The organism is Stenotrophomonas sp. GL_101 (genome assembly GCF_057835675.1).
The window spans coordinates 4040668-4097235 of sequence record NZ_CM174432.1; the positions used below are offsets into that span (position 1 = coordinate 4040668).

53 protein-coding genes (2 of these 53 cut by a window edge) are annotated in these 56568 nt (G+C 66.6%); 21 read left to right on the plus strand and 32 right to left on the minus strand.

Features of this window, described 5'->3' with window-relative positions:
- Positions 1–437, plus strand: the final stretch of a protein-coding gene (locus tag AC3IR9_RS17760) for a carbohydrate kinase family protein (RefSeq protein ID WP_489292381.1). The gene continues 502 nt to the left of window position 1, outside the view; only the last 437 of its 939 coding nucleotides appear in the window; its start codon lies beyond the left edge, outside the window; it ends in the stop codon at positions 435–437.
- A 598-nt stretch (positions 438–1035) separates the two neighbouring features.
- Here AC3IR9_RS17760 and AC3IR9_RS17765 read toward each other — a convergent pair.
- The 7 genes from AC3IR9_RS17765 to ubiE form a co-directional block, all read right to left on the minus strand.
- The gene (locus tag AC3IR9_RS17765) at positions 1036–3015 is read right to left on the minus strand and encodes an LTA synthase family protein (RefSeq protein ID WP_489292382.1); all 1980 of its coding nucleotides are present in this window, start codon (positions 3013–3015) and stop codon (positions 1036–1038) included.
- 284 nt (positions 3016–3299) lie between these two features.
- A complete protein-coding gene (locus AC3IR9_RS17770) occupies positions 3300–3917 on the minus strand; it encodes an HAD family hydrolase (protein WP_489292383.1) in 618 nt (205 codons plus the stop codon).
- 2 nt (positions 3918–3919) lie between these two features.
- Entirely contained in the window at positions 3920–4651 is a 732-nt protein-coding gene (locus tag AC3IR9_RS17775) for a hypothetical protein (RefSeq protein ID WP_489292384.1), read from the minus strand.
- A 495-nt stretch (positions 4652–5146) separates the two neighbouring features.
- Positions 5147–6381 (minus strand): IS3 family transposase gene (locus AC3IR9_RS17780; RefSeq protein ID WP_489291031.1). Its coding sequence is split into 2 segments (ribosomal slippage): positions 5147–6030 and positions 6030–6381, totalling 1236 coding nucleotides; the frame shifts between segments, so codons are not numbered across the junction.
- Between the two features lie 142 nt (positions 6382–6523).
- A complete protein-coding gene (locus tag AC3IR9_RS17785; protein WP_489295889.1) occupies positions 6524–8449 on the minus strand; it encodes a M1 family metallopeptidase in 1926 nt (641 codons plus the stop codon).
- Between the two features lie 83 nt (positions 8450–8532).
- Positions 8533–9396, minus strand: coding sequence for a GGDEF domain-containing protein (locus AC3IR9_RS17790; protein WP_489292385.1), 864 nt, complete (start codon positions 9394–9396; stop codon positions 8533–8535).
- A gap of 68 nt (positions 9397–9464) precedes the next feature.
- A complete protein-coding gene (gene ubiE / locus AC3IR9_RS17795) occupies positions 9465–10226 on the minus strand; it encodes a bifunctional demethylmenaquinone methyltransferase/2-methoxy-6-polyprenyl-1,4-benzoquinol methylase UbiE (protein ID WP_489292387.1) in 762 nt (253 codons plus the stop codon).
- Positions 10227–10350: 124 nt separating this feature from the next.
- Here ubiE and AC3IR9_RS17800 point away from each other — a divergent pair, with 124 nt between their 5' ends.
- From AC3IR9_RS17800 to AC3IR9_RS17815, 4 genes are all read left to right on the plus strand, one after another.
- Complete coding sequence (locus AC3IR9_RS17800; RefSeq protein WP_489292389.1) at positions 10351–10803, plus strand: nucleoside deaminase; 453 nt, start codon at positions 10351–10353, stop codon at positions 10801–10803.
- A gap of 254 nt (positions 10804–11057) precedes the next feature.
- Positions 11058–11351, plus strand: coding sequence for a hypothetical protein (locus tag AC3IR9_RS17805; RefSeq protein WP_489292391.1), 294 nt, complete (start codon positions 11058–11060; stop codon positions 11349–11351).
- A 62-nt stretch (positions 11352–11413) separates the two neighbouring features.
- On the plus strand, positions 11414–11743 hold the full coding sequence (locus tag AC3IR9_RS17810) for a hypothetical protein (protein ID WP_489292392.1): 330 nt from the start codon (positions 11414–11416) through the stop codon (positions 11741–11743).
- Positions 11744–11824: 81 nt separating this feature from the next.
- A complete protein-coding gene (locus AC3IR9_RS17815) occupies positions 11825–12253 on the plus strand; it encodes a low affinity iron permease family protein (RefSeq protein WP_489292393.1) in 429 nt (142 codons plus the stop codon).
- A gap of 44 nt (positions 12254–12297) precedes the next feature.
- Here AC3IR9_RS17815 and AC3IR9_RS17820 read toward each other — a convergent pair whose 3' ends face one another.
- Genes AC3IR9_RS17820 through smeD form a run of 3 tightly spaced genes read right to left on the minus strand, consistent with a single transcriptional unit; the run spans position 12298 to position 18070 of the window.
- Positions 12298–13689 carry an efflux transporter outer membrane subunit gene (locus AC3IR9_RS17820; protein ID WP_489292395.1) on the minus strand — a complete coding sequence of 464 codons (1392 nt, stop codon included), beginning with the start codon at positions 13687–13689 and terminating at the stop codon, positions 12298–12300.
- On the minus strand, positions 13682–16870 hold the full coding sequence (smeE, locus tag AC3IR9_RS17825) for a multidrug efflux RND transporter permease subunit SmeE (protein ID WP_489292397.1): 3189 nt from the start codon (positions 16868–16870) through the stop codon (positions 13682–13684). Before smeE ends, AC3IR9_RS17820 begins: the two co-directional genes overlap by 8 nt.
- A 12-nt stretch (positions 16871–16882) precedes the next feature.
- Positions 16883–18070, minus strand: a complete 1188-nt coding sequence (gene smeD, locus AC3IR9_RS17830; RefSeq protein WP_489292398.1) for a multidrug efflux RND transporter periplasmic adaptor subunit SmeD — start codon at positions 18068–18070, stop codon at positions 16883–16885.
- A gap of 231 nt (positions 18071–18301) precedes the next feature.
- Between smeD and AC3IR9_RS17835 the strand changes: the two genes are divergently transcribed.
- Both AC3IR9_RS17835 and AC3IR9_RS17840 read left to right on the plus strand, forming a co-directional pair.
- Complete coding sequence (locus tag AC3IR9_RS17835; protein ID WP_489292399.1) at positions 18302–18970, plus strand: TetR family transcriptional regulator; 669 nt, start codon at positions 18302–18304, stop codon at positions 18968–18970.
- A gap of 516 nt (positions 18971–19486) precedes the next feature.
- On the plus strand, positions 19487–20707 hold the full coding sequence (locus tag AC3IR9_RS17840) for an ISL3 family transposase (RefSeq protein WP_489291085.1): 1221 nt from the start codon (positions 19487–19489) through the stop codon (positions 20705–20707).
- A gap of 240 nt (positions 20708–20947) precedes the next feature.
- Here AC3IR9_RS17840 and hslU read toward each other — a convergent pair whose 3' ends face one another.
- The 9 genes from hslU to AC3IR9_RS17885 all read right to left on the minus strand — a co-directional run bounded on the left by hslU (position 20948) and on the right by AC3IR9_RS17885 (position 28838).
- A complete protein-coding gene (gene hslU / locus AC3IR9_RS17845; RefSeq protein ID WP_489292401.1) occupies positions 20948–22327 on the minus strand; it encodes an ATP-dependent protease ATPase subunit HslU in 1380 nt (459 codons plus the stop codon).
- A 189-nt stretch (positions 22328–22516) separates the two neighbouring features.
- The gene (hslV, locus tag AC3IR9_RS17850) at positions 22517–23068 is read right to left on the minus strand and encodes an ATP-dependent protease subunit HslV (protein WP_489292402.1); all 552 of its coding nucleotides are present in this window, start codon (positions 23066–23068) and stop codon (positions 22517–22519) included.
- A gap of 75 nt (positions 23069–23143) precedes the next feature.
- Complete coding sequence (locus AC3IR9_RS17855) at positions 23144–23344, minus strand: DUF3079 domain-containing protein (protein WP_489292404.1); 201 nt, start codon at positions 23342–23344, stop codon at positions 23144–23146.
- A 103-nt stretch (positions 23345–23447) separates the two neighbouring features.
- Positions 23448–24347: a tyrosine recombinase XerC gene (xerC, locus tag AC3IR9_RS17860; RefSeq protein ID WP_489292405.1), complete on the minus strand. Its 900-nt coding sequence runs from the start codon at positions 24345–24347 to the stop codon at positions 23448–23450.
- Between the two features lie 19 nt (positions 24348–24366).
- Positions 24367–25044, minus strand: coding sequence for a DUF484 family protein (locus AC3IR9_RS17865; protein WP_489292406.1), 678 nt, complete (start codon positions 25042–25044; stop codon positions 24367–24369).
- Entirely contained in the window at positions 25041–25892 is an 852-nt protein-coding gene (gene dapF, locus AC3IR9_RS17870; protein WP_489292407.1) for a diaminopimelate epimerase, read from the minus strand. Before dapF ends, AC3IR9_RS17865 begins: the two co-directional genes overlap by 4 nt.
- Positions 25885–26121, minus strand: coding sequence for an LPS translocon maturation chaperone LptM (lptM, locus tag AC3IR9_RS17875; RefSeq protein WP_489292409.1), 237 nt, complete (start codon positions 26119–26121; stop codon positions 25885–25887). The genes dapF and lptM overlap by 8 nt, the downstream gene beginning before the upstream one ends.
- 77 nt (positions 26122–26198) lie before the next feature.
- On the minus strand, positions 26199–26627 hold the full coding sequence (locus tag AC3IR9_RS17880) for a YbaN family protein (protein WP_489292410.1): 429 nt from the start codon (positions 26625–26627) through the stop codon (positions 26199–26201).
- Positions 26628–26720: 93 nt separating this feature from the next.
- Positions 26721–28838, minus strand: a complete 2118-nt coding sequence (locus AC3IR9_RS17885) for a S9 family peptidase (RefSeq protein WP_489295891.1) — start codon at positions 28836–28838, stop codon at positions 26721–26723.
- 112 nt (positions 28839–28950) lie between these two features.
- Here AC3IR9_RS17885 and AC3IR9_RS17890 point away from each other — a divergent pair, with 112 nt between their 5' ends.
- Positions 28951–30138 carry a pyridoxal phosphate-dependent aminotransferase gene (locus tag AC3IR9_RS17890; protein WP_489292412.1) on the plus strand — a complete coding sequence of 396 codons (1188 nt, stop codon included), beginning with the start codon at positions 28951–28953 and terminating at the stop codon, positions 30136–30138.
- A 491-nt stretch (positions 30139–30629) separates the two neighbouring features.
- Here AC3IR9_RS17890 and AC3IR9_RS17895 read toward each other — a convergent pair whose 3' ends face one another.
- The gene (locus AC3IR9_RS17895; protein WP_489292414.1) at positions 30630–32726 is read right to left on the minus strand and encodes a prolyl oligopeptidase family serine peptidase; all 2097 of its coding nucleotides are present in this window, start codon (positions 32724–32726) and stop codon (positions 30630–30632) included.
- Positions 32727–32760: 34 nt separating this feature from the next.
- Entirely contained in the window at positions 32761–33117 is a 357-nt protein-coding gene (locus AC3IR9_RS17900; protein WP_489292415.1) for a hypothetical protein, read from the minus strand.
- 161 nt (positions 33118–33278) lie between these two features.
- Between AC3IR9_RS17900 and AC3IR9_RS17905 the strand changes: the two genes are divergently transcribed.
- Positions 33279–33884, plus strand: coding sequence for a lipocalin family protein (locus AC3IR9_RS17905; protein WP_489292416.1), 606 nt, complete (start codon positions 33279–33281; stop codon positions 33882–33884).
- A gap of 207 nt (positions 33885–34091) precedes the next feature.
- Here the strand turns inward: AC3IR9_RS17905 and AC3IR9_RS17910 are convergent, their stop codons facing one another.
- The 3 genes from AC3IR9_RS17910 to AC3IR9_RS17920 form a co-directional block, all read right to left on the minus strand.
- Complete coding sequence (locus AC3IR9_RS17910; RefSeq protein ID WP_489292417.1) at positions 34092–34781, minus strand: methionine ABC transporter permease; 690 nt, start codon at positions 34779–34781, stop codon at positions 34092–34094.
- Positions 34778–35785 (minus strand): methionine ABC transporter ATP-binding protein, encoded by a 1008-nt coding sequence (locus tag AC3IR9_RS17915; protein ID WP_489295893.1) that lies wholly within the window; start codon positions 35783–35785, stop codon positions 34778–34780. Before AC3IR9_RS17915 ends, AC3IR9_RS17910 begins: the two co-directional genes overlap by 4 nt.
- Positions 35786–35927: 142 nt before the next feature.
- The gene (locus AC3IR9_RS17920; RefSeq protein WP_489292418.1) at positions 35928–36824 is read right to left on the minus strand and encodes a DMT family transporter; all 897 of its coding nucleotides are present in this window, start codon (positions 36822–36824) and stop codon (positions 35928–35930) included.
- A gap of 79 nt (positions 36825–36903) precedes the next feature.
- Between AC3IR9_RS17920 and AC3IR9_RS17925 the strand changes: the two genes are divergently transcribed.
- Positions 36904–37386: a YajQ family cyclic di-GMP-binding protein gene (locus AC3IR9_RS17925; protein ID WP_489292419.1), complete on the plus strand. Its 483-nt coding sequence runs from the start codon at positions 36904–36906 to the stop codon at positions 37384–37386.
- Positions 37387–37510: 124 nt separating this feature from the next.
- Here the strand turns inward: AC3IR9_RS17925 and AC3IR9_RS17930 are convergent, their stop codons facing one another.
- The 3 genes from AC3IR9_RS17930 to AC3IR9_RS17940 all read right to left on the minus strand — a co-directional run bounded on the left by AC3IR9_RS17930 (position 37511) and on the right by AC3IR9_RS17940 (position 41308).
- Positions 37511–38611: a helix-turn-helix domain-containing protein gene (locus tag AC3IR9_RS17930; RefSeq protein ID WP_489292421.1), complete on the minus strand. Its 1101-nt coding sequence runs from the start codon at positions 38609–38611 to the stop codon at positions 37511–37513.
- 88 nt (positions 38612–38699) lie between these two features.
- Positions 38700–39827, minus strand: a complete 1128-nt coding sequence (locus AC3IR9_RS17935; RefSeq protein ID WP_489292422.1) for an NAD(P)-dependent alcohol dehydrogenase — start codon at positions 39825–39827, stop codon at positions 38700–38702.
- A gap of 14 nt (positions 39828–39841) precedes the next feature.
- Complete coding sequence (locus tag AC3IR9_RS17940; RefSeq protein WP_489292423.1) at positions 39842–41308, minus strand: benzaldehyde dehydrogenase; 1467 nt, start codon at positions 41306–41308, stop codon at positions 39842–39844.
- A 233-nt stretch (positions 41309–41541) separates the two neighbouring features.
- On the opposite strand from AC3IR9_RS17940, the gene AC3IR9_RS17945 reads away from it, so the two are divergent.
- Positions 41542–42135, plus strand: a complete 594-nt coding sequence (locus tag AC3IR9_RS17945; protein WP_489292424.1) for a DUF1415 domain-containing protein — start codon at positions 41542–41544, stop codon at positions 42133–42135.
- On the plus strand, positions 42126–42941 hold the full coding sequence (locus tag AC3IR9_RS17950) for an SDR family oxidoreductase (RefSeq protein ID WP_489292426.1): 816 nt from the start codon (positions 42126–42128) through the stop codon (positions 42939–42941). Before AC3IR9_RS17945 ends, AC3IR9_RS17950 begins: the two co-directional genes overlap by 10 nt.
- 34 nt (positions 42942–42975) lie before the next feature.
- On the opposite strand, the gene AC3IR9_RS17955 is transcribed toward AC3IR9_RS17950, so the two are convergent.
- Positions 42976–45012 carry a M3 family metallopeptidase gene (locus AC3IR9_RS17955; RefSeq protein ID WP_489292428.1) on the minus strand — a complete coding sequence of 679 codons (2037 nt, stop codon included), beginning with the start codon at positions 45010–45012 and terminating at the stop codon, positions 42976–42978.
- 167 nt (positions 45013–45179) lie between these two features.
- On the opposite strand from AC3IR9_RS17955, the gene AC3IR9_RS17960 reads away from it, so the two are divergent.
- Positions 45180–45575, plus strand: a complete 396-nt coding sequence (locus tag AC3IR9_RS17960; RefSeq protein ID WP_489292429.1) for a hypothetical protein — start codon at positions 45180–45182, stop codon at positions 45573–45575.
- A 66-nt stretch (positions 45576–45641) separates the two neighbouring features.
- Here the strand turns inward: AC3IR9_RS17960 and AC3IR9_RS17965 are convergent, their stop codons facing one another.
- Entirely contained in the window at positions 45642–46754 is a 1113-nt protein-coding gene (locus AC3IR9_RS17965) for a PLP-dependent cysteine synthase family protein (protein WP_489292430.1), read from the minus strand.
- A gap of 106 nt (positions 46755–46860) precedes the next feature.
- Between AC3IR9_RS17965 and gloA the strand changes: the two genes are divergently transcribed.
- Together gloA and AC3IR9_RS17975 are read left to right on the plus strand one after the other, a co-directional pair.
- The gene (gene gloA, locus AC3IR9_RS17970; protein WP_489292432.1) at positions 46861–47388 is read left to right on the plus strand and encodes a lactoylglutathione lyase; all 528 of its coding nucleotides are present in this window, start codon (positions 46861–46863) and stop codon (positions 47386–47388) included.
- Between the two features lie 81 nt (positions 47389–47469).
- On the plus strand, positions 47470–47898 hold the full coding sequence (locus AC3IR9_RS17975; RefSeq protein WP_489292433.1) for a VOC family protein: 429 nt from the start codon (positions 47470–47472) through the stop codon (positions 47896–47898).
- A gap of 77 nt (positions 47899–47975) precedes the next feature.
- On the opposite strand, the gene AC3IR9_RS17980 is transcribed toward AC3IR9_RS17975, so the two are convergent.
- The 3 genes from AC3IR9_RS17980 to glmS form a co-directional block, all read right to left on the minus strand.
- The gene (locus AC3IR9_RS17980; protein ID WP_489292435.1) at positions 47976–48263 is read right to left on the minus strand and encodes a hypothetical protein; all 288 of its coding nucleotides are present in this window, start codon (positions 48261–48263) and stop codon (positions 47976–47978) included.
- A gap of 78 nt (positions 48264–48341) precedes the next feature.
- Complete coding sequence (locus tag AC3IR9_RS17985) at positions 48342–48773, minus strand: CBS domain-containing protein (protein WP_489292437.1); 432 nt, start codon at positions 48771–48773, stop codon at positions 48342–48344.
- A 378-nt stretch (positions 48774–49151) separates the two neighbouring features.
- Positions 49152–50993 carry a glutamine--fructose-6-phosphate transaminase (isomerizing) gene (gene glmS, locus AC3IR9_RS17990; protein WP_489292439.1) on the minus strand — a complete coding sequence of 614 codons (1842 nt, stop codon included), beginning with the start codon at positions 50991–50993 and terminating at the stop codon, positions 49152–49154.
- A gap of 203 nt (positions 50994–51196) precedes the next feature.
- Between glmS and AC3IR9_RS17995 the strand changes: the two genes are divergently transcribed.
- The 6 genes from AC3IR9_RS17995 to AC3IR9_RS18020 all read left to right on the plus strand — a co-directional run.
- The gene (locus tag AC3IR9_RS17995; protein WP_489292440.1) at positions 51197–52465 is read left to right on the plus strand and encodes an efflux RND transporter periplasmic adaptor subunit; all 1269 of its coding nucleotides are present in this window, start codon (positions 51197–51199) and stop codon (positions 52463–52465) included.
- 63 nt (positions 52466–52528) lie between these two features.
- Positions 52529–53248, plus strand: a complete 720-nt coding sequence (locus AC3IR9_RS18000; RefSeq protein WP_489292441.1) for an ABC transporter ATP-binding protein — start codon at positions 52529–52531, stop codon at positions 53246–53248.
- Between the two features lie 11 nt (positions 53249–53259).
- Positions 53260–54564 (plus strand): ABC transporter permease, encoded by a 1305-nt coding sequence (locus AC3IR9_RS18005; protein WP_489292443.1) that lies wholly within the window; start codon positions 53260–53262, stop codon positions 54562–54564.
- A gap of 16 nt (positions 54565–54580) precedes the next feature.
- A complete protein-coding gene (locus AC3IR9_RS18010; protein WP_489292445.1) occupies positions 54581–55801 on the plus strand; it encodes an ABC transporter permease in 1221 nt (406 codons plus the stop codon).
- A 1-nt stretch (position 55802) separates the two neighbouring features.
- Positions 55803–56207 (plus strand): PDZ domain-containing protein, encoded by a 405-nt coding sequence (locus AC3IR9_RS18015; protein ID WP_489292446.1) that lies wholly within the window; start codon positions 55803–55805, stop codon positions 56205–56207.
- Between the two features lie 82 nt (positions 56208–56289).
- Positions 56290–56568, plus strand: partial view of a sigma-54-dependent transcriptional regulator gene (locus AC3IR9_RS18020; RefSeq protein WP_489292447.1) — the 5' portion only. It continues 1065 nt past the right edge of the window; only the first 279 of its 1344 coding nucleotides appear in the window; its start codon is at positions 56290–56292; the stop codon falls past the right edge of the window.

Below are 56568 nucleotides of genomic sequence, written 5' to 3' on the forward strand. Positions count from 1 at the left end.
AGGCCATGCCGCTGTTCAACGGCCCGGAGCTGCGCACCTTCATCGAGCAGGCCGACTACGTGGTCGTCAACGACTACGAATCCAACCTGCTGCAGGAGCGCACCGGCTGGGACGAGAAAGCGATCGTGAGCCGGGTCAAGGCCTATATCACCACCCGCGGGCCGAAGGGTGCGGTCATCCACACCCCGGAAAAGACCTATGACATCCCGCCGGCGCACGAGCGCCGCGTGGTCGATCCGACCGGCTGCGGCGACGCGTTCCGCGCCGGCCTGATCTACGGCATCGAAAAGGGTTACGACTGGCTCACCATCGGCCGCATGGGCAACCTGATGGGCGCGCTGAAGGTCGAGCACCCAGGCACCCAGAACCAGCGCTTCACCTTCGATGAGTTCAACGAGCAGTTCAAGCAGCAGTTCGGTTACGCGTTGAACGTTTGATCGCATAGCGATCAGACGCTGTCCGCGATTCGCCTTGACGAATCGCGGGCCCCAGTTTCATTCCAGCTTATCCCCGCGCCGTTGGCGCCAGAGGCTGGAACGCCATCTGCGGATGCACGCGGCGGCGGGTGCAATGCCCGTCTGCTGGTAATGCTGCTTACTTGAGCGGCGGCGGGTGTTTCGTTCGAGAATGCCGCGCGCGTTGGGGCGCCTTCGCGGCCGACAGGCCCTTGGTGCAAATGTCCCCCGGCCGCCTGCGGCGGCCTCCTCCTTGATTTTGCCCAAGGACCTGCCGGCCGCGAAGACGCTCAGCTTGCGGATGGCATAGGCAATCCCATGTTTTTGAGCGTCACCACCAACGGTGGTGACCTACGCGGGGGCAACGGTGACCTACGCGCACCGCAAGCCGAGCCCCTTGGCGGCCGGCAGAACCTTGGCAAAATAAAGGAGGAGGTCGTCGCCGCAGGCGTCGGCCGGGGGACATTTGCACAAGGGTCTGCCGGCCGCCAAGGGGCCCCGCAAGCTCGCGCTACCCCCAAGCGAAGACGCACCACGCCCGCCGCTTCGAAGCGGGCAATGCGCCGGCGCCCTGCCCTGCTCAGGGCTTGGGCTTGGGCTTCTCCGGCAACCGGTACAGCTCTTTTTCGTAGGCCAGGGTGCCCCACATGGCGTGCGCATGGGCGCGCCGGGCCAGCTCCGGTCGCAGCGGCTGCGGCTGCAGGTGGTCGCTGGCCGGATCGTAACGGTAGCCCTGCGCGGGCTTGTCCGGCTGCAGGATGGCCACGTCATTGCCCTCCATCCATGCCAGATTGCGGTCGTACTGCATCAGCGCGCGCCCCGGCTGCAGCCGTCCCGGGTCGGTCAGGTCCTGCCCGACCAGAGGCGTGGGATCGGCGATGCCCAGCAGCGACAACAGCGTCGGCGGCAGATCGATCTGACTGACGATGCGGGCGTCCCGACGTGCCGGGATGCCGCCGCCGAGGATCAAGCCGGGAATATGGAAATTGCCGATGGGCACCATGTTTTTGCCAAACACGCGCGAATCATGGTCGGCCACCACCAGGAACACGGTGTCCTCCCAGTACGGTGACGCCATTGCCTTGCGGAAGAACTCGCCCAGCGCGTAATCGGCGTACTTGGCGGCATTGTCGCGGGTCTGTTTGGGCTGCTCGTACAGGTCGATGCGGCCGTCCGGAAACTCGAACGGATCATGATTGCTGGAGGTGAACACCAGGCCGAAGAACGGCTTGCCCTGCGCCTTCAGCTGGCGGAACTGCTGGTCGGCCCGGCCGAACAGATCCTCATCGGACACCCCCCAGGAACCGACAAACGCCGGCTTGCGGTAGTCCTTGCGATCCACGATGCGGGTGAAGCCATTGGCGAGGAAAAACTCGCGCATGTTGTCGAAGTGACTTTCGCCACCGTAATAGAAGCCGGTGTCATAGCCATGCCGGCCCAGTACATCGGCCAAAGTGAAAAAGCGCTGGCGGGTGGGGGGCAGCTTGACCACCGATTCGGCCGGGGTCGGCGGGAAGCCGGTCAGGATCGCCTCGATCCCGCGCACCGAGCGCGTGCCGGTCGCATACAGTCGCTCGAACGCCCACCCCTGTTGGCTCAAGCGGTCGTAATTGGGCGACAACGGCCGCCCGCCGAGACTGCCGATGAACTGCGCGCCGAGGCTTTCTTCCAGCACGATCACCAGATTGCGCGGCTTGCCCTGATGCAGCGGCGGGCGCAGCGCCAGGCTGGGCAACGCCTCGGAGACATATGCCGAAGCCGGCAGGCCACTGGTGGCGCGCAGCTCGGCGACCACCTCGGCCAGCGGCAGGTCGCCATACACGCGCGAGGTTTCGCTGCGGGTCGCCAATTGGCGCGCGGCGTAGCCGACGGAGAACAGCGAATTCAGCGGCAACGCGTTGATGGTCGGGTCGGTCGAAAACGCCACCAGCGCCGGATTCAAGGGCCGATGCCCCAGGCTGGACCGCACGCCCATGGCCGCCACCAGCAGCACCACAAACGCCAACGGCAGCCGCCACAGCCAGCCGGCCTCGTTCACGGCCACCGGGCTGCTGCCTGCCCAGCGACGCGACCCGCGCAGCAGCGCCCAGAACAGCACGATCACCGCAGTCACTTCGATCACCACGGCCAGCAGATGCCCCCGCAGCAGCGTCATCCCGACCTCTTCGGGATAGATCAGATATTCCAGGAACAAACGGTTCGGGCGCAGCCCGTACTCGGCCATGAAACTCGGGGTGGCCAGCTCCATGAACACCACCAGCACGCTGGTCACGATCAGCCACCACCGCAACAGGTGCCGCCAGGCGCGGCCCAACCGCCCCTCCACCGGCAACAGCAGCGCCAGCACCGCAGGGATGCCGTACAGCAGGCACAGGGTCGCCACGTCCACCCGCAGCCCCTGCAGGAACACCGTGGCCCAGCCGTCGGCCGCGCTGACCCGTGAGGCGTGCCACAGCGCCAGCCCAAGCCGGGACAACGACAGGGCCACCAGGCCAAACAGGAAGAAGGCGGCAATCGGATACAGACGCCGGTGCAGCGATACCAATACAGCTCGGAGCATGGAAGGAATCCAGAAAGGGGAAAACAGACACCCACCGCCAATCCCTGGCAGCAGGTCGCACCGAACAACGTATTACCCGTCACAGCCACCGCCGCCGCGGACACCCCGCCACCAGCGCGCAACCCTTGCCACCGCCTTGATCAGACCGCGATCGCTACCGGCTGCGGGTCCCCAACCGGGCATCCGGGTACTACCGTCCAGACTGCCGGTCACGAACAATACACTGCGATGACCGCCGACGTTGACCCCACCGTGCCTGCCCGGCCGCGCCACGCCACGCCACGCTAGCGTCGCCAGTGCTCCAGCACCGCCCCGCAATCGGCCAGGTGCCAACAGGCCATCCCCGGCCACGGGTTGTCCGGGGCATTGACCAGCAGCGTGCGGGTGCCGGCGGCACGGCCGCATTCCAGATCGAAGCGGTAGTCGCCCACCATCACTACCTGCGCCGGGTCCACCTGCCAGCGCCGCACGAAGTACTGCAGCCCGGCGGGGGATGGCTTCGGGTCGGCGTCGTCGCGGCCGATGATGTCCGCTTCGGCAAACACCTCGCCCAGCCCGATGGCCTGCAGGGTGACCTGCGCCAGGCCGCGCACGTTACGGGTCAGGATGCCCAGCCGGCAGCCAGCGCCCTGCAGCGCGCGCACCAGCGCCAGCGCGCCCGCCGCAGGCTGGGAGGCCGTGGCCAGCTCGCGCTCGTGCGCCAGCAGCCAGGCGTGCTTGGCGGTGGCCTCTACCGCGGGCAACCCAGCCAGGTGGGTGAGGATGTCATCGTGTACCGGGATCGCCAGTTCGCGCTTGATCCGCTCGAAATCATGCGCCGCCACGGTCAGGGTGCCATCCATGTCGAACACCCAGTGCCGGATCGCCGACAGCGGCAAGGCAGCCGCCGGTGCGCCGGCCACCGTCACTCCCACCACTTGGGCATGCGCTGGGTGTCCACGCCGCCGGTCTCGAACACCGCCGTGCGGGTCCCGCCGGCCTTGACCGGGAATTCGATGCTGATCGTGCTGGCCTTGCGCGCCAGCGTCCACAGCGCCTTCTGGTCGGTGATGAACATCGCGATCGCCTCGTCGGTCTTGGGCCGCCAGGCCGCCATCGCGATCGGTTTGCCGCCGTCCACGCTGACCTGCACCTTGCACTGCGGGCAGCGGAAATCGCCTGCCTGCAGCACCAGGTAGGCGTGCCGCTTCCACTCGGGATGGTCGCGGAACACCAGCTGCACCGGTTTGGCGCCACTGCCGTCGACGTCCACGCGCTCCTTGCTGTAGATCTGCGCGGACACCTGGGTGCCCTTGCTGCCTACGGGAATCTGGTTGTACTGCCACAGCGCCTGCATGCGGCGCAGTTCACGCGACGCATCGGCCTTGGTCTTGACCTCGGCATAGCCCGGCGCGATGCGCGCGGCGACGTCGGTGTCCTTGTACTGGTCCAGCAGCGAGCCGCCATGGATGCGCGCGCGCTCCCAATCCTGCGCGGCCACGGCCATGTCGTACTGCTTGGCCACGCCCTCGGCCTTTTCTTCCTGCCGTGCCTTGGCGGCGGCAGCGGCCGCTTCCTGCGCCTTGCGCTCTTCCTCGGGATTGCTGCAGGCGGCCAGCGCGAAGGCACAGGCGGCGGCGAGGATCAGTCGTTTCATCAGAGGCTCCGTAAGTGGCGAGGACACCCGCAGGCATCACCCACGTACTTTAGCGGGCAGGCGCGGCAGCGTCGCGTGCAGGCGATCAGGATGCCCCCTGTCCGGGCGTGCCCGAGCGTTGTGGCTGATCAGCGTCACCACCAACGGTGGTGACCTACCCAGCGGTGTCGGCGCCGAATCTCCGTCACCACCCATGATGGTGACCTACCCAGGGGAACCGGTAGTGACCTACGCGCACCGCAAGCCGAGCCCCTTGGCGGCCGGCAGATCCTTGGCAAAATAAAGGAGGAGGTCGTCGCCGCAGGCGTCGGCCGGGGGACATTTGCACAAGGGTCTGCCGGCCGCCAAGGGGCCCCGGACGCTCGCGTTGGAGCCCAGCGAAGAGGTACCCGCTCGCTGTTGTCGCCCGTTGAAGTGAACCTTCCACCTAAAAGGGAAGAACAACTGACCCGTCCTGCCATAGGTTGACACCTGTGGCGGATGATCTGGCCGCCGTCAGGCGGCCAGAGACGCCCGATGCACCGCATCGGGCGTTTGCATTTTAAGCGACAGGTGCGGCCGCTCGGCGTTATAGATCCCCACCGACTCGGCGACCATCTGGCGTGCCTGCAGCAGGTCCCGAGGCCGGTGCAGCAGGAACTCGCCCTTCAAAATTCCATTGACCCGTTCGGCCAGCGCATTCTGGTAGCAGTCGTAGCCATCGGTCATCGAGCAGGTCACCCCATGCCTGGCGTGGATCTTCTGGTAGTAGTCCGAGCAGTACTGGATACCCCGGTCGGAGTGATGGATCAGCTGCTGCCGCGTTTTTCGTTCCTTCAGCGCCATCTGCAGTGCTTGGGCGACCTGTTCGGTCTGCAGGGTGTCGTGCACGCTCCAGCCCACGATCCTGCGCGACCACACATCGGTAATCAGGCTCAGGTATACAAATTTCCCCTGCGTGGGCAGGTAGGTAATGTCGGCTACCCAGACCTGCTCACTGCCGGTCGGTACCACGCGCCCTTCGCCGGGCTTGAGAAGATTGGGGTGCCGCCGGAAGCGGTGATGGCTGTCGGTCGTCTTGTGGTACGCCCGCCGCATGGGGACCAGCAGCCGGGCATCACGAAGGACGCCAAACAGACGGTCGCGCCCCATTGCCACTCCCGATGCTTGAAGCGTCGGTCCAATCAGATGATGCAGCTTGCGCGTGCCGATGCGCGGCTGGCGCGCTCGATAGCCACCTACCAGCGCGAGCGCCCGAGCACCGTCGGCCAATTGCCGCTGCTGACGATGGCCTGCCTGATAGTACGCTTGGCGACTGATACCAAAATGCCGGCAAGCCCTTGCCACGCTTACGCCTTGGAGGCGCCTTTGCGTGAGGACTTGCCGGAAGGCTTTTTTACGATGCGCACCCCGTAGTCTTCCTTGAGCACATCCACGATGGCCTCGAAAAGCTGCGCCTTCTCGGTCGCCTCCCGCAGCTGAACCTGCAGGACTTTGATCTGTTGTTCCGGTGTCAGCGGCTTGGCCGTTCCGGACTTGGGAGCTGTGGTCATGGGGGCAGATGATGCCCCACCTGACCAGTCTTGCCGACCATGTCGCCGAAGCCACGACAGCACGGTGCTCCGTCCTTGGATTCCGTAGCGCTCCTGGGCCTGCTTGTAGGTCAGCTCCCCACGCTCGACCTGGTCCACCACCGACAACTTGAAGGCCAGCGAGTAATCCCGCTGGCTGCGCCTGATTGTTGAATTCATTGAACATTCCTCTTCCTGTGGGAAAAGGTGTCAACTCAATTCAGGACGGGTCAAACCAAAAAAAAACGGCGGGTTTCCCCGCCGTTTTCAGGCATTGCGTGGCGCGTGGCGGTTGGCCGGGGTTACCGGCCAGCGCCTGCGGTTACTTGCTTGCCTTGTCCAGCATGTCCTGCACCGAGCCGGTGGTGATCGGGTGGTAGCCCGGCTTGGCCTTCTCGAAGGCGGCCTTGGCGAAGGCCAGGCCGTCGGGGGTCTTCACCAGTTCGGCGTAGATCGGCAGGATCAGCTTGCGACGGCCCACGCGCTCGATGAACGCACCGGCTGCTTCATTCGCCTCGGCATACCCACTGCGGATCGCCAGCGGGTACCAGCGCATCGCGATTTCGCCGTTGGCGGTACCGGTGAAATGGTAGGCCTTGTCCAGCGCGGCCAGCTTTTCCACCGGCAGGGTCTTGCCCAGGCCATCGATGAAGTGCACCCACTCCTGGGTGCCCCACTCGCTGGTGATCTGCGCATTGGGCAGCTTGTCGCTGCCCTGCCAGGCGATCCGCGCGGTATCGACGATGGAGAAGTTGCGCGAACGGGCCTTGGTCGCAAATACCGGGATGCCCGGCTCGTCCAGCCATGCCTTCAGCTCGGCGTCGGTGACCGCGCCGGGCTTCTTGGACAACAGGTTCTTCTTCAGGTACGCCACGAACTGGTCGGTGTTGGCGCTCTGGAACGCGTGGTCGTCGAACCAGCCCCGCAGGAACGGGTCGAAGGTTTCGCGGCCGAAACGCTGCTCCAGGAACTGCAGGAACCACGAGCCCTTGACGTAGGCCACATTGCTCAGCGCCTCGTCCGGGTCACGTTCGGTCAGCGGCGGCAGCGCCAGCGCCTGGTCGGCCGGGCTCATCTCCTTGACCTCGGCCAGCAGGTCGTTCTGGTCGATCTCGCGCTCCATCTCGGCCATCTCCTGGCCGTACAGCGCCTCGGTGATGCGGCCCTGCACGTAGGTGGTGAACCCTTCGTTGAGCCAGATGTCCTTCCAGCTGGCGTTGGTCACCAGGTTGCCCGACCAGCTGTGCGCCAGCTCATGGGCAACCAGCGAGACCAGCGATTTGTCGCCGACGATCACCGTCGGGGTGGCGAAGGTCAGGCGCGGGTTCTCCATGCCGCCGAACGGGAACGACGGCGGCAGCACCAGCATGTCGTAGCGGCCCCAGCGGTACTCGCCGTACAGCTTTTCGGCGGCACCGATCATCTTCTCGGTGTCTTCGAACTCCTTGGCGGCCTTGCCGACCATGGTCGGTTCGGCCCAGACGCCGGAACGGCCGGAGATCGGCTCGAACACCAGGTCGCCGGCGGCAATGGCCAGCAGGTAGGACGGAATCGGCTGCGGCATCTTGAAGGTGTAGTCACCATCACGCGCGGCCTTGGGATCGTTGTCGGCGCTCATCAGCACCATCACGTCCGGGCGCGAAAGCACGTGCGCGCTGTAGGTGAAGCGCACGCTCGGGGTGTCCTGCAGCGGCACCCAGGAACGGGCGTGGATGGCCTGCGACTGGCTGAACATGAAGGGCAGCTTCTTGCCCTCGGTCATCGACGGCTCCAGCCACTGCAGGCCCGAGGCGGTCGGGGCGGTGTGATAGGTGATCTGCACCTTGCCCGGCTGTTGCGGTGCTTCGATGCTCAGCTTGCTGCCGAACACCTTGTCGGCCGGGGCCAGCACGAACTGCAGCGGCGAGGCCTTGCCGTCGGCGTCGATCGCCTCGACCTTCTGCACGCTCAGTTCGCGGGTGTCCAGCACCAGCTGCCTGGCGGCCTTGTCCTTCCACTCCAGGGTGTAGGTGGCGGTGCCACCGATCTGCCGGGCGTCGAAGTCCAGCTTCAGGTCCAGCGCCAGGTCCTTGACCACCACCTTGTCCGGCTCGGCGTAGGAGCTTTCGTCGTGGGTGCGGCTGTCGGCTTTCATGGCAGTGCTCGCCGGGGCGGAAGCGGTGGGCGCGGCGGTCGGGGCCGCCGGTTCTTTGGAACAGCCAGCAGCCAGCGCCACGGCAAGGGGAATCAACAGGAACGGAGATCGCATGGACATCGGGACCGATCAGGGTGAAACCACCAGTTTACCCCCAGCCCCCGCCGGCTGCCGTGGCACTGCAGCATTTGGCCTATTCAGTCGCCGTCGCACAGCAACCGCGCCCCACCGGCGACCTTGGCCCGGTACATCGCCGTGTCCGCGCGACGGTAAACCTCACGCAGGTCTTCACCGGCGCGATAGGCCGCGCCGCCGGCACTGGCCTTGAGCGGGATCTCGCCGCCTTCGACGGCATCCATCGCCACCAGCCAGCGCCGCAGGCGTGCGCAGGCCACCTCGTGGTGGGCATGCACGGCCAGCACGAACTCGTCACCGCCCCAGCGACCGATCCAGTCGCCGGGCAGCAGCCATTGCCGCGCCGACTCCACCAGCCGCACCAGCACCTGGTCGCCAACCAGATGGCCGTGCGCGTCGTTGATCGGCTTGAGGTTGTCCAGGTCCACCACGAACAGGCTCAAGGGCTGCTGCCGTTCCTGCGACCGGCTTGCCGAATCGGCCAGCGCCTGTTCGCAGCCGCGTCGGTTCAGTGCCTGGGTGAGCGGATCCAGCAACACGCTGCGGCGCAGGTCGCGCAGGCCGGCGTCGACCCCATGCAGGTTGCGGTTGATGCTGCGCAGCAGCCGGCCGATCTCGTCATGGCCCAGGTCGGGCAGGTGCGGCAGGCGCTGTTCGTCGTAGTACGCCTCCAGCGCATCGGCGGCCTGCCGCAGCGGTGCCATCAGCCGGTACAGCGCCAGCATTGCCATGCCCGTGCCGACCAGGGTGGCGCCAAGCACCACCGCGACCACCGTCCACATCGTTTCGCGCTGGTAGTGGCCGCTGAGGGCCATCCACACCAGCAGCACCAGCAGCGGCACATGCACGCCGACGAACACCACCGTCATCAGCCGGGCACTGAACGAACGCGGAAATACCCGTGCCAGCCTGCGGTACAGACGCATGGCAAGCCCTCCGTGACAGCCTGCCCGCAGTGTCGCCGAGCGGGCTCAGGCGGAACCGGAACTGGGTCTCAAACCTTATAGCCGGAGTGAATCGAGACGATGCCGCCAGTCAGGTTCTTGTAATGGCAGCGCGCGAAGCCCGCCTCGCCCATCATGGTCTTGAGCTGTTCCTGCGGCGGGTGCTTGCGGATGCTCTCGGCCAGGTACTGGTAGCTGTCGCCGTCGCGCGCGAACAGCTGGCCCAGCTTGGGCAGGATCTTGAACGAGTGGAAGTCGTAGATCGGCTTGAACCAATCTGCAGTGACTTCGGAAAACTCCAGCACGCGCGCCTGGCCGCCCACCTTGAGCACGCGGTACATCTCACGCAGGCCGGCGTCCTTGTCGGTGACGTTGCGCAGGCCGAAGGCAATGGTGACCAGGTCGAAGCTGGCATCCGGGAACGGCAGCGCCTCGGCGTTGCACTGGACGTACTCCAGGCCCTTGACCAGGCCGCGGTTCATCAGCCGGTCGCGGCCGACCGAGAGCATGCCGGCGTTGATGTCGCCCAGCACCACGTCGCCGTCCTCGCCCACCCGCTCCTTGATCAGCGCGGCGATATCGCCGGTGCCGCCGGCCAGGTCGAGCACGCGGTCGCCCGGCTTCACCTGCGCGGTGGCCACGTAATAGCGCTTCCACACCCGGTGGATGCCCAGGCTCATCAGGTCGTTCATCAGGTCGTAGCTGCGCGCGACCGAGGTGAACACTTCGCCCACCAGCTTCTGCTTGTCCGAGGCAGCGACATCGCGGAAGCCGAAATGGGTGGTGCCGCTCTTGTAGGGGGATTCGCTCATGGGCCGATTATCGCACCGCCAGGACCGCAGCGGCACCTCGCCAGTGCGACCGGGCGCCGCAGGGATGCCCGCCTACGGGCGGCGGGGCCACTATCATGGCCGTCCAGACGTCCACGGAATGCCCATGATCACCACCCCCGACTACGCCGCCCTGCTTGAAACCGCCATCGCCGAAGCCCGCCAGGGCCTGGCCGAGGGCGGCATCCCGATCGGCGCGGCGCTGTACCACAACGACGGTCGCCTGCTCGGCTGTGGCCACAACCGCCGCGTGCAGGAAGGCGACCCGTCGGTGCACGGCGAGACCGATGCGTTCCGCAAGGCCGGCCGCCAGCGCCGTTACCAGGACACCATCATGGTCACCACACTGGCCCCGTGCTGGTACTGCAGCGGGCTGGTGCGCCAGTTCAACATCGGCACCGTGGTGGTGGGCGAATCGGTCACCTTCCAGGGCGGCATCGCGTGGCTGCGCGAGAACGGGGTGAACGTGATCGACATGCAGAGCCAGGAATGCATCGACCTGCTGGGCGGCTTCATTTCGGCCCACCCCGAGGTGTGGAACGAAGACATCGGCGAGTAAGCCATGCCGATACCGGGCGCAATGTTGCGCCATGGCACGCCATCGGTCATCGATGGCATGCCTGCCGCATGCGGCGTTGTGAACGCTTCAGTTGCAGACAGGATGTTGAACACGCTGCGCCTGCTACGTCTCCGGCGCATGTTGTGACGCGGCACGCACTACACCCCCACCCACTGAACACGCCGCGATAACAATCCGGCGGCAACAGGGGCCTATGGTGGGTCGACAGGGGGCAGCATCGTCGAGGAGACGCCATGAATGCCCGAAGACGCCGCACTGCCGCTGTTGTTGGCCCCGCCATGATCGATGCCTGGGAGCAGCTGCAGGTGCACTACGCCACCCATCACAACGCCGCCCCGTTCTGGAGTGCCTACCAGGCCATCCAGGACGAACTGACGCTTGCCCACCCGCACCACCGGATCGATGTCTGCAACCAGCTGGCCACGCTGGCCGAACGGCTGGGCGTGGTCGACCACGCGCAGTTGCTGCACACGGTCCGGCCGCACGTCCACCGCGCTGTTCGCCACACCGGCTCGACATCGCCATGACATCGCCTGCACCGCGCATTACGCACTCTTGCTGGACTCCCTCCTTGCATATCGATACAACCATGCCTTCCCAGATTTCCATCCCCGCCGTGATCGACGTCGACGCCGAAGTCGCCTACTGGCGCCAGCGACACGCCGACGGTCAGCTCGGGTCCGGCTCGTTCGGCCACTACGTGCCGTGGATCAAGTTCGCCTGCGATTCGCTGATCACCCAGCCGCGCGCCAGCGACGAACAGCGTGATGAGATGTTCCAGACCCACTATGCGCTGCAGATCATGCCGCGGCTGAGCGAAGCGCAGGCCCGCAGCTTCGTCGACCAGTGCTGGGAACATGTGTACCTCAGCGGCCACCAGGACCAGGCCACGCGCCCGCGGCTGGTCGCGCACGTCTGAGTGCATGGCCACGCGCTGCACGGCGCGTACACGGCAGGCCGCCAATGATGCCGGTCACCCCGGTCATGATTGCCCTGCCCCATGAACATGCGAAGTGTATTCAACCTGGTCGCCAAGAAGGCGTCCTACGCCGCCGGCACGCCGTGGACGTTCCTGGCCGCGCTGGCGATCGTGGTGGTGTGGGGCGTCAGCGGCCCCGTGTTCAAGTTCAACGACACCTGGCAGCTGGTGATCAACACCGGCACCACCATCATCACCTTCCTGATGGTGTTCCTGATCCAGCACAGCCAGAACGCGGACGCGGCCGCCGTGCAGATCAAACTGGACGAGTTGATCCGCGCCACCGCCGAGGCCAACAACGAATTGTTGGACCTGGAAGAGCTGGATGAAACGCGGCTTGAAGAGATTCGTCGCGAGTACGAACAGATGGCCCGCGAGGCCGGCGATGCGCTGGAGAAGGTCCGCGCCTGCCACCGCGACCGACGGGAAACGTCACCGCCATCGCACTGACCGGGTGCCGGGGGTTGCCGGCCATCGACCGGCAACCTCCCGTCTCATCCGCGCTCGTGCCAACCGCCGCCCAGTACCTTGTACAGCGCGACCTGGTTGGACTGCTGCGCCAACTGGGTACTGACCAGCGACTTGCGCGCGGTGTAGGCCGTACGACGCGCATCGAGCAGGGTCAGGAAGCTGTCCAGGCCGGCGTCGTAACGGGCCTGCGACAACTGCTGGGCCTGGTTGGCAGCAGCCACCAACGCCTGCTGCGAGGCCAACTGCGCATCCAGGCTGTCGTTGAGCGCCAGCGCATCGGCCGTCTCGCGGAAGCTGGACTGGATCGCCTTCTCGTACTGCGCCAACGCGATGTCGCGATCCGCGGTGGCCATGCCCAGGTTGGCGCGCAGCTTGCCGCCCTGGAAGATAGGCAGGGTGAGCTTGGGCATGAAGCTCCACACGCCGGTGCCGCTGTCGAACAGGTTGGACAACTCCGAGGATGCCGAACCGATGCTGCCGGTCAGGCTGATCGAGGGGAAGAACGCCGCGCGGGCCGCCCCGATGTTCGCGTTGGCCGACAGCAGCGTGTGCTCGGCGGCCATCACGTCCGGGCGTCGCAGCAGCACGTCGCCGGGCACCCCGGAGGGCAGCGGCTGCAGCGCGGCGACGTCGGTCACTTCGGCCATCGGCAGCAGGTCCTCGCTCACTGGGCCACCGGCCAACAGCACCAGCGCGTTGCGATCCTGCGCGACCTGCCCGGCAAACCGCGCCACGTCGGTGCGCGCGGTTTCCACCAGGGTACGGGTCTGGCTCAACTCCAGCTGCGAGGCACCGCCCAGCTGGCGACGCGCCTCGGTCAGGCGCAGTGAATCCTCATACGTGGCCAGGGTGGCCTGCGCAATCCGCAACTGCTCCTGGTCCGCGCCGAAGGTCAGCCAGGCGTTGGCCACTTCGGCGACCAGGCTCAGCTGTGCGCTGCGCCGATTGGCGGCCTGCGCGAAGTACTGCTGCAGCGCAGCCTGGCTCAGGTTGCGAACGCGACCGAACAGGTCCAGTTCGAATTCGACCACGCCCAGGTTGGCGCTGAACTGCTCGCTGACCGGGACATCGCCACCGCTGCGGGTCATCTGCCCCTGCACGCCGAGCGCCGGCACGCGGTCGGCGCGCTGCACGCGGTACTGCGCCCGCGCCCTTTCCACGTTGAGCACGGCCACGCGCAGGTCGCGGTTGTTGTCCAGCGACTGGGTGATCAGCGACTGCAGGCGCGGGTCGACGAAGAACTCGCGCCACCCGATATCGGCCACCTCCACGGTAGCCACCGTGCTGCCGGCGACCGTGGCCGGCCACTGCGCCGGGATCGCCGGGGCGACCTCGGTGCTGGCCGGTACCAGGGTGGCGCAACCGGCCAGTGCGATCGCCACGGCCACGGCGAGCAGGGAAGAAGCCTTATTCATGGGTGCCACCTTCCGGCGTGTCGCCGTTGTGTTGCGTCGTGGTCGTCGCCTGGGTGCCGTCCTGGCGCAGTTTGCGGTTGAACAGGCGCTGCACCACGACAAAGAACAGCGGGATGAAGAACAGGCCCAGCACGGTGCCTACCACCATGCCGCCGAGCACGCCGGTACCGATCGCGCGCTGCGCGCCGGAACCTGCACCGGAGGCGATCGCCAGCGGCAGCACGCCCAGGCCGAAGGCCAGCGAGGTCATGATGATCGGGCGCAGGCGGTCACGCACGGCATGCATCGTCGCCTCGATCAGGCCAACGCCCTTCTCGAGGTTTTCCTTGGCGAACTCCACGATCAGGATCGCGTTCTTGCTGGTCAGGCCCACCGTGGTCAGCATCGCCACCTGGAAGTAGATGTCGCGCTCCATGCCACGCATGGTGTTGGCCAGCACCGCGCCGAGAATGCCCAGCGGCGCCACCAGCAACACCGAGGTCGGCACGCTCCAGCTTTCATACAGGGCGGCCAGGCACAGGAACACGATCAGCAGCGACAGCGTGTACAGCAGCGGCGTCTGCGAACCGGCCTGGCGTTCCTGGTAGGACAACGCGGTCCATTCGATCTCGAAGCCCGGCGGCAGGTCCTTGGCCAGGCGTTCGATTTCGTTCATCGCATCGCCGGAGGCCACGCCGCTGGCCGGCTCACCCTGGATCTCCATCGCCGACACACCGTTGTAGCGTTCCAGGCGCGGCGAACCGTAGTCCCAGCGCTTGGACGCGAAGGCACTGAACGGCACCATCTCACCCTGCGCGTTCTTCACCGACCAGACGTTGAAGTCGTCCGGGTTCATGCGGAAGTCCGCGTCGGACTGCACATAGACGCGCTTGACCCGGCCACGGTCGATGAAGTCATCGATGTAGCTGCTGCCCCAGGCAGTGGCCAGGGTGGTGTTGATCGAGGCGACCGACAAGCCGAGCGCATTGGCCTTTTCCACGTCCACGTCGATACGCAGCTGCGGGGTATCTTCCTGGCCATTCGGGCGCACGTTGGCCAGCAGCTTGCTGCCGCCGGCACCGCCGAGCAGCTGGTTGCGTGCATCCAGCAGCGCCTGGTGGCCCTGGCCGCTGTTGTCCTTCAGGAAGAAGGTGAAGCCCGAACCGATACCCAGCTCCGGCATCGCCGGCGGCGGGAAGGCGAAGATGAAGGCATCCTTGATCTGGCCCAGCGAGGCCATTGCGCGACCGGTGATCGGGCCAACGCCCTGGTCGGCATCGCGATCCTTCCAATCCTTGAGCTTGATGAAGGCCATGCCGGCGTTCTGGCCCATGCCGGCGAAGCTGAAGCCCTGCACCGCGAACACCGATTCAACGGCCTTGGTTTCGTTGTTGAGGAAGTGATCTTCCAGCTTGCCCATCGCTTCCAGCGTGCGCTCCTGGGTGGCGCCGACCGGGGTCTGCACCAGCGCCATCAGGATGCCCTGGTCTTCATTGGGCAGGAACGAACTGGGCAGGCGCATGAACAGCAGGCCCATCACCAGCGCCAGCACGGCGAAGATCGACATGAACCGCCACGGCCGCGCCAGGATGCCCTTGACCCCGCGCTGGTAGGTGTCGCTGGAGCGGTCGAAACCGCGGTTGAAGCCACCGAAGAAACGACCCGACCAGCCCTTGTGCGCGACGTGGTGCTCGCCCTTCTTCAGCGGCTTGAGCATGGTGGCGCACAGCGCCGGGGTCAGCACGATGGCCACCAGCACCGAGAGCGCCATCGCCGACACGATCGTCGCCGAGAACTGCCGGTAGATCACCCCGGTGGAGCCGCTCATGAAGGCCATCGGCACGAACACCGCCGACAGTACCAGGCCGATGCCGACCAGCGCGCCGGTGATCTGGCCCATCGACTTGCGCGTGGCTTCCAGCGGCGACAAGCCCTCTTCGGACATGATCCGTTCGACGTTCTCCACCACCACGATGGCGTCATCCACCAGCAGGCCGATCGCCAGTACCATGGCGAACATGGTCAGCATGTTGATCGAGAAACCCAGCGCGGCCAGGATGCCGAACGTGCCCAGCAGCACCACCGGCACGGCGATGGTGGGGATCAGGGTGGCGCGGAAGTTCTGCAGGAACAGGTACATCACCACGAACACCAGCACGATCGCTTCGAGCAGGGTCTTGATCACGCCCTTGATCGAGACCTGCACGAACGGGGTGGTGTCATAGGGCACCACCGATTCCAGCCCGGCCGGGAAGTTCGGCTTCAGTTCTTCCAATGCCGCGCGCACGCCGTTGGCGGTAGCCAGCGCGTTGGCGCCGGTGGCCAGGGTGATGGCGATACCGGTGGACGGCTTGCCGTTGTAGCGGGTGACGAAGTCGTAGCTTTCCGCGCCCAGTTCAACCCGGGCCACATCGCCCAGGCGCAGCTCACTGCCGTCGGTGCCACCGCGGACCAGGATGTTGCGGAACTGCTCGGGGGTCTGCAGGCGGCTCTGCGCGTTGATGGTGGCGTTGAGCTGCTGGCCCTTGATCGACGGCGCACCGCCGAGCTGGCCGATGGCGACCTGCGCGTTCTGCGCGGTCACCGCCGCGGTCACTTCATCCACCGACAGCTTGTAGGTGTGCAGCTTGTTGGGGTCCAGCCAGATGCGCATGGCGTACTTGCCGCCGAACACCTGGATGTTGCCCACGCCCGGTACGCGGCTGAGGGTATCGACGACATTGGAACCGACGAAATCGGAGATGTCGTTGGCATCCATGCTGTTGTCGTTGGAGACAAAGCCGATCACCTGCAGGAAGCCGCTGCTCGACTTGGCCACGTTGATGCCCTGCCGCTGCACTTCCTGCGGCAGCAGCGGAGTGGCCAGCTGCAGCTTGTTCTGCACCTGCACCTGGGCGATGTCCGGGTTGGTGCCGGACTCGAAGGTGAGGGTGATGGTGGCCTGGCCATTGGCCGAGCTGTTGGAGGAAAAGTAGATCAGGCCATCGATGCCCTTCATGTTCTGCTCGATGATCTGGGTCACCGAGTCTTCGACCACCTTGGCCGATGCACCCGGATAGGTGGCGCTGATTTCGACCGCGGGCGGGGCCACTTCGGGGTACATCGAGACCGGCAGCTTCACCACGGCCAGCGCACCGGCAAGCATGATGATGATCGCGATCACCCACGCAAAGATGGGGCGATCAATAAAGTAACGAGCCATTGGATTCTCCGCTTACTGCTTGTCGGCCGGGGCCGGCGCTGCCGCCGGTGCTGCGGCCGGCTTGGCCGGCGCGGCGCCCATCTCGGTGGCCTGCACGGGCATGCCCGGCTGGATCTTCTGCAGGCCTTCGACGATGACCTTGTCGCCTGCGTTCAGGCCATCCTCGACCAGCCACTTGCTGCCAACCGCGCGGCTGACCTTGACCGGCCGCACTTCGACCTTGTTGTCCTTGCCGACCACCATGGCGCTGGTATCGCCCTTGGGATCGCGGGCGATGCCCTGCATCGGCACCAGGATGCCGTTCTCGCGCACGCCGCTGCCGACCTGGGCGCGCACGTACATGCCGGGCATCAGGATCTGGTCGGGGTTGTCCACCTTGACCCGCAGCGCATAGCTGCCGGTGGTCGGGTCGACGCTGACTTCGGAGAACTCCAGCGTGCCCTTGTGGCCGAACTCGGTGCCGTCATCGAGCAGGATGGTCACCGGCAGGGTCTGGTTGTCCTGCAGGCGGCCGGCGGCCAGCTCGCGGCGCATCTGCAGCAGTTCGCTGGCCGACTGGGTCAGGTCGACATAGATCGGGTCCAGCTGCTGCACGGTGGCCAGCGCATCGGCCTGGCCGGCACTGACCAGCGCGCCCTGGGTGACCGACGACTTGCCGATGCGGCCGCTGATCGGGGCAGTGATGCGGGCATAGCCGAGGGTGACGTTGGCGGCATCGAGCGAGGCGCGGGCGGCGCCGACATCGGCTTCGGCCTGCTTGAGTGTGGCGATCGCGTTTTCGTTGTCCTGGGTACTCACCGCCTCGACCTTGGCCAGTTCGGCGATGCGCCGCGCGCTCAGCCGGGCCGCATTGGCGGTGGCTTCGGCACGGGCCAGCTGGGCACGGGCGCTGTTGGCCTGGGCGCGGTAGCTGGCGTCGTCGAGCTGGTACAGGGCCTGCCCGGCGCTGACCAGCCCGCCTTCGGTGAACAGGCGCTTGGCGACGATGCCGCTGACCTGCGGGCGGACTTCGGCGACCAGGAACGCATTGGTGCGGCCCGGCAGTTCGCGGGTCAGACCGACCTGTTCGGCCTTCAGGGTGGCAACAGTGACCTGGCCGGGGCCGCCTTGCGGACCCTCCTGCTCACCACCGCCACAGGCGGACACGGTCAAGGCAATCGCGAGGGACAGCGCGAGGAGACGGTACGGGGATCGGGACATGGTGGGGGCTCGAGGTAAACAAAAAGGGGCGCCCCCAAACGCACTCCCCCGCTGAAAAGCGACGAAATACAGTTAAAAGGACGACAAATATCGGCAAATCCTGCCTATGGCCCGGAAAACGCACAGGCGCGGTCCATACCCAGGATCAGTGGGACGCAAATATACATACATGCATGTTTGTTTGTAAAGCGGTACAATTCAGGTTGGTTTCATCCAGCAACTGCAGAGCGCATGGCCAGAAAGACCAAAGAAGAGGCCTTGGCCACCCGTGCGGGCATCCTCGACGCGGCCCAGGCCTGCTTCCATGAATACGGCGTTGCCGGCACCAGCCTGGCGATGATCGGCGCGCGCGCGGGCTATACCCGCGGGGCGGTGTACTGGCACTTCAAGAACAAGACCGAAGTGCTGACGGCGATGATCGACCGCGACCGCATTCCGTTCATCGAGCGGCTGCGCCGCACGACCTCGGCCAAGCGCACCAACCCGGTGCTGGACCTGCGCTCGGCGCTGCTGGTGTCCTTCGGCGAGCTGGCCGAGGACGAGCGCCTGCGCAACATGATGGAAATCATGCTGCGCAACGATCTGTCGGTGGAAAGCCAGGCGATGAAGCAGTTGCAGCTGGATGCGTCGCGCGAAGAGCTGGGCATTTTCGCCGCCGCCTTCGAACGTGCACGCGAGCTGGGTCAGCTGCGCGATGGCGTGGACGTGGACACGGTGTCGCGGATCGTCAGCACCAGTCTGACCGGCGTGCTGTACAGCGCGATGCTGGAGCCGGAGCTGTTCGATCTCCAGCGCGATGGCACCGAGACGCTGGATGCGATCTTCAGCGCATTCGTGAAGCCGGGTGTATTCACCCCGGGTGCGCCGCCGACGGCATTGCCGACGGACGACGAAGCGTAAGGCAACGCACACTGGTTTTCCCGATCCGCTACGACCGGTAGAACCGACCGTTGGTCGGCTGCTTTTGCTTTTGCTGTCGCTGTTGCGATTTCGGTCGGGCACCGCGCTGGCGTTGGGGCCCCTTCACGGCCGGCACGCCCTTGGCGCAAATGTCCCCCGGCCGCCTGCAGCGGCCTCCTCCTTGATTTTGCCCAAGGACGTGCCAGCCGCGAAGGGGCTCGGCTTGCGGTTGGGAACAGCGTCACCACCAACGGTGGTGACCTACCGTGGTAGGGGGATCTCGCCGTGGTATTGGCATCGGTCCGGGGCAAGGGCATCTGTGCCCACGCGTTGAGAACCACCGCAAACCCGTAGACCCCCGCCATGCGTGTATACCGCTCTTGGCACACCGCAAGCCGAGCCGCTTGGCGGCCGGCAGGTCCTTGGCAAAATATAGGTTCATCGCGGAATAGCGTGGAGCTTTTGCCGGCTCCCGTTACCCTTGAAGCCTGAAATCAGGGCCTCAGGGGTCAGGTCATGCTGGATCGGAAGACGATTGAGAGGCTGGGTGGCTGGGAAGGCTACCGGGTGGAGCGGATCGCCTGGCCGGAAGGCGACAGCCGGACCGTCACTATCTACCTCAAACCCACGGCCCGCACGATGCATTGCGAGCACTGCGGGAGCCGATGCCGGCAAGTGCACGAGACGACGGTGCGCCGGGTACGCGATCTGCCCCTGATGGCATTGCGCGTTGCGCTGGTGGTGCCGCGACGGCGCGTCTGGTGCCCCCAGTGCGCTGGGCCGCGCCTGGAGAAGTTGAGCTGGCTTGGCCGCTACCAGCGGGTCACTGACCGGCTGGCCGAAGCGGTCAGCCAGTTGCTGGTATCCAGCAATATCCTGGCCGTGGCACGCTTTTTCCAGTTGGGCTGGCATACGGTCAAGGCACTGGATAAAGCCTTGTTGCGTGAGTCTGTCCAAGCCCCGGACTGGAGCCAGATCCACTACCTGGCGATGGACGAATTTGCGCTGCACAAGGGTCACCGCTATGCAACGGTCGTGGTGGATCCGATCAGTCGCCAGGTACTTTGGCTGGGCAACGGGCGCTCCCGCGATACGGCGCGTGCCTTTTTTGAGCAGCTTCCCCCGGGCGTTTCCGAGCAATTGCGCGCCGTGGCGATCGACATGACGACGGCCTATGAAGTGGAGATCCGGGCCAACTGTCCCAATGCCGAGATCGTCTTCGACTTGTTCCATGTGGTGGCCAAGTACGGTCGCGAAGTGATCGACCGGGTTCGCGTGGACCAGGCCAACAAGCTCCGGCACGACAAGCCTGCGCGCCGTGTCATCAAATCCAGCCGATGGCTGCTACTGCGCAATCGCAGCAACCTGGACCGGCATCAGACGGTGCGGCTGGATGAGCTGCTGGAAGCAAATCAACCGCTCCTCACCACCTATCTGATGCGTGATGAGCTCAAGCGACTGTGGTTTTACCGCCATCCCGGATGGGCCAGGAAGGCTTGGAACCAGTGGCTGGAGCAGGCCCAGCGCAGCGGAATCGCCGCCTTGGCGCTGTTTGCACAACGGCTCAAAGCCTATCTGCATGGGATCGTGTCGCGTTGCCGACACCGCCTCAATACCAGCATCGTCGAAGGCATCAACAACACCATCAAGGTCATCAAACGCCGGGCCTACGGCTATCGGGATCAGGAGTACTTCTTCCTGAAAATCCGTGCAGCGTTCCCCGGTATTCCGCGATGAACCAAAATATAAGGAGGAGGCCGGCGCCGCAGGCGTCGGCCGGGGGACATTTGCACAGGGGCCTGCCGGTCGCCAAGCGGCACCGACGCTCGCGCAGAGCGTCACCACCAACGGTGGTGACCTACCGGGCAGGGGCATGCCCTACCGGGCAGGGGCATCACCGGTCGGGCACGGTATGACCTGCCCGCAGACGACAAGCAGCCGACCAACGGTCGGCTCTACCGGCCGGTAAGCCGGCTTTTACAGGATGTAGCGGCTCAGGTCCGGGTCCTGCACCAGCTCGCCCAGGTGTGCGTCCACGTAAGCCTTGTCGATGCTGATGGTGTCGCCATCGCGGTCCGGCGCTTCGTAGCTCAGCGAATCCAGCAGGCGCTCCAGCACGGTATGCAGGCGGCGCGCCCCGATGTTTTCCTGGCGCTCGTTGACCTGGAAGGCGATCTCGGCCAGACGATCCACCGCATCGGCGGTGAACGTCATCGACACCCCTTCGGTCTGCAGCAGCGCTTCGTACTGCTTGGTCAGCGCCGCCTTCGGCTCGGTCAGGATGCGCACGAAATCGTCCTTGCTCAGCGCGCCCAGCTCGACCCGGATCGGGAAGCGGCCCTGCAGCTCCGGAATCAGATCGCTGGGCTTGGCCAGGTGGAACGCACCGGAGGCGATGAACAGGATGTGGTCGGTCTTGATCGTGCCGTACTTGGTCGACACGTTCGACCCTTCCACCAGCGGCAGCAGGTCGCGCTGCACGCCTTCGCGCGATACATCGCCGCCGGAGGACCCCGCTTCACCACGCTTGGCCACCTTGTCGATCTCATCGATGAACACGATGCCATGCTGTTCGCAGGCCTCGATCGCCGCGCTGCGGATATCGTCCTCGTTGACCAGCTTGCCGGCCTCTTCCTCCACCAGCAATGGACGTGCGGCCTTGATGGTCAGCGTGCGCTTGTGCGCCTTGGCGCCGCCGCCGAGGTTGGCGAACATCGACTTCAGCTGCTGGCCCATTTCCTCCATGCCCGGCGGCGTCATGATGTCCATGCTGACATTGGCCGTCAGGTCCAGCTCGATCTCGCGGTCATCCAGCTCGCCGTTGCGCAGCATGCGGCGGAACTTGATGCGGGTTTCATTGTCCTGCGAGGACGGCTCGTTGCGCGCCGCTTCGGCATCGAAGCCGATGCCGGCACTGCGCCGTGGCAACAACGCATCGAGGATGCGGTCTTCGGCACGTTCCTCGGCCTGGTTGCGCACGCGCACCTTGGCCTGCTCGCGGTACAGCTTGACTGCCGTGTCGGCCAGGTCGCGGATGATCTGCTCCACGTCCTTGCCAACGTAGCCGACCTCGGTGAAACGGGTAGCTTCAACCTTCACGAACGGCGCGTTGGCCAGCGTGGCCAGGCGGCGCGCGATCTCGGTCTTGCCGACACCGGTCGGGCCGATCATCAGGATGTTCTTGGGCATCACCTCGTTGCGCAGCTCGGCGGGCAGCTGCATGCGCCGCCAGCGGTTGCGCAGCGCGATGGCCACCGCACGCTTGGCGTCGTGTTGGCCGACGATGTGGCGGTCCAGTTCCTGCACGATTTCGCGCGGGGTCATGGTGGCCGAAGAGAGTTCAATCTTGTGCGGCATGGGTGTGCTCACGAATGAATGTAGTTTGTCGAGGTTGCCGGCCAGCGGCCGGCACTACGCCATGTATCGGGTGGAGAGCGTGGTAGTGCCGACTGTTAGTCGGCAACTGAACATCGGCAACCACGCACACATGTCAACGTTCAGGAAGTTGCCGACTAACAGTCGGCACTACCGCTGTAACGCTTCGCGTTACAGCTCTTCGACCACCACGTTGCGATTGGTGTAGATGCAGATGTCGCCGGCGATGTTGATCGACTCGGTGGCAATCGTCTTCGCATCCAGTTCGGTGTGCGCCAGCAGCGCACGCGCGGCCGACAACGCGTAGGAACCGCCGGAGCCGATCGCGATGATGCCGTCTTCGGGTTCGATCACATCGCCGGTGCCGCTGATGATCAGCGAGGTGTCCTTGTCGGCCACGGCCAGCAACGCTTCCAGCTTGCCCAGGCGGCGCTCGGTGCGCCAATCCTTGGCCAGTTCCACGGCGGCACGCTGCAACTGGCCGTGTTTTTCCAGCTTGGCTTCAAACAGCTCGAACAAGGTGAACGCATCGGCGGCAGCACCGGCGAAACCGGCCAGCACCTGCCCGTCGCGCCCCAACCGGCGCACCTTGCGGGCGTTGCCCTTCATCACCGTGTGGCCCAGGGTGACCTGGCCGTCACCGGCAACGGCGACATGCCCGTTGCGGCGCACCGAGATGATCGTGGTGGCGTGGAATACGTTGGGATTCTGACTGGGGTCCATGGTGCCTCCGGGTAGCTGTTGAAGGGACATGGGGCCGCCAGCGGGCGGCATCAACCCTGACGGTGTGGCTGCCGTTCAGCGCTTGGCGTGCGCCGGGCGTGTCGGCTCCGGCTCGATGCCCCAGGCCTCATACCAGTCCTCGCCCTGGCTTTCGAGCGGATGCTGGGTGCGCCCGGAGCCGTTGCCGCACATCAGCGATTCGGCCGCGCAGTAGCGGTCACAGCCCCAGCAGAGGCGTTCGGGATGCTTGGGGTGGAGCGGGAACGGCTTGGCCATGCAGATCGCCTCCTGACCACGCCACTATGCGCCGCGCACGCCGCCACCGCCCTGATCAAGATCAAGATCAAGATCAAGCACGCATGCTTGCGCAGTGGTCTGTTCAGGCCGCCGTCGGTGTGCTGTCGCCACTGCCCTTGCGTCGTTTTGCACGGGGGTGCGCGGCGTCGTACACCTTGGCCAGGTGCTGGAAATCCAGGTGGGTGTAGATCTGCGTGGTGGCGATATCTGCGTGGCCAAGCAGCTCCTGCACGCCGCGCAGGTCGCCGGACGATTCCAGGATGTGGCTGGCGAAACTGTGCCGCAGCATGTGCGGATGGACGTGCTTGAACAGCCCTTGGCGCTGGGCCAGCTGGCGGATGCGGATCTGCACGGCGCGCTGGGTGATCGGCCCTCCCTTGCGCCCCGGGAACACCGGCTGCGCATCGCCGCCGCCGCTTTCGCCGCGCCACCCCTCCAGCGCCGTGCGCGCGTGCGAGCCAAACGGCACCCGGCGCTGGCGATTGCCCTTGCCCAGCACATTCACCAGGCCGGTGGCGAAATCCAGGTCGCGCCAGATCAACCCGCACAACTCGCTCAGCCGCAGCCCGGACGAATAGAACAGCTCCAGCAGCGCGCGGTCGCGCAGGCCCAGCGGCACGTCGGTGGGCAATTCGACCAGTTGCACTGCTTCGTCGGCATCGAGAACCTGCGGCAGTTTGCGCGGCGCCTTGGGCGCCTTCAGGCCAGCGGCAGGGCTGGCCTCGATGCGGCGGTGCTTGAGCAGCCACGCATAGAAGCTGCGGCAGGCCGACAGGCGGCGCTGCAGCGATTTCGGTGCCAGGCCGCGGCGATGTTCGGCGGCGATGAACTGGCGCAACTGCTCGCCGTCGAGCGCGACGATGTCAGCGCCCTGGGCCCAGGCCGTCAACGCGTCGAGATCGCGCCGATAGGCATCCAGAGTGTGCGCGGACATACGGCGCTCCACCTGCAGGTGCGACAGGAACTCGGCCGCGGCATTCATGGGTACACCCCTGCCCGGCTCAGTCGCGCTTGTAACGACTCAGCGCCACGGCCAACGCTTCGCCCATCATGCGCAGGAACAGCGTGCCCATGCCGGGATAGAAACGATTGGCATCGTGGCTGCCGACCGCGATCAGGCCCACGCCGGGCAGCGGCAGCAAGGCACTGGACTGCACTTCCTCGGCGCGCGCGGCGTACAGCACGGTGTTCTTTTCGGCCTGCAGGCGGCCGCAGATCGGCTCGCCATCCTTGAGGCAATCGCGGAATGCACCCAGCAGCGGGCTGGCTTCTTCGACCACTTGCAGCCAGGGCGCCTGTTCCAGGCCCGGGACCGGGTGCAGCACGACCAGGCGGACCAGGTCGCCAGCGAAATCCTCTTCCAGCGAGGCCGCCATCGCCCGCAGCGTATCGGCCGCGGTGCCCTGTTTCATCAGCGCCAGGGTCAGCTGGTGGGTACGCACGGCCAGGCGTTCGTTGGCCTGGGCATTGGCGGCCAGCTCGACGTGCCGCCGCGACAGTTCACGGTTCTTGTCGCGCAGGACCTCCAGCTGGTAGCTGGCCAGCGAGGCGGTCGGGCCGTCGTCGCGTGGCACCACCAGGGTGAGGGCCAGGTCCGGGAACTGCTTGAGGAACCCGGGGTGCCGCCGCAGCCATGCGGCAACTTCATGCGCACCGATCTTTTCGACGGTCTCGTTCATGCGTTCCACTCCCCTTCAAAGACAAAGGCTGCCGGGCCGGACATCACCACCTGGGCGCCACTGGCCGGCCACTGCAGGCGCAGCGTGCCACCTGGCAGGGAAAGCGTGGCATCGCGCTCGAGCCGGCCGCGCTGCATCATCACCACCGCGGCGGCACAGGCACCGCTGCCGCACGCCAGGGTTTCGCCGACACCGCGCTCGAACACCCGCAGCCGCGCATGCCGCGGATCGATGACCTGCACGAAGCCCACGTTGACCGACTGCGGGAAGGTAGCGTGCTGCTGCAGCAGTGCGCCGAGGCGTTCGACCGGGGCGGCATCGATCAGGCCGACTTCGATCACCGCATGCGGGTTGCCCATCGACACCGCGCCGAAGCGCACCGTATCGCCCTGCAGCGGCAACAGGTACTCGTCGCGGGCACGCGCAAAGCCGAGCAGCGGCACCTGGTCTGGCTCGAAGCGCGGCACGCCCATGGCGACCGAGTACTGGTCATCGTCCAGGCGTTCGATGGCATGGGTTGCCAGCGGGCTGTCGATGCTGAACCCGCTGCCGTCCGCCGCGCCGTCGCGCACCAGCCAGGCAGCCACGCAGCGTGCACCGTTGCCACACTGCTCGGACTGCGAGCCGTCGGCGTTCCAGATCCGATAGGACGCCACCGAGCCTTCCGCGCGCGGCGGTTCGATGGTCAGGATCTGGTCGCAGCCGACGCCGGTGTGGCGGTCGGCCAGGCGCGCGGCCAGGGCCGGGGTGGGCGCGGCGGCACCGTTACGCAGGTCCAGTACCACGAAGTCATTGCCGGCACCGTGCATCTTGCTGAAGCGCAGCGCCGTGGAAGCGGCCTTATCCATTCCCGTCTTCGGACTTCAGCGGCGCGTCGACCGGATCGGGGACCACCGGCGGATCGTCGGTGGCATCGGTATCGGCCGGGACGGCATCGGCGGCGGGCTCGACCACTTCTTCGACCGGCACCGGCTTCTGCGGCAGCACCAGCGGGCCCTTGTTGCCGCAGGCGGCAAGGAGAAGCAGCGAGAGCGCTGCCAACGGAATGAGGATTCGATTGCGATGGGGGATGCTCATGCCCCGAGTATAGCCGGGGGGCGCGTCAAGGCATGCGCGCGGCCGCCCCTGACTCAGGGGGCTCTTTGCCCCACCATTCAGGGAGTTTCCTGCGGCGGCAGCGGGCGGCTCCACAGCCAGATCGCGACGATGGCCATGCTGCCGATCGACAGCCATTTCACCCAGGCGATCGGCACGCACCAGAGCATGATGCCGGCGCAGACCGCCATGGTCAGGGTGGCCATCCATTTGGCGTAGCGGCTGACCGCCCCGTGCGCCTGCCAGTTGACGATCGCCGGGCCGAAGCGCGGGTGCTGCAGCAGCCAGTTGTGCAGGCGCTCGGAGCCGCGCGAGGCGGCCCAGGCCGAGATCAGGATGAACACGGTGGTGGGCAGGCCCGGCACGAAAATGCCGACGATGCCGGTGCCCAGGCTGGCGTAGGCCAACAGCCACCAGGCCCAGCGGAAACGCACCTGCGGCCGCGGGGCCGGTGCATCGGAAAGCCGTGGGCGATCAGGCAGCGTCATGCAGGCAGCATAGCGACGCCGGGCGCAGACCGCGATGGCCTGCGCCTGGCGGCATGTTGGCCGGGCGCGTCGATTGCCGGGCAGCGCCGGGCACTACGGGGTTGAGGTCACGCCCAGCTGGTCGAGCACGAACGCATACGATTCGGCCAGCTCGTGATACCGCTGGAAGCGCCCGGACTTGCCGCCGTGGCCGGCATCCATGTTCGTGCGGAACACGATCGGATGGGTACCGGTGTTGTCATCGCGCAGCTTGGCCACCCACTTGGCCGGCTCCCAGTACTGCACCTGCGAATCCCACAGGCCGGTGCCGATGAACAGCGCCGGGTAGGCCTGGCGGGCCACGTTGTCGTACGGCGAGTACGTCAGCATGTAGTCGTAGTACTCACGCTGCTCGGGGTTGCCCCACTCGTCGTATTCGTTGGTGGTCAGCGGGATGCTGGCATCGAGCATGGTGGTGACCACATCGACGAACGGTACCTGCGCGACCATCACCCGGTAATCCTGCGGCGCCTGGTTGGCCACCGCGCCCATCAGCAGGCCACCGGCGCTGCCACCAGAGGCGGCGACGCGGTCCTTGGCCGCATAGCCCTGGCGGACCAGTTCGCCGGTGACGTTGACGAAGTCATTGAAGGTGTTCTGCTTCTTCAGCAGCTTGCCGTCCTCGTACCAGGCGCGGCCCATTTCCTCGCCGCCGCGGATATGCGCGATGGCATACACCACGCCACGGTCGAGCAGGCTGACCACGGTCTGGTTGAACCCCGGGTCCATCGACATGCCGTAGCTGCCGTAGGCGTACTGGTACAGCGCGCCGGTACCGTCCTTCTTGAAGCCATTGCGATAGACCAGCGACACCGGCACCCTGGCGCCGTCACGCGCGGTCACCCAGACCCGCTCGGTGGTGTACTGCGAAGGGTCGTAACCGATCACCGGCTGCTGCTTGAGCTGGCGACGCTCACCGGTGACGGTGTTCAGCTCGAAGGTGGTGGTGGGCGTGGTCATCGAGTTGTAGGCGTAGCGCAGCCACGGGCTGTCCGGCTCGGGGTTGGCGGCCAGGCCCATCGAGTAGGCCGGCTCGTCGGCCTTGACGTAATCCTGGCGACCCTCCGGGTACAGCAGGCGGATCCGCTCCAGGCCATTGGAGCGCTCGGCGATGGCACTGAAGCCGTCGAACAGCTCGAACCCCTCGACCAGCACCGCCTCGTCGTGCGCCACCCAATCGGTCCACTGCTTGCGCGAAGTGGCATCGGTAGGAGCAGTGACGATCTTGAAGTTCTTCGCACCGGCATCATTGGTGCGGATCACCCAGCGGCCATTGAAATGGTCGGCGTCGTATTCCACGTCGCGCGCACGCTTGGCCAGCAGGGTGAACGCCTGCGGATCGGCGGCCGGCGCATAGCGGGTCTCCGAGCTGACCGTGCTGTGCAGCTCGATGGTCAGGAACTTGTCATCGCGGGTGCGGCCCACGCCCATGTAGAAGCTGTCGTCCTTCTCTTCGTACACCAGCACGTCGCTGCTGGCCGGGGTCCCCAGCACGTGCTTCTTGACCCGCACGGTGAGCAGGGTGTCCAGATCATTCTCGACATAGAACAGGGTGCGGTTGTCGTCGGCCCAGACCACGTTCGCCGACACGTTCTCGATACGGTCGGGCAGCACCTGACCGGTGCGCAGGTCCTTGAAGCGGATCACGTACTGGCGGCGGCCGACATCATCTTCGGCCCAGGCCAGCAGGTGGTTGTCCTGGCTGACATCGGCATCGCCGACATCGAAGTAATTCTTGCCCTCGGCCATCTGGTTGACGTCCAGCAGAATCTCTTCCGGCGCTTCCATGCTGCCCTTGCGGCGCGCCTGGATGGGATAGTCCTTGCCGGTCTCGAAGCGGGTGTAATACCAGTAGCCGCGATCACGCGCCGGCACACTGGCATCGTCCTGCTTGATGCGCGCGACGATCTCCTTGTACAGGGTGTCCTCGAGCGGCTTGAGCGGGGCCATCACCTGGTCGGTGTAGGCGTTTTCCGCATTCAGGTAGGCCAGGATCTTCGTGTCTTCGCGCTTGTCGTCGCGCAACCAGTAATAGGGGTCGCTGCGGGTGGCGCCAAACGGTGCCTTGACCGTGTGCGGATGCTTCTCGGCGTCAGGTGGGGTCAGCGCGGGGGTGGCATGCACGGAGGAAGTCATCAGGCTGGCAACCAATAAACAGAGGGCGGGTTTCACGAGATAAGGCTCCTTACGGGGGAATGCAATGGCGTCCTTGGTCGCCCCAGTCTGGGCGGGCGTTGCGGCAGCGGCAAGCCTGCCGATCGTCACAGCGCCTATCATCGGCAGCATGACCACTCCTCCCCCCACGGCCGCCTACAGCCGCCGCAGCCAGGAAATCGAACCCTTCCACGTGATGTCGCTGCTGGCCCGCGCGCAGGCGCTGGAACAGGCCGGCCATGATGTCATCCACCTGGAGATCGGCGAGCCGGACTTCACCACCGCCGCGCCGATCGTGCGTGCCGGCCAGGCCGCGCTGGCCGCCGGCCACACCCGCTACACCGCCGCGCGTGGCCTGCCGGCACTGCGCGAGGCGATCGCCGGGTTCTACCACACGCGTTACCAGCTGCAGATCGATCCGGACCGGATCCTGGTCACTCCCGGCGGCTCCGGCGCGCTGCTGCTGGCCAGCAGCCTGTTGGTGGACCCGGGCAGGCACTGGCTGCTGGCCGACCCGGGGTATCCCTGCAACCGCCATTTCCTGCGCCTGGTGGAAGGCGCCGCGCAGCTGGTGGCGGTCGGGCCGGAAACCGCATACCAGCTCACCCCGGAGCTGATCGCACAACGCTGGAACGCCGACAGCGTGGGGGCGCTGGTGGCTTCGCCGGCCAATCCGACCGGCACGGTGCTGTCGGCCGCGCAGCTGGCGGGGCTGTCGCAGTCGCTGAAGGCGCGCGGCGGGCACCTGGTGTTGGATGAGATCTACCACGGCCTGACTTACGGCATGGACGCGGCCAGCGTGCTGCAGGTGGACGACGAGGCGTTCGTGCTCAACAGTTTCTCCAAGTACTACGGCATGACCGGCTGGCGGCTGGGTTGGCTGGTGGCACCCCCGCAGGCGGTGCCCGAGCTGGAGAAGCTGGCGCAGAACCTCTATATCAGCGCCTCCAGCATCGCCCAGCACGCCGCGCTGGCCTGTTTCGAGCCGGACACGCTGGACATTTTCGAGCAGCGCCGCGCGGCCTTCCGCGAACGTCGCGATTATCTGCTGCCTGCATTGCGCGCACTGGGTTTCCGCATCGAAGTGGAGCCGGAAGGGGCGTTCTACCTGTATGCCGACGTGAGCGCGTTTACCGATGACGCGCAGGCGTTCTGCGCGCATTTCCTGGAAACCGAGCACGTGGCGTTTACGCCCGGCCTGGATTTCGGGCATCACCGCGCCCACGAGCATGTGCGGCTGGCCTACACGCAGGAGGTGCCACGGCTGGAGGAAGCGGTGGCGCGGATCAAGCGCGGGTTGGAGCGCTGGGTTTCCTAGGCGGTGGAGCTTGCGTGTCGGCACTGGGTCATCGAGAGCGTCACCACCAACGGTGGTGACCTACCTCCCCACGGGCATCGGTGCCCGCGTGAAGAGAGCCCTGGCCGCCCACGGCAATCACCGGAGTGTACCTGTGCGTCCCGCAAGCCGAGCCCCTTGGCGGCCGGCAGGCCCTTGGCAAAATAAAGGAGGAGGCCGTCGCCGCAGGCGTCGGCCGGGGGACATTTGCACAAGGGCCTGCCGGTCGCCAAGGGGCCCCGGACGCTCGCGACATAGCACCCCGCAAGCTGCGGTCGCCCTGTGCGTGAACCGCTCCCCTCACACGGGCGAAGAACCAAAAAAACGCCGCGCATCTCTGCGCGGCGTCGAAAATGGGGTGGGGCCAACGTGACGCCCCACCACCCGGAGGCGGATCCGGAGGTGTTGCCTGCGGTCGTCCCTTATCCATATCACGTTGCTCGACCGCCAGGGCAGTCGAGCAACGGATTTCCTTACTTGGCCAGCTGCTCCCACAGGAAGCTGTAGGCCAGAGCCGACATGTGCGCGGCCTGCGCGTTGTTGGCGGCCCCGCCGTGGCCCCCTTCGATGTTCTCGTAGTAGGTCACATCCTTGCCGGCATCGATCATTTTGGCCGCCATCTTGCGGGCGTGGCCCGGATGCACGCGGTCATCGCGGGTGGAGGTGGTGAACAGCACCGGCGGATAGGTCTTCTTCGCGTCGAACAGGTGGTACGGCGAGAACGTCTTGATGTACTCCCAATCAGCCGTATCCGGATTGCCGTACTCGGCCATCCACGATGCGCCCGCCAACAGATGGCTGTAGCGCTTCATGTCCAGCAGCGGCACCTGCACCACCACCGCCCCGAACAGCTCCGGGTACTGGGTGAGCATGTTGCCGGTCAGCAGGCCGCCGTTGCTGCCGCCCTGCACGCCCAGGTGCGGGGCCGAGGTGATCTTGCGGCTGACCAGGTCGCGCGCGACCGCCGCCATGTCCTCGTACGCCTTGTGGCGGTTCTGCTTCAGCGCCGCCTGGTGCCAGCGCGGGCCGTACTCGCCACCGCCGCGGATGTTGGCCACCACGTACACCCCGCCCTTCTCCAGCCAGGCGCGGCCCATGCCACCGGAATACGACGGGGTCAGCGAGATCTCGAAGCCACCGTAGCCGTAAAGCAGGGTCGGGTTGCTGCCGTCCAGCTTCATGTCCTTGGCATGCACCACGAAGTACGGCACGCGGGTGCCATCCTTGCTGGTGGCGAAGTGCTGCTCGATCACCTTGCCCTCGGCATTGAAGAACGCCGGCATGGTCTTGAGCACTTCCGGCGACTTGCCGATCTCGGCCAGCGCCAGCGTGGTCGGGGTCAGGTAGTCGGTGACGGTCATCCACACCGCGTCGCTGTCATCGGCATCCACCGCGCCCACGGCCACCGTGCCAAAGGACGGCGCACCGGTGAAGGCGCTCTTCTGCCAGCCCTTGTCGGTCGGGGTCAGCACGCTCAGGCGGCTCTTGACGTCATCGAGCACGTTGAGCACCAGGTGGTTGCGGGTCCAGCTCGACCCGGCCAGCGAGGTCGTCGCGGTCGGGGTGAACAGCACCTCGAACTCGCGCTTGCCGGCCAGGTAGTCGTCCAGCTTGGTCACCAGCAGCGACCCGGCGGTGTAGGTCTTGCCACCCACGGTCCACGGATCGCGCAGCTCCAGGGTCAGCCACTGCTTGCGCAGGCCTTTTTCGGCCGAATTGGGCGCATCGATCTTGACCAGCGTACCGTCGTCGCTGCGCAGGTACAGCTCGTTGTTGTAGAAGGCCAGCGTGCGGCTGACCAGGTTGCGCTCAAAGCCGGGGGTGTCGTCATGCATCGCCGCGATGTACATGTCATCGGGCTTGCCTTCGTACACCACGCTGGCCGAGGCCATCGGGGTGCCGCGCTTCCACAGCTTGGCCACCCGCGGATAGCCGGAGGTGGTCATCGTGCCTGCACCGAAATCGGTATAGACGAACACATTGTCGCGGTCGATCCAGTTCAGCCCACCCTTGGATTCGGGGCGGAAGAAGCCGTCCTTGATCCAGGCCTTGTTGGCCAGGTCGAACTCGCGGGTGACATCGGCATCGGCACCGCCGCGCGACAGCGCGATCAGGCAGCGCGAATACTCCGGGCGCAAGCAGTCGGCGCCGTGCCAGACCCAGTTCTCGCCTTCGGCCTTGTTCAGCGCGTCCAGGTCGAGCACGGTTTCCCAGCGCGGCGTGGCCTTGCGGTACTCGGCCAGCGTGGTGCGCCGCCACAGGCCGCGCTCGTGCTGCTTGTCCTTCCAGAAGTTGTAGTAGTACTCACCGATCTTCTGCACGCCGGGAATCTTGGCATCCGAATCGAGCACTTCGCGGATGCTGGCTTCCATCTTCTGGAACGCCGGGGTCTGGGCCAGGCGGCCCTCGGACTTGGCGTTCTGCTGCTTGACCCAGTCCAGCGACCTGTCGCCGGTCACCTCTTCCAGCCAGGCGTACGGATCAGCGGGAGCGTCAGCGGCCATGGCGGTACCCACCGCACCGGTGGTGATCAAGCCGGCCATCAGGCAGGCAGAAGCGATGTTGGACATTACAGCTCCAGGCAGTCATAAGCCCCGGACGCTATCACACGGGTTGGCCGGCGCTCCCGTGTCGAAGGTCAGGGCGTGCGCTCCGCGGCTGGGCCCGGGCGCGACGTTTGGCCTGCGGGCCGCGCCGCCGCCCGCTGCGCCGGACCGGCAGCACCGATGGCAGGCGGAAGCGGTACAGGCTCCACCACGCCAGGCAGGGCATGCCCACCAGCCACAGGGGCAACCACCCCACCCACACGCTGCTGCCGCGTGCGGCCGGCCACACCAGCACCAGGGCCATGCCGGCCAGGGCGACCTGGCGCACCCAGCGCAGCACCTGCGGATCGGGCGCACCGACGCTGCGCAGGGGGGCGTGTGAAGGCGGGGAACGACGCGAAGACGACAAGGGCATGACACGACTCCGTGCGAAAGTGATGTGTCACCTTGCCGTGCCACCATCTCACTGGCTGCGACCTGTCGCCGCAGTGCGCACGGCAAGGATGAACGGCACCATTGACGTTCTCCGTCGTCCCACCCACCATGCCCGTGCCAGCCACTGGAGCCTTCTGCCGCATGTCTCTGAACCGCCCGCTTCGCGCTGTCCTGTTGCTGTCGACGCTATCGCTGCTGTCTGCCTGCGCCTTCCGCCATGAAGCCCGGCCGACCCCGGCGCCCGTGGCCGCCGATACCGCCGCAGCACCGATCGACCTGCAGCGGTTCATGGGCACCTGGTATGTGATCGGCCGGGTGCCCAACCCGATCGAGCGTGGCCACGTGGCCAGCGTCAACGAGTTCAGCCTGCGCGGCGACCAGAAGGTATCCATCACCTATCGGTACCGCAACGGGTTCTCCGAACCGCTTCAGCAGCTGACCGTGCGCGCCTCGGTGGACGAAGAAAGCGGCAACCACAACTGGCGCACCTGGTTCTACAAGATCGTGCCGACCCACACCCGCGTGCTGGAAGTGGCCCCGGACTACTCGTGGGCGATGCTGGGTTACCCGGGCCGCGAGATGGCCTGGATTTTCGCGCGCAAGCCGGACATGGACAAGGACCTGTACAAGGAACTGGCCGCGCGCCTGCGCGACGACTACGGGGTCAACACCGACAAGCTCAAGCGCGTGCCGCAGCACCCCGAGCAGGTTGATCGGCTGGGCTATGAGGTGCCCAACGTCCGGTAGACACCGGGCGTTGACGGGCAGGCAATCGATCCATCGCCGGGGCCGGCCGGGTACGCCGTGGTTGCCCGGATGATCACGCCGCCTTGCGCGGCTGCACGTTGCAGTCGATCTCCTGCCGGGTCGGCAGCGTCTTGAGGTCGTACTCGCGGGCCAGTGCGTTGATGCGGGATGAGGCAGGCGTACCGACCAACGGTCGGTACCTACCGGTTACTTCCGGCTGTAGTGCGCGACCAGGCGGTCGCCGAGCATCTGCAGGATCTGCACCAGCACCAGCAGCGCCACCACGGTGACCAGGGCCACGTCGGTGTGCGAGCGCTGGTAGCCATCACGGAAGGCCAGGTCGCCCAGGCCGCCCGAGCCGATGGCACCGCCCATCGCGGTGAAGCCGATCAAGGCGATCACCGTGACCGTGGCCCCGGCGATCAGGCCGGGGCGCGCTTCGGGCAGCAGCACACGAGTGACCAGCTGCCAGGTGGTGGCGCCCATCGCCTGGGTGGCTTCGATCACGCCCCGGTCCACTTCACGCAACGCGGTTTCCACCAGCCGCGCATAGAACGGTGCCGCGCCGATGACCAGCGGCACGATCGCCCCACGCACGCCCAGCGAGGTACCCATCATCCACAGCGTGACCGGGATCAGCACGATCATCAGGATGATGAAGGGAACCGAGCGCAGCAGGTTGACCAGCAGCGCCAGTGCGCCATACAACGCCGGGCGGCGCCGCAGCTGCGGCGAGCCGGTCAGGAACAGCAGCACGCCCAGCGGCAGGCCGATGAGCAACGTGAGCGGTAGCGAGCCGCCGAGCATCAGCAGGGTGTCCAGGGTAGCCTGGCCGATGTCGGCCCACTTGCCCGCATCCAGGTGACGGAAGAACCCGCCGGCAGCAGCCAGGATCATCGACGCAGCTCCTCAAGATGGACACCGGCGGCCACGAACCCGGCCTGCGCGGCCTGCACATCGCCGCCCACCAGCGACACGGTCAGCTGGCCATACGGGGTGTCCTTGATCCGGTCGATGCGACCGGACAGGATGTTGTAATCCACGCCGGTTTCGCGCGCGATGCGCCCCAGCAGCGGCTCGTAGGTGTCCGCGCCGAGGAAGGTCAGGCGCACGATGCGTCCGGCCACGGCCTGGAAATCCCGGTGCAGTTCGCCTTCGTCGACCTGCTCCGATTCGCTGACGAAACGGCGCGTGGTGGGGTGCCGCGGATGCAGGAACACCTCGGTGACCGGCCCGGTTTCGACCAGGTGGCCGGCATCGAGTACCGCGACGCGGTCGCAGACCCGGCGGATCACGTCCATCTCGTGGGTGATCAGCACGATGGTCAGGCCCAGTTCGCGGTTGATCTTGCCCAGCAGCTTGAGCACCGAGGCGGTGGTCTGCGGGTCCAGCGCGCTGGTGGCCTCGTCGCAGAGCAGGATCTGCGGGCGGGTGGCCAGGGCGCGGGCGATGCCGACGCGCTGCTTCTGGCCACCGGACAGCTGCGCGGGATACTTGCCGGCGTGCGCCTCCAGCCCGACGGTGTGCAGCAGTTCGTCCACGCGCGCGTCGATCTCCGCGCGCGGGGTGCCGGTCAGTTCCAACGGGAAGGCGACATTGGCCGCCACCGTGCGCGACGACAGCAGGTTGAAGTGCTGGAAGATCATGCCGATGCGCCTGCGCAGCGCGCGCAGGCCATCGGCATCGAGCGCGGTAACGTCGTCACCGTTGATCAGCAGGCGCCCGCCGGTAGGCTCTTCAAGGCGGTTGATCAGCCGGATCAGGGTGGATTTGCCCGCGCCGGAATGGCCGATGATGCCGAATACCTCGCCGGCCTCGATGGTCAGGTCCAGCGGCTGCAGCGCGGCGATCGCGTGGCCGCCGACGGCATAGGATTTGTGCAGGCGCTGGAACTCGATCACTTCGCGGTCAACCAGGGCATCGACGGGAGGGGGCGTGCAGCCTACCAGCGTGGGGCGGCCCTCGCCCACGCAGCTGGGCCGAATGATATTCCGTTTGGTTCTAAGCAGGCGTGATCGGAGCCGGGAAGTGCCCGGCCAGGGCTCAGGGATGGTCCAGCGGCGCCGGCGGCTGGACCTGGCGGACCCGCTCGCGATGCAGCAGGTACAGGCCGGAGGCGACAATGATCGCCGCACCCAGCCAGGTGAACCGGTCGGGCAGCGCGCCCCAGAACAGCAGGTCCCAGCCGATCACCCAGACCAGCCCGGTGTACTCCAGCGGGGCGATCATCGAGGCCTCGCCCAGCTGGAAGGCACGGGTCAGGGCCACCTGCCCGCCGGCCCCGGCCAGGCCCATGCCTGCGATCAGCCAGGCGTGGCGGGCCTGCAGCGGTTGCCAATCCGGAATCGCCAGCAGGCCGGCGCCGAGGGCCAGCAGCACCAGGAACCAGACCACCATCGATTGCGGCGTGTCGGTACGGGTAAGCATGCTGACCGTGATGGCCGCCACCGCATAGGCGGTGGCCGCCAACAGCACCATCAGGCCGGGAATGGAGATGAAGCCGCCCACCCCCGGACGCAGCACCACCAGCACCCCGACCAGGCCGATGCCGATGGCGATCCAGCGGCGCGGGCCGACGTGCTCGCCCAGCAGCGGCACCGACAGGGCGGCGATCAGCAGCGGGGCGACGAAATAGATGGTGTAGGCGGTGGACAGTGGCAAGGTGCGCAGCGCGAACACGAAGCAGCCGATCATCGTCATGCCCAGCACCCCGCGCAGCAGGTGCAGGCCCCAGCGCACCGGGATCAGCGAGCGGGGGCCGGCGGTGGCCAGCACCCAGACCAGCACGAACGGCAGCGAGGCGGCGCCGCGCAGGAACGTGACCTGCAGGGTGGGATAGCTGGACGCGAGCTGCTTCATGCCGGCGTCCATCAGCGAGAAGCAGGCCACGGCCATGAGCATCCAGGCGACGGCACGGGAGGGGGAGCGTTGCATGTTCATCGCTGCATTATCGCCGCCGTGGCCCGGCCGTGCATGCCGGGTTGGTTAGAATGGGCCATTCACCCGCTGGAGATCCCCCATGCCTTCTTTTGACGTCGTATCCGAAGTTGATACCCACGAGCTGACCAACGCGGTCGACCAGGCCAACCGCGAGCTGTCCACCCGCTTCGACTTCAAGGGCGTGGAGGCGAAGTTCGTGCTGGACGACAACGTGATCAGCCAGTCCGCACCGAGCGACTTCCAGCTGCAGCAGATGACCGACATCCTGCGTGCCCGGCTGATCGCACGCAGCATCGATGTGCGCTGCCTGGAGTTCGGTGACATTGAAACCAACCTGGCCGGTGCGCGGCAGAAGATCACGGTCAAACAGGGCATCGAGCAGAAGGTGGCCAAGCAGATTGCGGCCAAGCTGAAAGAAGCCAAGCTCAAGGTCGACAGCCAGATCAACGGCGACAAGCTGCGCGTCAACGGCAAGAAGCGCGACGACCTGCAGGACGCCATGGCGATGCTGCGCAAGGAAACCTTCGAGGTGCCGCTGCAGTTCGACAATTTCCGCGATTGACTGAACACCCGCCCCGTAGTGCCGGGCTCTGCCCGGCAACCTCGAACGCGTAGTGCCGGGCTCTGCCCGGCAACCCATGGATCTCGAGCGGCCCCGCCGGGCAGCGCCCGGCGTTACGCAGCGGTCAACCGCGCAGGTGTTTGTACAGGGTGGTGCGCGAGATGCCCAGCTGCCGGGCCGCGGCGGCTATGTTGCCCGCGTGCGCGGCCACCGCATCGCGCACGTGCTGCAGCCCCTGCGCACGCAGCGACGGTTGCCCTGCACGGTTGGCTTGCGCATCGATGCCTGCCCCGCTCCGCGTGGCCAACGGCCCGCGCAGATACTGCACGTGCACCGCACTGTCTTCGCCCAGGCGTACCCGGTGCGCAGGCCCGGCGGCCAGCAGGCGGCGGCGCTGGTGCGCGCTCGCACCGGCAAACAGACCGTCCAGGCTCAACAGCGGCAGCGGGCCCCGTCGCGGCAGGCCAAGCAGGCGGCGGGCGACGCGATTGGCCGCGCGCACGTGGCCGTCTTCGGCGATGGCCAACAGCCCCTGCAACGGCGATTGCAGCCAGCGCACGTCGTGCTGCACGGCCAGCAGGTGGCAGTGTCGCTGCTCCAGCATCAGGCGGTTTTCGGTGGACAGCGCAGCCTGGCGGAAGTAGCCATGCAGCAGTTCGGCATCGGCCTCGCCGGTACCGGTGATATCCAGCGCGCCGAGCACTTCGCCGTCCAGGCCATGCAACGGCACGCTCAGGCAGAACACCGATGCGAAGCGGTCCAGGTAATGTTCGTTGCCACGCACCAGCGCCGGCGCGTCGTCGGCCAGGCTGCACGCCGGAGCGGTGGTGCCGATGTCGCTCTCACGCACGTGTCGGCCCACCTGCAGTGGTCGCAGCACCGGCACGTCGGCCAGGCCATGTTCGCGCTGGGCCACGATCAGGCCGTCGGCATTGACGCAGAACAGGGTCCAGTGGCGGCCACCGAATGCGGCCCACAGGTGGTCCAGGTCCTCACGTGCGCAGCGCGCCAGGCGGCGGTCGGCAGGGTCTTCAAGCCGCGCGGACGTACGGGTCAGTGGCGGGTACTGCGGCGCCTGCCACGGTTGCACGCCGGCCAGCCGCGAGCGCTCCCACGAGCGCTGCACCGCCGGTGCCAGCAGCGACGCCGCCAGTGCGCCGCCGTCGGCGAAGCGCTGCCGTGCAGCGGCCAGTATCTGCTGCTGTTCCCGCTGCATCGCCGCCATTGACCACCTCCATCAGTGGTCCACAGCGTACACCCGGCAACCTGACTGACCAGGCAGTCGCAGGCGGTCACGCCCGCGACAATCCGTTTCAGTGGCCCAAGGTCAGGATCGGCCTGAGGGTCACCCCGCGGGTGCTGTCTTCGGCGGCCTGGTTGATCTGCTCCAGCGGATAGAACTTCACCAGCTTGTCGAACGGGAACCGGCCCTGCTGGTACAGCTGCACCAACTGCGGAATGAACACCTTGGGGACGCTGTCGCCCTCGACGATACCGCGGATGCTGCGGCCGCCGAGCAGCAGGTTGTTGACGTCGAACTCGGCCTTGGTGCCCAGTTTTGGCGCCCCCACCACGCCCATCACACCACGCCCACCCAGCGCTTCGATTCCCTGCGCCAGCACCTCGGGACGGCCAGTGGATTCGAGCGCGAAGCTGGCTCCGCCGCCGGTGATCGCGCGCACGGCCTCCACCACGTCCACGTCGCGGCTGTTGAGGGTGTGGGTGGCGCCCAGCTCACTGGCCAGCTGCAGGCGTGAGGGAACCACGTCGATGGCGATGATGGTGGTGGCACCGGCCACGCGCGCGGCCATCACTGCACTGAGGCCGACGGCGCCGGCCCCGAAGCTGGCGAAGCTGCTGCCGGCGGTCACCTTGAGCGAATTGATCACCGCCCCGGCGCCGGTCTGGATGCCGCAGCCGAGCGGGCCAAGCAGCTCGATCGGCGCGTCGTCGGGCACCTTGATTGCGTTGTTCTCGCGGCTCAGCGCGTACGTGGCGAAGGAGGACTGTGCGAAAAAGTGGTCGTGCAGCGGATTGCCGTCGAGGTCCTGGATGGCGGTGGAGCCATCCAGCGCACCGCCGCCGAAATTGAGCCCGAAGAAATCCCTGCAGTACGCCCCGTGGCCGCCACTGCAGGGATTGCAGTGGCCGCACGCGCCGTAGGTGAGCACCACGTGGTCGCCGACCTTGAGATCCTTCACCCCCGGGCCGACGGCTTCGATCACGCCCGCGCCTTCGTGGCCCAGCACCGCTGGCAGCGGTACCGGGTAGTACTGGTCGCGCACGATCAGATCGGTATGGCACAGGCCGGTGGCAATCACCCGCACCAGCACTTCATCGTCCTGCGGACCACGGATGCGGGCCTTCTCGATGGTGAAGGGCTGTTCTTTTTCACGCACCACCGCCACGGTGATGTCATGCAGTTCTGCAGTTGCGGTCATCTCGGTATCCTCGTTCAGATCGGGTAGGCGGGCGCTTCGCCCTTGACGGTCAGCCACTGCCACTGGGTGAACTCGTCGATGTTGGACGGACCGCCGATGCTGGTGCCGTTGCCCGAAGCACCGACGCCACCAAACGGATTGATCACCTCATCGTTCACGGTCTGGTCGTTGATGTGCAGCAGGCCGGTACGCAACCGCTCGCCGAGCTTGAGCGCGCGCCCGACATTGCTCGACACGATTGCCATGGACAGGCCGTACTCGCTGTCGTTGGCCAGCTCCACCGCCTCGTCATCGCTGTCGAATGGCACCACCACCGCAACCGGCGCGAAGATCTCTTCGTGGAAGGCCGGGTTGTCGCGGCCGACGTCGCTGAGCACGGTCGGTTCAAAGAACAGGTCCCGGTAGCTGCCGCCGGTGGCGAGGGTAGCGCCGGCGGCCTGCGCCTGGGCCACGATGCGCGCGGCATGATCGCGCTGCTGTGCATTGATCAGCGGGCCGATCGCCACGTCGGCCTGGGCCGGGTCGCCCACCTTGAGCGACCGCGCCTTGGCCACCAGTTTTTCCAGGAAGCGCGCGTGGATGCTGCGCTGGACCAGCACGCGGCCGGTGGCCATGCAGATCTGGCCCTGGTGCAGGTACACGCCCCACGCGGTGTTGGCCACGGCCAGGTCGAGGTCGGCGTCCTCCAGGATGATCAGCGAGTTTTTGCCGCCCAGTTCCAGCGAGACCTTTTTCAGGTGCTTGCCGGCGGCTTCGCCGACCTTGCGCCCGGCACCGGTGGAGCCGGTGAACTGGATCATGGCGATGTTGGGGTCGCAGGTCAGCGCCGCCCCGGCCGCGCCATCACCGGGCAGGACATGCAGCAGCCCCGCCGGCAGCCCGGCCAGTTCAAACAACCGTGCGATCACGAAGCCCCCGCACACCGCGGTGCGCGGATCGGGCTTGAGCACCACCGCATTGCCCAGTGCCAGCGCCGGAGCCACCGCGCGCATGGCCAGGTACAGCGGGAAATTGAACGGCGCGATCACCCCGACCACGCCCAGCGGACGGCGCCGCGCCAGGTTCAACCGGCCCGGTTCGGAGGGCAGCACCTCGCCAATGCTGCGCGAGGGCAATGCCGCCGCTTCATGCAGCGCCTTGGTGTTCACGCTGGCTTCGAAGCCGGCCTTGAGCCGGGTGGAGCCGCTCTCACGGACCAGCCATTCCACGATGTCATCGTGGTACTGCTCGGCCAGCTGCGCGGCACGACGCAGCACCTGCGCGCGCGTCTCGTACGGGGCGCTGGCCCACTCCCGCTGTGCGGCGGCGGCAGTCTTGGCAGCGGCAGCGATCCCGGCCGGATCGGTCATGGCGATCTGGCCCAGGGTGTTGCCGGTGGCCGGCTCGACCACCTCCTGCACGACAGTGCCGGACTGCCACTGGCCATCGAACTGCTTGCCCGACCACAGCCCGGTCGGCAGGAATGCCGGTGTTGCACTCATTGTTGACTCCTTTGGACGAAAGACGGCCCACGGTCGCCTGTTTGTGCCTGCATTGAATACCGGCGCCTGCCGGCTGCCTATTGGCCGCCGGCAGCAAACCCGCAAGCCATTGCCGGAAAAGGCCTTTCCACCCTGCCCGTTGTCCAGTTAATGGACAGTGCTGACTGCGGCTGCACGCGCGGCAACCGGCAGGGGCCGTACAATCGCCTGCCCAGCCAGCGATGCCGCCCGCCATGAATGACGCCACTTTTGCCGACGACACCGCCCCGGACGGCACCGATTTCCTGGCCGAAACCCGCATGTGGCTGGAGCAGATCGTGATCGGCCTGAACCTGTGCCCGTTCGCCAAGGCGGTCTACGTCAAGGACCAGGTCCGTTTCGTGCTCAGCGATGCGACCACCCCGGAGGCACTGGTAGAGGAGCTGGCAGAAGAGCTGGTGCTGCTGCGCGACACCCCGGCCGAGCAGATCGACACCACGCTGATCGTGCATCCGCATGTGCTGGGCGACTTCCTGGAATACAACGATTTTCTCGACAACGCCGATGCGGCGATCGAGGCGCTGGACCTGCAGGGCATCCTGCAGGTGGCCAGCTTCCACCCGCAGTACCAGTTTGCCGGCGTTGCCGCCGATGACGTCAGCAATTACACCAACCGTGCGCCCTACCCGACCCTGCACCTGCTGCGCGAAGACAGCGTCGAACGCGCGGTGGCCGCCTTCCCGGACCCGGATGTGATCGTGGAGCGCAACATCGAGACCCTGGACAAGCTCGGCATCGAGGGCTGGACCCGCCTGCTGGGGCGCAAGGACACGCCCAGGTGCCACTGACCCCGGCCGTCGCCGACTGGGCCAGCCAGCCATTGCGCGACCGCGTGGTGGTGGTCACCGGTGGCGCGCAGGGCGTGGGGCGTGGCATCGCCCAGGCGGTGCTCGGTGCCGGTGGCAGCGTAATGATCGCCGACCTCGACGCCGATGCCGGCAAGGCCTGCCTGAAGGAATGGGCCTTGCCCGAGCGCGCCGCCTTCCAGCGCACGGACGTGGCCAGCGAGCGCAGCGTGCAGGCGCTGGTGAAGGCGACCGTGAAGCGCTTCGGGTGCATCGATGGACTGGTCAACAACGCCGGCATCGCCAGTGCGCATGGCACGCCGTTGGCGGCGATGACACTGGCCGAATGGCAACGGCGGCTGTCCAGCCTGCACGGCGCGTTCCTGTGCAGCAAGCATGCGTTGCCTGCGCTGCGTGCATCCGCCACGGACCGACGCAGCGCGGCCATCATCAACATCGCCTCCACCCGCGCGTGGCAATCGGAGGCCGACAGTGAGGCTTACGCCGCCGCCAAGGGCGGGCTGGTGGCGTTCACCCACGCATTGGCGATCAGCGAAGGGCCGCAGGTCCGGGTCAACAGCATCAGCCCGGGCTGGATCACCACCGACGCCTGGCAGGCGCCCTCGCGGCGGCGCGCGCCCAAGCTCTCGCGCCGCGACCACGCCCAGCACCCGGTCGGCCGCGTGGGCCAGCCCGACGACATCGGCGCGTTGGCGGTGTTCCTGCTGTCGGAGTTGTCCGGCTTCATCACCGGCCAGGACCATGTGGCCGATGGCGGCATGAGCCGGAAGATGATCTACGCGGTGTAGGTACCGACCGTTGGTCGGTACGCACACACCCGTCTCAGCCCACCATGCCGCTATGCCGCAACAACGCGTCCACGTTCGGCGCACGCCCACGGAACGCAGCGAAGTTTTCCGCCGCACTGCGGCTGCCACCGCGCGACAGCACTTCATCGCGGAAGCGCCGGCCGGTCTCGGCCACATTCCCGGGCGCTTCCTCAAATGCGGCGTACGCATCGGCGCTGAGCACTTCAGCCCACTTGTAGCTGTAGTAGCCGGCCGCGTAACCGCCGGCGAAGATGTGGCTGAACTGGTGCGGGAAGCGGTTCCACTGCGGCGGCCGGTTGACCGCCACTTCGTCGCGCACGCGTTCCAGCAGCGCCAGCACGGTGTCCTGCAGCGGATCGAAGCTGCTGTGCAGCTGCATGTCGAACAGGGCGAATTCCAGCTGGCGCACGGTGAACATGCCGCTCTGGAAATTGCGCGCGGCCAGCATGCGATCGAACAAGGCGCGCGGCAGCGGCTGGCCACTGCCTACGTGCGCGGTCATCGCCTGCACGCGGTCCCACTCCCAGCAGAAGTTCTCCATGAACTGGCTCGGCAGTTCCACCGCGTCCCACTCCACGCCGTTGATCCCGGCCACGCCGAGTTCACCGATGCGGGTCAGCAATTGGTGCAGGCCGTGGCCCATTTCATGGAACAGCGTGGTGACTTCATTGTGGCTGAAGGTGGCCGGCGCGCCGTCGGCGCCCTGGCCGAAGTTGCATACCAGGTAGACCAGTGGCGTCTGCACGCCGGCGGCGCGGTCGCGGCGGTTGCGGCAGTCGTCCATCCACGCACCGCCACGCTTGCCTTCGCGTGCGTACAGGTCCAGGTAGAACTGGCCCACCAGCGCACCCTGCGCATCGACGAGGCGGAAAAAGCGCACGTCCGGGTGCCACACCGGCGCGCTGTCCGGTTGCACCTGCAGGCCGTACAGGCTGTCGATCACACTGAACAAGCCTTCCAGCACCTTGGGTTCGGTGAAGTACTGCTTCACGTCCTGCTCGGCGTAGCTGTAGCGCGCCTGCTTGAGTTTTTCCGCGGCGAAGGCCAGGTCCCAGGCCTCCAGCGCGGGCAGCCCAAGTTCGTCGCGGGCAAACACCTCCAGCTCGGCACGATCGCGCTGCGCATGCGGCCTGGCCTTCGCCGCCAGGTCGCGCAGGAACCCGACCACCTGCGCAGCATCGTCGGCCATCTTGGTGGCGATGGAATACTCGGCATAGTGGGCAAAGCCCAGCAGCGCGGCCAGTTCGGCGCGCAATGCCAGCACGCGATCGATGTTGCCGCTGTTGTCCAGCGCCGCATCGCCGAATTCGGACGCACGCAGGGCGTTGGCGCGGTACAGCGCCTCGCGCAGCGGGCGATGCACGGCATAGGTCTGCACCGGCAGGTAGCACGGCATCTGCAAGGTCAGCTTCCAGCCCGGCAGGCCATCCTTCGCGGCGGCCGCACGCGCGGCGGCGAGCACCTCATCGGGCACGCCGGCCAGCTCGGCGCGGTCTTCCACCTGCAACGACCACGCATCGGTAGCGTCGAGCACGTTCTGTGAGAACCTCGCCGACAGCGCCGACAGTTCCTCCTTGATCGCACTGAAACGGGCCTTTCCGGCGTCGTCCAGCTCGGCCCCGCCGAGGCGGAAATCGCGCAGTGCGTTGTCCAGCACCTTGCGCTGGGCCGGATCGAAGCCCGCCGCTTCAGGCGTGGCGGCCAGCGCGCGATACTGCTCGAACAGCGCCAGGTTCTGGCCCAGCGCACTGCCGAAACGGGTCACCTTGGGCAGCGTGGCGTTGTAGGCCTCGCGCAGCGCCGGGGTGTTGACCACGCCCTGCAGGTGGCCAACCTGGCCCCACGCGCGCCAGAGCCGCTCGGTGGCATCATCCAGCGGCACCACGAAACCGGCCCAGCTGACCGGGGAAACCGTCTCGGCTGCCTTCACCGCGGCCTCGGCCTCGGCCAACAAGGCATCGATGGCCGGGGCGATGTGCTCGGGCTGGATGTCATCAAAGCGCGGCAGGCCGGAAAAATCGAGCAGGGGGTTGGTGGGGGTCACAGGCATCTCCAGACAGCAGGGCCGCCGCAGCGGCATCCCCAACGATATGGCATTGGCCTGGCCCTGGCACAAGGGCTGGGCAGGCCGGCCGATCGCAGCCGGGGCAATGTTCACGCGCGGCTGACGGGTCGCCACGGACGCTGGGCACTCCCTAGGCCGTATCCGGAGCGCTCATGGATGAGGTCCCCTACCCGCTGCCGGCATTCGCCCTGATCGGCACCGCCAGCGCTGCCGAGCTGGACTGGATCGCCGCACTCGGGCCGCCCGAAGAACAGCCGCGCCATCGCAGTGCACTGCAGCAACTGGTGGGCGTGCAGCGCGGGCGGCTGCAGGACGACCAGCTCTGGTACCCCTATGAGGTGATCGAGCGGGGTGCGGGCCGGCTTGCACCCGGGCACGAGCGCGAGTTCGTACTGTGTACGCTGCTGGTGATCCTGGCCGTTCACGCCGGGCAACGTCTGGGCCCGGACCTGGCCCTGCAGTTCGACGACCTGGCCGCGACCTACGAAACCCTGCCACCGGTGCTGCGCGATACCGTGCTGGACGCCTACCAGGCACTGGCGGCCTGATCGCCCCGGACCGGTGCGGCCCGCTACCCCATATTGGTAGAGCCGACCGTTGGCCGGCTGCGCCACTCAGTACAACGCTTCCAGCGAGGTACAAGGCAACCGCGGCAACCCCTGCCCCGCCACCGCCGCAGCGATCACCGCATCGGCCTGTTCCACCTCGATGCCCTGCCGCGGGTACCAGTCCGGGTTGTAGTAGCTGTGCGCATAGCGCTCGCCGCTGTCGCACAGGATGGTCACGATCGAGCCGCTGCGGCCGGCCTGGCGCATCAACTCGGCCGCCTGCAGCACGCCGATGAAGTTGGTCCCGGTGGAGCCGCCCACACGACGCCCGAGCTGGGCGCTGACGTGCCGCATCGCGGCCAGGCTCAACGCATCGGGCACTTTGACCATCGCATCCACGCAGGTCGGGATGAAACTGGATTCCACCCGCGGCCGGCCGATGCCTTCCACCCGCGAACCGCCGCTGCAGGTGAGCTCGCGCCACGGCTGCCCGGCCAACGCGGCGCAGTAGCCGTCGTAGAACACTGACACTTCCGGGTCCGCACACAGGATGCGGGTGTCGTGGCGGCGGTAGCTGACGTAGCGTCCCAGGGTGGCCGCGGTGCCACCGGTACCGGGGCTGCACACGATCCACTCGGGAATCGGGTGCGGCTCTTCGGCCATCTGCTTGAAGATGGATTCGGCGATGTTGTTGTTGGCGCGCCAGTCGGTGGCGCGCTCGGCATAGGTGAACTGATCCATGAAGTGGCCGCCGGTTTCACGGGCCAGCGCTTCGGAGTCGCAGTTCAGGTCGCAGGCGCGCTCGACCAGGTGGCAGCGGCCGCCATGGAACTCGATCGCGGCGATCTTTTCCGGCGAGGTGGTGGCCGGCATCACCGCGATGAACGGCAGCCCCAGCAGCCGCGCGAAATAGGCCTCGGATACGGCGGTGGAGCCGCTGGACGCCTCGATCACCGGGCGCCCTTCGCGCAACCAACCGTTGGTCAGCGCGTACAGGAACAGCGAGCGTGCCAGGCGATGCTTGAGGCTGCCGGTGGGATGGCTGGATTCGTCCTTGAAGTACAGGTCGATGCCGGCATGCCCGGGCAGATCCATCGGGATCAGGTGGGTATCGGCCGAACGGTTGAAATCGGCTTCGATCTTGCGGATGGCAGCGGCCACCCATTCACGCTGCGACATGGCCAGGACTGTGCAAGGAGATGCAGCATTCTACGTCGCCTTGCCGTGCGCCCGCTAAAATGGACCCAACGGCCGTGATTCCCGCGGCTCCGCCACAGGATTCCCCATGAGCCTTGCCTCCCTGCAGTCCCAGCCCGGCGTTGCCGCGCAGGTGCCGGCCGAAACGACCGGTTTCGTGTTCAACCACACCATGCTGCGGGTCAAGTCCAGCGCCGCCTCGCTGGACTTCTACACCGGCGTGCTCGGCTTCCGCCTGATCGACCAGCGCGATTTTGCCGAGGCCCGATTCAGCCTGTACTTCCTGGCCCTGCTGCCGGCCGGCACGCCGATCCCGGAAGACGATGACGCCCGCCGCGTGTGGATGGCCGGCATTCCCGGCGTGCTTGAGCTGACCCATAACCACGGCACCGAAACCCAGGACGGCGCGGTCTACCACGACGGCAACAGCGATCCGCGCGGCTTCGGCCACATCTGCGTGTCGGTGCCGGACATCCAGGCCGCCTGCCAGCGCTTCGACGCATTGCAGGTGCCCTACCAGAAGCGGCTGGAAGAGGGCCGCATGAAGCATCTGGCCTTCATCAAGGATCCGGACGGGTACTGGGTGGAGATCATCTCCAATACGCCCATCGCCTGAATACGCGCATCACCTGATCCAAGCGGCGGACGCGCCTGCACGGTGGTATACCTGCGCACCTGCCAACCCAACGGAGTGCGCATGGAAACCATGGAACTGCATCGCGGCCGCCTGATCGACCACCTGCAGCTGGTGGTGAAGGACCTCGCTGCCAGCCGCCGCTTCTACCAGGCCGTGTTTGACACGATCGGCATTCCGATCGCCGGTGAAGGCGAGGATTACTTCTGGGCCGATGAACTGTTCGTCTCCACCGCCGGCAGCGATGCCGCACTGGGCAAGCTCACTGGCCGCCACCATCTGGCCTTCCAGGCCCGCGACCGCGCCACCGTCGAGGCCTTCCACACGGCGGCACTGGCCAGCGGCGGCACCGACAACGGCGCGCCCGGCGAACGTACCTACCATCCCGGTTACTACGCCGCGTTCGTGATCGATCCGGACGGCAACAACATCGAGGTCGTGTTCCACGGGCCGGCCACCTACAGCGCCGACTCGGTGAAGGTCACCTTCTAGCCGGACCGTCGCATTCCGTTCATGGCGGCAGGCTGGAATGCCCCTGCATCCTCAGGGCCGCGCGTGGCGCGTTTTCCTCAGCACTGCATGATGAGGTAGCCGGCGATCGAGATGCCTCCCATCCACACACCCAGCATCAGCAGCAGGCCCGCCAGCGCGGACAGCAGCCGCCAGCGCAGCAACGCCCCCTTGCTGCGGGAGAACACCCACCACGCCAACAACGGCCCCGCAATCAGCCCGCCCCCCAGCAACAGCAAACCCAACCAGCCGATCCATTCCGGCTTGTGGCCGGCTTCGGGCGGACATTGGGTGGTGGCCTGGGCGACCGGCAACAGCACCAGGTTGAACAGGGCCACTGCTGTCAACGGCCAACGCCTGCCGGACCCTCGCCCGACAGGTGTGGTGCTGTCATCCCCGGGATGCCGCACGATCAAGCCGCGGCGTCAGTGCGCGGCGAGGTAGATGTCCTGCAGCACCGCCTTCTCCAGCTCCAGCTCGCTCAGCAGGTTCTTGACGATATCGCCCAGGCTCAGGATGCCGACCAGGGTGGCGCCTTCGGTGACCATCAGGTGGCGGTGGCGCGAGTAGGTCATCAGCGCCATGGCCTGCTTGAGGGTCGCTTCGGGCGCAATGCCTTCCAGGGCGGCCGATGGCAAGCTGGCGATGACCCGGCGGCCGGCCTGCGGGCCGTCGTCGGCCAGGCTGCGGACGATGTCTTTCTCGGAGATGATCCGTACCGGTGCATCGTCCTTCATTACCACCAGGGCGGCGATCTTGTGCGCGCTCATCTTGTGCGCAGCTGCACCGATCGTGTCGTCCACATCGATGGTAACGATGGCGTCTTTCTTGGATTGCAGGAGTTCGCGGACGTTCATTCTTGTTTCCTGTTACAGGCTACTGAAGTCGAAAGATGCTGCATCTCGCCGACCGTGGCTCTGCATCGGCCGGCGAGGTGCCTGATCGCCAACGAGGTCGGTTGCAATGGATCACCCCTGGCCTCGATCAAGTCGATTCTACGACTGCGCCCGGATGCCCGACGTCGGCATTTTTGGGACGGTTCGTCGTGGAACCGGTTGACGACTCCGAGCATCGCACCGTGGCTGAAACCGACGCTGAATGCCTCCCGGTGGCGGGGCTAAAGTTTGGCCGGCAAGTACCAAGCCGCCTGAAACGGCAAAGGGCGACCCGGCCATGGCTGGCCGGGTCGCCCTTTGGGAGTGCTGTCGGGGAGAGCGGCCGGGCAGCGCCCGGCGCTACTCGACCGTTACGCTCTTGGCCAGGTTGCGCGGCTTGTCCACGTCTGTCCCCCGCGCCAACGCGGTGTGGTAGGCCAGCAGCTGCACCGGGATGGTGTGCACGATCGGGCTCAGCAGCCCGGCGTGGCGCGGCGTGCGGATCACGTGCACGCCTTCGGATTCGACGAAGTTGCTGTCCTGGTCGGCAAACACGAACAGCTCGCCGCCGCGCGCGCGCACTTCCTGCATGTTGGATTTGACCTTTTCCAGCAGGCGGTCGTTGGGCGCGATCACCACCACCGGCATGTCCTCATCCACCAGTGCCAGCGGGCCATGCTTGAGCTCGCCGGCCGGGTAGGCTTCGGCGTGGATGTAGGTGATTTCCTTCAGTTTGAGCGCGCCTTCCAGCGCGATCGGGTAGTGCAGGCCACGGCCGAGGAACAGTGCGCTGCTCTTGCGCGCGAAGCGCTCGGCCCACGCGGCGATCTGCGGCTCCATGTTCAACGCATGCTGCACGCTGCCCGGCAGGAAGCGCAGCTGCTCCAGGTAGTCCGCTTCCTGCGCGGCATCGATGCGGCCGTGCAGTTTGCCCAGCACCACGGTCAGCTGGAACAGCGCGGCCAGCTGGGTGGTGAAGGCCTTGGTCGAGGCCACGCCGATCTCGGCACCGGCACGGGTGTAGCAGACCAGTTCGCTGGCACGCGGGATCGCGCTTTCGGGCACGTTGCAGATCGACAGCGTGTGCAGGTGGCCCAGCGATTTGGCGTACTTCAGCGCCTCCATCGTGTCCAGGGTTTCGCCGGACTGGGAGATGGTGACGATCAGGTGCTTCGGGTTGGCATGGGCGGCGCGGTAGCGGTACTCGCTGGCGATCTCCACGCTGCACGGCAGCCCGGAGATCGATTCGATCCAGTAGCGCGCGGTCAGGCCGGCGTAGTAGCTGGTGCCGCAGGCCAGGATCTGCACGCCTTCGATACCGGCCAGCACCGCTTCGGCATGCTTGCCAAACAGCGCGGCGGGGAAGCCACCGGCGTCGATGGCCGCCTCGATGGTGTCGCCCAGCGCGCGCGGCTGCTCGTGGATTTCCTTCTGCATGAAGTGGCGGTACGGGCCCAGTTCCAGCGAGGCCAGCGAGACGTCGGACAGGTGCACGCCCCGCTCCACCGGCTGGTTGTGCTCGTCATACACCTGCACGCCGTCACGGCGCAGGTCGGCGGTGTCGCCCTCTTCCAGGAAAATCACCCGACGGGTCGAGGAGACGATGGCCGAGACATCGGAGGCGACGAAGTTCTCGCCCTCGCCCAGGCCGACCAGCAGCGGGCAGCCCATGCGGGCGCACACAAAGTGGTCCGGCTCGGCGCGGCTCATCACCGCCAGTGCGTAGGCACCGGTGAGTTCCTTGACCGTGCGCTGCAGCGCGACCAGCAGGCTGTCGCCCCCCTTGAGGTGGTGGTGCATCAGGTGCGCGATGACTTCGGTATCGGTCTGCGACTCGAACACGTAGCCCAGCGCGCGCAGCTTCTCGCGCTGTTCTTCGTGGTTCTCGATGATGCCGTTGTGGACCAGGGCAACGCCGTGGCTGATGTGCGGGTGCGCATTGGCCTCGGTCACCCCACCGTGGGTCGCCCAGCGGGTGTGGCCGATACCCAGCAGTGAATCGAAGCCTTCGGCGGCGGCGGCCTTCTCCATCTCGGCCACGCGACCGGTGCGGCGCACGCGGCGCACCTCGGCCTGCGGCATGGAGCGGTCGATGACGGCAATGCCAGAGGAGTCGTAGCCGCGGTATTCCAGCCGCTTCAGTCCTTCGATGAGTACCGGTACCACGTCGCGATTGGCGATCGCTCCCACAATGCCGCACATAGTTCTGATCCCTGCCGTTGAAGCCTGCATTCTAGCGTGGCGCCCCTCCCTGCCAGGCCGCTGTCCGCTTAACGAATGTGTCCGCCGGGCTGTCCGCGGACACACGGACAGCGGCAGTGCTCACGCAAGCCATTGATTTTACGAGCGCGAAAGTTGGCACGGAGTCTGCTTCATACCCGGTAACCCAACCGCGAACGAGCCCGATGATCCGCGACACTTCTGCCCAGGACCAGTCTCTCTCCGCTGCCAGCACGGCCGCCCCGTGGAAGCGCTGGCTGTGGCCGGGCCTCGCCGCGCTGGTGGTGCTGCTGGCCATCGGTTTCGCCGCCCGTGCCTGGCTTGGCGCCAGCCGCTCCTTCGACGGGGCGCGGGTGCGCATCGCCGAGGTCGGCCGGGGCGACCTGGTCCGCGACATCGCCGCCGACGGCCGGGTGATCGCGGCCAACAGCCCGATCCTGTATGCCATCTCGGCCGGCACCGTGGACCTGAAGGTGGTCGCCGGTGACGTGGTCAAGAAGGGCCAGGAGCTGGCGGTGATCGACAGCCCCGAGCTGCGCAGCAAGCTGGCCCAGGAACAGGCCACCCTGGCCGGTTTGGAAGCGGAGGCCAGCCGGGCCACCCTGGATGCCACCCTGGCCCGGGCCAAGGCACGCAAGGAAACCGACCAGGCCAGCATCGACCGCCAGGCCGCCGAGCGCGACCTGCAGCGCTTCCAGCGCGGTTTCGATGGCGGCGCGGTGCCGCAGATCGACCTGGCCAAAGCCAACGACAGCCTGAAAAAGGCCGACATCCAGCTGGCCAACGCCCAGACCGATGCCCGCCTGCAAGGCCAGGGCGCAGACCTGGATGCCCGCAACAAGCGCCTGCTGGCCGACCGCCAGAAGGCGGTGGTGGCCGAGGTGCAGCGCCAGGTGGATGCGCTGACCCTGCTGGCCCCCTTCGATGGCCAGGTCGGCCAGGTGCAGGCGATCCAGCACACCAATGTGATCGCCAATGCGCCGATCCTCGGCGTGGTCGACCTGTCGCGCTTCGAGATCGAGATCAAGGTGCCGGAAAGCTTCGCCCGCGACCTGGCGATCGGCATCCCCGCCCAGCTCACCAGCGGCAACGGCCAGCCGTTCCCGGGCGAGATCAGCGCGGTATCCCCGGAAGTGGTGGCCGGCGAAGTGAATGCCCGCATCCGCTTCTCCGACAAGCAGCCGCAAGGCCTGCGCCAGAGCCAGCGCATGCAGGCCCGGGTGGTGCTCGATACCCGCCGCAACGTGATCAAGGTCGAACGCGGCGCGTTTGTCGAACAGGGCAACGGCCAGGCCTACGTGATGGACGGCAGCACCGCGGTGCGCCGCCCGGTCAAGCTCGGGGTGAGCAGCCTGGGCGAAGTGGAAGTGCTTTCCGGCCTGCAACCCGGCGATCGCGTCGTGGTCTCCGGCAGCGACCTGTTCGGCGATGCCGAGCACGTGTCGATCAACTGATACGCCCCAACGAACCCCTCTCAACTCAACTGCCCTCACAACGAACTGCAAAGGAAAACAGCCATGCTCGAGATGCGCTCGGTCGCCAAAGTATTCCGCACCGAACAGGTGGAAACCCATGCCCTGCGGTCGCTGGACCTGCATGTCCGCGAAGGCGAGTTCGTGGCCGTGACCGGTCCGTCCGGCTCGGGCAAGACCACTTTCCTCAACATCGCCGGCCTGCTGGAGACCTTCACCAGCGGCACCTACCTGCTCGATGGCCAGGATGTCAGCAAGCTCGGCGATGACGCCCGCAGCCGCCTGCGCAACCAGAAGATCGGTTTCATCTTCCAGGGCTTCAACCTGATTTCGGACCTCAACCTGTTCGACAACGTCGACGTGCCGCTGCGCTACCGCGGCATGCCGGCGGCCGAGCGCAGGCAGCGCATCGAGAAGGCGCTGGGCCAGGTCGGCCTGGGCTCGCGCATGAAGCACTATCCCTCCGAGCTGTCCGGCGGCCAGCAGCAGCGCGCGGCCATCGCACGTGCACTGGCAGGTAGCCCGCGCCTGCTGCTGGCCGATGAACCGACCGGCAACCTGGACAGCCAGATGGCCCGCGGGGTGATGGAGCTGCTGGAAGAAATCAACGCCGCCGGCACCACCATCGTCATGGTGACCCATGATCCGGAACTGGCCGCACGCGCGCAGCGCAACGTGCACATCGTCGATGGCCAGGCCACCGACCTGGTGCGCGAGCCGGTGCTGGCCACGCCGCGTCCCGCTGTTGCCACGCTCAACGACTGAGGCCCGCCACCATGCTCGCCTACTACTTCCGACTGGCCCTGCGCAGCTTCCGGCGCAACAAGGTGCTGACCGCGCTGATGGTGATCGCCATCGGCCTGGGCATCGGCGCCTCGATGACCACCCTGACCGTGTTCCACGTGCTGTCCGGCGACCCGATCCCGCAGAAGAGCAACCGCATCTTCAACGTGCAGGTCGACCCGCGGCCGATGATCGGCTTCCAGCCCGGCGAAGAGCCCGAAGAACAGATGACCCGCTTCGACTCCGAAGCCCTGCTTCGCGAGAAGCATGCCAAGCACCAGGCGATGATGACCGGGGGCGGCGTCACCATCGAACCGGAGGGCAGCGCGCTGCGCCCGTTCACTACCGATGCGCGTTACACCTCCAGCGACTTCTTCCCGATGTTCGATACGCCGTTCCTGTATGGGCAGGGCTGGAAGAGCAGCGATGACGAAGGCCACGGCCGGGTGGCGGTGATCTCCAACACGCTCAACAAGAAACTGTTCGATGGCAGCAACAGCGTCGGCAAGCAGCTGCGCATGGATGCGCATACCTTCACCGTGGTCGGCGTGCTCGATGACTGGAACCCGAACCCGCATTTCTATGACCTGGAAACCGGCAAGTACGGCGACAGCGAAGATGTGTTCGTGCCCTTCTCCACCACGATCGAATTGAAGTTCGACCGCAACGGCAACATGAACTGCTTCGGCCGCAAGGGTGAAAACGACGAAACCTCGCTGACCGCCGCCTGCACCTGGCTGCAGTATTGGGTGGAGCTGGAGACGCCATCGCAGGCCGCCGACTACCGCGCCTACCTGGAAAACTACTCGGCGCAGCAGCGTGCCGCCGGTCGCTTCGAGCGGCCCAGCAACGTGCGCCTGCGCAACGTGATGGAATGGCTGGACTACAAGCAGGTGGTGCCCGGTGACGTGCGCCTGCAGCTGTGGCTGGCGATGGGGTTCCTGCTGGTCTGCCTGATCAATACCGTCGGCCTGTTGCTGGCCAAGTTCCTGCGTCGCAGTGGTGAGATCGGCGTGCGTCGTGCACTCGGCGCCAGTCGCGGGCAGATCTTCCTGCAGTCGCTGGTCGAAGCGGGCACCGTCGGCCTGGCCGGTGGCGCACTGGGCCTGTGCCTGGCGGCGCTGGGCCTGTTCGCGGTACGCCAGCAGCCGGTGGAGTACGCCAAGCTGGCCACGCTGGATGGACAGATGCTGCTGCTCACGCTCGGCCTGACCCTGGGCGCCAGCCTGCTGGCAGGCTTCCTGCCCGCGCTGCGCGCGATGCAGGTCACCCCCGCCATCCAACTCAAATCGCAGTAAGGATCCGGAGCACATCATGGATATCCGTCCCATCCTCACCACGCTGCGCCGGCACAAGACCGCGGCCGCACTGATCGTGCTGGAGATCGCGCTGACCTGCGCGATCGTCTGCAATGCCCTGTTCCTGATCAGTCAGCGCATCGAGAAAATCAACCAGCCCAGCGGCATTGCCGAAACCGAACTGCTGGAAGTTCGCCTGGGCGGCATCGGCAAGCAGGTCAATGCCGAAGCCCGTACCCGTGAAGACCTCGCGGCGCTGCGCAGCGTGCCCGGGGTCAAGAGCGTGGTGCCGATCAACCAGTTGCCGTTCCGCCGCAACTCATGGAACAGCAGCCTGTCGCTGACGCCCGAGCAGGAGCGCCCGACGCTGAACGCGTCGCAGTACTTCGGCAGCGAAGGCACCCTGGACACCATGGGCCTGGAACTGATCGGCGGGCGTGACTTCCAGAGTGACGAGTTCCGCGATCTCACCTCGGTGATCGCCGACAGCTCGATGGCGGAAAAAGGCGCCACGGTGATCCTGTCCAAGGCCGCCGCCGACAAGATGTTCCCCGGTGCCGAGGCCGTGGGCAAGACCGTCTACAGCGGTTCCATGCCGCTGCGGGTGATCGGCGTGGTCAAGGAACTGGCGCGCCCGTCAACGATGGAGGGCGACTCCCGCTACTCGATGGTGCTGCCACTGCGGGTCACCTATGTTGAAGGCTTCTACCTCATCCGGGTCACCGACCCGGCACGTCGTGACGAGGTGCTCAAGGCATCGGTGGCAGCGCTGGAGCGGGTCGATCCCAGCCGGTTGGTGCGGGCCAAGCTCACCTATGAAAATCAGCGCAACAAGTTCTTCCAGAACGACCGTGCCATGGTCGGCCTGCTCATCACCGTGTGCGTGGCACTGCTGGTGGTCACCGCACTGGGCATCATCGGCCTGGCCAGCTTCTGGGTGCAGCAGCGTACCAAGCAGATCGGCATCCGCCGTGCGCTGGGCGCTACCCGCGGGCAGATCCTGCGTTATTTCCAGACCGAGAACTTCCTGCTGGCCACGATCGGCATCGTGCTGGGCATGCTGATGGCCTACACCATCAACCTGTGGCTGATGAACACCTATGAGCTGCCGCGCATGCCCATCAGCTACCTGCCCATCGGCGCGGTACTGCTGTGGCTGCTGGGCCAGATCGCGGTGTTCGGGCCGGCCCATCGTGCCGCCGCGGTGCCGCCGGCCGTAGCCACCCGGAGTGCCTGACATGCGCATGCTCACGGCCACCTCGATACTGTTTTCATTGCTGCTGGCCGCCCCGGCGGGCGCGGCCACCACCCGCACCGAATCCTCGCGCCTGGACTGGCGCGAGGACGGCCTGCACCTGGCCATCGAGGCCAGCCAGGGCGTGATGCGGGTGCGCAACGCGGTGCCGGCCGGGCACTTCGGCGTGCGCACCGGCGACCAGATCCTCAAGGTCGATGGCCAGCCGGTACGCCGCGTCGACGACCTGACCGCAGGGCTGGCCCGCAGTACCCGCGCCCAGGTGCCGGTCACCCTGCTGCGCGATGGCCGTGAGCAGGTGGTGGCGGTATCCACCACGGCCTGGCGTGGCGTACTGCCACCAGCCCCGCCGGCACCGCCGCCGCCGCCGCCCTCCCCGGGCCATTGACGATGATGCCCGCCGGGCCACCCTGCCGGTGGGCCCGGCGCTCCGGTACTCTTCAACCCATCCTTCCGCCTTTCGTTGCCGCATGCCTTCAATCCTGATAATCGACGACAACACCAGCGTCGGTACCGCGCTGGAAGTGCTGTTCTCGCTGCACGACATCGAGGCGTTGCATGCCGTGTCGCCCGAGGCCGGGCTGGCGCTGCTGGAACAACAACCGGTGGACCTGGTGATCCAGGACATGAACTTCACCGAGGACACCACCTCCGGCGAGGAAGGCGAAGCGCTGTTCCAGCAGATCCGCGCGCGCCATCCCGACCTGCCGGTGATCCTGCTGACCGCCTGGACCCACCTGAGCAGCGCG

Bases quoted from the DNA above. Each gene is read 5' to 3' on its own strand.
- AC3IR9_RS17985 (WP_489292437.1), bottom strand. From the start codon at position 48,773: ATGAACGTCCGCGAACTCCTGCAATCCAAGAAAGACGCCATCGTTACC.
- AC3IR9_RS17840 (WP_489291085.1), top strand. From the start codon at position 19,487: ATGCTGGATCGGAAGACGATTGAGAGGCTGGGTGGCTGGGAAGGCTAC.
- AC3IR9_RS17775 (WP_489292384.1), bottom strand. From the start codon at position 4,651: ATGAAACGACTGATCCTCGCCGCCGCCTGTGCCTTCGCGCTGGCCGCC.
- AC3IR9_RS17810 (WP_489292392.1), top strand. From the start codon at position 11,414: ATGCCTTCCCAGATTTCCATCCCCGCCGTGATCGACGTCGACGCCGAA.
- AC3IR9_RS17865 (WP_489292406.1), bottom strand. From the start codon at position 25,044: ATGAACGAGACCGTCGAAAAGATCGGTGCGCATGAAGTTGCCGCATGG.
- AC3IR9_RS17800 (WP_489292389.1), top strand. From the start codon at position 10,351: ATGATCACCACCCCCGACTACGCCGCCCTGCTTGAAACCGCCATCGCC.
- AC3IR9_RS17935 (WP_489292422.1), bottom strand. From the start codon at position 39,827: ATGACCGCAACTGCAGAACTGCATGACATCACCGTGGCGGTGGTGCGT.
- AC3IR9_RS17900 (WP_489292415.1), bottom strand. From the start codon at position 33,117: ATGCCCTTGTCGTCTTCGCGTCGTTCCCCGCCTTCACACGCCCCCCTG.
- lptM (WP_489292409.1), bottom strand. From the start codon at position 26,121: ATGAGCATCCCCCATCGCAATCGAATCCTCATTCCGTTGGCAGCGCTC.
- glmS (WP_489292439.1), bottom strand. From the start codon at position 50,993: ATGTGCGGCATTGTGGGAGCGATCGCCAATCGCGACGTGGTACCGGTA.
- AC3IR9_RS17805 (WP_489292391.1), top strand. From the start codon at position 11,058: ATGAATGCCCGAAGACGCCGCACTGCCGCTGTTGTTGGCCCCGCCATG.
- AC3IR9_RS17920 (WP_489292418.1), bottom strand. From the start codon at position 36,824: ATGAACATGCAACGCTCCCCCTCCCGTGCCGTCGCCTGGATGCTCATG.
- AC3IR9_RS17960 (WP_489292429.1), top strand. From the start codon at position 45,180: ATGGATGAGGTCCCCTACCCGCTGCCGGCATTCGCCCTGATCGGCACC.
- AC3IR9_RS18005 (WP_489292443.1), top strand. From the start codon at position 53,260: ATGCTCGCCTACTACTTCCGACTGGCCCTGCGCAGCTTCCGGCGCAAC.
- dapF (WP_489292407.1), bottom strand. From the start codon at position 25,892: ATGGATAAGGCCGCTTCCACGGCGCTGCGCTTCAGCAAGATGCACGGT.
- AC3IR9_RS17940 (WP_489292423.1), bottom strand. From the start codon at position 41,308: ATGAGTGCAACACCGGCATTCCTGCCGACCGGGCTGTGGTCGGGCAAG.
- AC3IR9_RS17995 (WP_489292440.1), top strand. From the start codon at position 51,197: ATGATCCGCGACACTTCTGCCCAGGACCAGTCTCTCTCCGCTGCCAGC.
- AC3IR9_RS17835 (WP_489292399.1), top strand. From the start codon at position 18,302: ATGGCCAGAAAGACCAAAGAAGAGGCCTTGGCCACCCGTGCGGGCATC.
- AC3IR9_RS17925 (WP_489292419.1), top strand. From the start codon at position 36,904: ATGCCTTCTTTTGACGTCGTATCCGAAGTTGATACCCACGAGCTGACC.
- AC3IR9_RS17895 (WP_489292414.1), bottom strand. From the start codon at position 32,726: ATGTCCAACATCGCTTCTGCCTGCCTGATGGCCGGCTTGATCACCACC.
- AC3IR9_RS18010 (WP_489292445.1), top strand. From the start codon at position 54,581: ATGGATATCCGTCCCATCCTCACCACGCTGCGCCGGCACAAGACCGCG.
- AC3IR9_RS17880 (WP_489292410.1), bottom strand. From the start codon at position 26,627: ATGACGCTGCCTGATCGCCCACGGCTTTCCGATGCACCGGCCCCGCGG.
- AC3IR9_RS17910 (WP_489292417.1), bottom strand. From the start codon at position 34,781: ATGATCCTGGCTGCTGCCGGCGGGTTCTTCCGTCACCTGGATGCGGGC.
- AC3IR9_RS18000 (WP_489292441.1), top strand. From the start codon at position 52,529: ATGCTCGAGATGCGCTCGGTCGCCAAAGTATTCCGCACCGAACAGGTG.
- AC3IR9_RS17945 (WP_489292424.1), top strand. From the start codon at position 41,542: ATGAATGACGCCACTTTTGCCGACGACACCGCCCCGGACGGCACCGAT.
- hslV (WP_489292402.1), bottom strand. From the start codon at position 23,068: ATGGACCCCAGTCAGAATCCCAACGTATTCCACGCCACCACGATCATC.
- gloA (WP_489292432.1), top strand. From the start codon at position 46,861: ATGAGCCTTGCCTCCCTGCAGTCCCAGCCCGGCGTTGCCGCGCAGGTG.
- smeD (WP_489292398.1), bottom strand. From the start codon at position 18,070: ATGTCCCGATCCCCGTACCGTCTCCTCGCGCTGTCCCTCGCGATTGCC.
- AC3IR9_RS17890 (WP_489292412.1), top strand. From the start codon at position 28,951: ATGACCACTCCTCCCCCCACGGCCGCCTACAGCCGCCGCAGCCAGGAA.
- AC3IR9_RS17820 (WP_489292395.1), bottom strand. From the start codon at position 13,689: ATGAATAAGGCTTCTTCCCTGCTCGCCGTGGCCGTGGCGATCGCACTG.
- ubiE (WP_489292387.1), bottom strand. From the start codon at position 10,226: ATGAGCGAATCCCCCTACAAGAGCGGCACCACCCATTTCGGCTTCCGC.
- AC3IR9_RS17765 (WP_489292382.1), bottom strand. From the start codon at position 3,015: ATGCTCCGAGCTGTATTGGTATCGCTGCACCGGCGTCTGTATCCGATT.
- AC3IR9_RS17815 (WP_489292393.1), top strand. From the start codon at position 11,825: ATGAACATGCGAAGTGTATTCAACCTGGTCGCCAAGAAGGCGTCCTAC.
- AC3IR9_RS17965 (WP_489292430.1), bottom strand. From the start codon at position 46,754: ATGTCGCAGCGTGAATGGGTGGCCGCTGCCATCCGCAAGATCGAAGCC.
- AC3IR9_RS17790 (WP_489292385.1), bottom strand. From the start codon at position 9,396: ATGCGTCTGTACCGCAGGCTGGCACGGGTATTTCCGCGTTCGTTCAGT.
- AC3IR9_RS17930 (WP_489292421.1), bottom strand. From the start codon at position 38,611: ATGGCGGCGATGCAGCGGGAACAGCAGCAGATACTGGCCGCTGCACGG.
- AC3IR9_RS17955 (WP_489292428.1), bottom strand. From the start codon at position 45,012: ATGCCTGTGACCCCCACCAACCCCCTGCTCGATTTTTCCGGCCTGCCG.
- AC3IR9_RS17855 (WP_489292404.1), bottom strand. From the start codon at position 23,344: ATGGCCAAGCCGTTCCCGCTCCACCCCAAGCATCCCGAACGCCTCTGC.
- AC3IR9_RS17785 (WP_489295889.1), bottom strand. From the start codon at position 8,449: ATGCGATCTCCGTTCCTGTTGATTCCCCTTGCCGTGGCGCTGGCTGCT.
- AC3IR9_RS17905 (WP_489292416.1), top strand. From the start codon at position 33,279: ATGTCTCTGAACCGCCCGCTTCGCGCTGTCCTGTTGCTGTCGACGCTA.
- AC3IR9_RS18015 (WP_489292446.1), top strand. From the start codon at position 55,803: ATGCGCATGCTCACGGCCACCTCGATACTGTTTTCATTGCTGCTGGCC.
- hslU (WP_489292401.1), bottom strand. From the start codon at position 22,327: ATGCCGCACAAGATTGAACTCTCTTCGGCCACCATGACCCCGCGCGAA.
- xerC (WP_489292405.1), bottom strand. From the start codon at position 24,347: ATGAATGCCGCGGCCGAGTTCCTGTCGCACCTGCAGGTGGAGCGCCGT.
- smeE (WP_489292397.1), bottom strand. From the start codon at position 16,870: ATGGCTCGTTACTTTATTGATCGCCCCATCTTTGCGTGGGTGATCGCG.
- AC3IR9_RS17975 (WP_489292433.1), top strand. From the start codon at position 47,470: ATGGAAACCATGGAACTGCATCGCGGCCGCCTGATCGACCACCTGCAG.